Annotated in this window: 38 protein-coding genes and 1 pseudogene; 27 read left to right on the top strand and 12 right to left on the bottom strand. The window is 60.6% G+C overall.

From position 1 onward, the window contains the following. Window positions 1–389: 389 nt before the first annotated feature. The 9 genes from ACGRVM_RS16305 to ACGRVM_RS16265 all read left to right on the top strand — a co-directional run bounded on the left by ACGRVM_RS16305 (window position 390) and on the right by ACGRVM_RS16265 (window position 10,637). Complete coding sequence (locus ACGRVM_RS16305) at window positions 390–1,307, top strand: LysR family transcriptional regulator (RefSeq protein ID WP_377173232.1); 918 nt, start codon at window positions 390–392, stop codon at window positions 1,305–1,307. Window positions 1,308–1,422: 115 nt separating this feature from the next. After that, a complete protein-coding gene (locus ACGRVM_RS16300; protein ID WP_377173234.1) occupies window positions 1,423–3,003 on the top strand; it encodes an ABC transporter substrate-binding protein in 1,581 nt (526 codons plus the stop codon). Between the two features lie 42 nt (window positions 3,004–3,045). Then, entirely contained in the window at window positions 3,046–4,044 is a 999-nt protein-coding gene (locus ACGRVM_RS16295) for an ABC transporter permease (RefSeq protein WP_377173236.1), read from the top strand. A 1-nt stretch (window position 4,045) separates the two neighbouring features. Beyond that, window positions 4,046–4,948: an ABC transporter permease gene (locus ACGRVM_RS16290; RefSeq protein ID WP_377173238.1), complete on the top strand. Its 903-nt coding sequence runs from the start codon at window positions 4,046–4,048 to the stop codon at window positions 4,946–4,948. Next, window positions 4,945–6,636, top strand: a complete 1,692-nt coding sequence (locus ACGRVM_RS16285) for a dipeptide ABC transporter ATP-binding protein (RefSeq protein ID WP_377173239.1) — start codon at window positions 4,945–4,947, stop codon at window positions 6,634–6,636. Before ACGRVM_RS16290 ends, ACGRVM_RS16285 begins: the two co-directional genes overlap by 4 nt. A 17-nt stretch (window positions 6,637–6,653) precedes the next feature. Next, window positions 6,654–7,508 carry an NAD(P)-dependent oxidoreductase gene (locus tag ACGRVM_RS16280; RefSeq protein WP_377173241.1) on the top strand — a complete coding sequence of 285 codons (855 nt, stop codon included), beginning with the start codon at window positions 6,654–6,656 and terminating at the stop codon, window positions 7,506–7,508. Beyond that, on the top strand, window positions 7,501–9,006 hold the full coding sequence (locus ACGRVM_RS16275) for an aldehyde dehydrogenase family protein (RefSeq protein WP_377173242.1): 1,506 nt from the start codon (window positions 7,501–7,503) through the stop codon (window positions 9,004–9,006). Before ACGRVM_RS16280 ends, ACGRVM_RS16275 begins: the two co-directional genes overlap by 8 nt. Before the next feature lie 12 nt (window positions 9,007–9,018). Further along, a complete protein-coding gene (locus ACGRVM_RS16270) occupies window positions 9,019–9,750 on the top strand; it encodes a serine O-acetyltransferase (RefSeq protein ID WP_377173243.1) in 732 nt (243 codons plus the stop codon). Beyond that, window positions 9,747–10,637, top strand: a complete 891-nt coding sequence (locus ACGRVM_RS16265) for a VOC family protein (protein ID WP_377173245.1) — start codon at window positions 9,747–9,749, stop codon at window positions 10,635–10,637. Before ACGRVM_RS16270 ends, ACGRVM_RS16265 begins: the two co-directional genes overlap by 4 nt. A gap of 120 nt (window positions 10,638–10,757) precedes the next feature. Here the strand turns inward: ACGRVM_RS16265 and ACGRVM_RS16260 are convergent. The 3 genes and pseudogenes from ACGRVM_RS16260 to ACGRVM_RS16250 all read right to left on the bottom strand — a co-directional run. Then, a pseudogene (locus ACGRVM_RS16260) lies at window positions 10,758–10,886 on the bottom strand (ATP-binding protein); the annotation flags it as partial. A 222-nt stretch (window positions 10,887–11,108) separates the two neighbouring features. Further along, window positions 11,109–11,978, bottom strand: coding sequence for a hypothetical protein (locus ACGRVM_RS16255; RefSeq protein ID WP_377173247.1), 870 nt, complete (start codon window positions 11,976–11,978; stop codon window positions 11,109–11,111). Window positions 11,979–12,440: 462 nt separating this feature from the next. Next, window positions 12,441–12,659, bottom strand: coding sequence for a transcriptional regulator (locus ACGRVM_RS16250; RefSeq protein WP_394624073.1), 219 nt, complete (start codon window positions 12,657–12,659; stop codon window positions 12,441–12,443). 212 nt (window positions 12,660–12,871) lie between these two features. On the opposite strand from ACGRVM_RS16250, the gene ACGRVM_RS16245 reads away from it, so the two are divergent. The 6 genes from ACGRVM_RS16245 (at window position 12,872) to ACGRVM_RS16220 (ending at window position 21,830) form a co-directional block, all read left to right on the top strand. Then, window positions 12,872–13,315: a hypothetical protein gene (locus tag ACGRVM_RS16245; protein ID WP_377173248.1), complete on the top strand. Its 444-nt coding sequence runs from the start codon at window positions 12,872–12,874 to the stop codon at window positions 13,313–13,315. A 127-nt stretch (window positions 13,316–13,442) separates the two neighbouring features. Next, window positions 13,443–14,429: a GIY-YIG nuclease family protein gene (locus ACGRVM_RS16240; protein WP_377173250.1), complete on the top strand. Its 987-nt coding sequence runs from the start codon at window positions 13,443–13,445 to the stop codon at window positions 14,427–14,429. A gap of 85 nt (window positions 14,430–14,514) precedes the next feature. Beyond that, entirely contained in the window at window positions 14,515–16,773 is a 2,259-nt protein-coding gene (locus tag ACGRVM_RS16235) for an AAA family ATPase (protein ID WP_377173251.1), read from the top strand. Between the two features lie 1,159 nt (window positions 16,774–17,932). After that, on the top strand, window positions 17,933–18,337 hold the full coding sequence (locus tag ACGRVM_RS16230; protein WP_377173252.1) for a hypothetical protein: 405 nt from the start codon (window positions 17,933–17,935) through the stop codon (window positions 18,335–18,337). A gap of 398 nt (window positions 18,338–18,735) precedes the next feature. Continuing rightward, entirely contained in the window at window positions 18,736–19,107 is a 372-nt protein-coding gene (locus ACGRVM_RS16225) for a hypothetical protein (RefSeq protein WP_394624072.1), read from the top strand. Next, on the top strand, window positions 19,104–21,830 hold the full coding sequence (locus tag ACGRVM_RS16220; protein WP_377173255.1) for a relaxase/mobilization nuclease domain-containing protein: 2,727 nt from the start codon (window positions 19,104–19,106) through the stop codon (window positions 21,828–21,830). Before ACGRVM_RS16225 ends, ACGRVM_RS16220 begins: the two co-directional genes overlap by 4 nt. A 478-nt stretch (window positions 21,831–22,308) precedes the next feature. Here ACGRVM_RS16220 and ACGRVM_RS16215 read toward each other — a convergent pair whose 3' ends face one another. The 8 genes from ACGRVM_RS16215 to ACGRVM_RS16180 form a co-directional block, all read right to left on the bottom strand. Next, complete coding sequence (locus tag ACGRVM_RS16215) at window positions 22,309–22,977, bottom strand: NnrU family protein (RefSeq protein WP_377173257.1); 669 nt, start codon at window positions 22,975–22,977, stop codon at window positions 22,309–22,311. Window positions 22,978–22,985: 8 nt separating this feature from the next. Next, complete coding sequence (locus ACGRVM_RS16210) at window positions 22,986–24,143, bottom strand: NnrS family protein (RefSeq protein WP_377173259.1); 1,158 nt, start codon at window positions 24,141–24,143, stop codon at window positions 22,986–22,988. Between the two features lie 23 nt (window positions 24,144–24,166). Beyond that, window positions 24,167–24,421 carry a DUF6522 family protein gene (locus tag ACGRVM_RS16205; RefSeq protein ID WP_377173262.1) on the bottom strand — a complete coding sequence of 85 codons (255 nt, stop codon included), beginning with the start codon at window positions 24,419–24,421 and terminating at the stop codon, window positions 24,167–24,169. Window positions 24,422–24,668: 247 nt separating this feature from the next. After that, window positions 24,669–24,848: a protein NnrT gene (locus tag ACGRVM_RS16200; protein ID WP_377173264.1), complete on the bottom strand. Its 180-nt coding sequence runs from the start codon at window positions 24,846–24,848 to the stop codon at window positions 24,669–24,671. A gap of 1 nt (window position 24,849) precedes the next feature. Next, window positions 24,850–26,733, bottom strand: a complete 1,884-nt coding sequence (locus ACGRVM_RS16195; protein WP_377173265.1) for a nitric oxide reductase activation protein NorD — start codon at window positions 26,731–26,733, stop codon at window positions 24,850–24,852. 5 nt (window positions 26,734–26,738) lie between these two features. Next, window positions 26,739–27,533 (bottom strand): CbbQ/NirQ/NorQ/GpvN family protein, encoded by a 795-nt coding sequence (locus ACGRVM_RS16190; RefSeq protein ID WP_377173267.1) that lies wholly within the window; start codon window positions 27,531–27,533, stop codon window positions 26,739–26,741. Between the two features lie 3 nt (window positions 27,534–27,536). Further along, window positions 27,537–28,886: a cbb3-type cytochrome c oxidase subunit I gene (locus ACGRVM_RS16185; RefSeq protein ID WP_377173269.1), complete on the bottom strand. Its 1,350-nt coding sequence runs from the start codon at window positions 28,884–28,886 to the stop codon at window positions 27,537–27,539. 20 nt (window positions 28,887–28,906) lie between these two features. Then, window positions 28,907–29,359 (bottom strand): c-type cytochrome, encoded by a 453-nt coding sequence (locus ACGRVM_RS16180; protein ID WP_377173271.1) that lies wholly within the window; start codon window positions 29,357–29,359, stop codon window positions 28,907–28,909. 107 nt (window positions 29,360–29,466) lie between these two features. On the opposite strand from ACGRVM_RS16180, the gene ACGRVM_RS16175 reads away from it, so the two are divergent. Continuing rightward, window positions 29,467–29,691, top strand: coding sequence for a DUF1858 domain-containing protein (locus ACGRVM_RS16175; protein ID WP_377173273.1), 225 nt, complete (start codon window positions 29,467–29,469; stop codon window positions 29,689–29,691). Between the two features lie 10 nt (window positions 29,692–29,701). On the opposite strand, the gene ACGRVM_RS16170 is transcribed toward ACGRVM_RS16175, so the two are convergent. Continuing rightward, window positions 29,702–30,409 carry a Crp/Fnr family transcriptional regulator gene (locus ACGRVM_RS16170; RefSeq protein ID WP_394624071.1) on the bottom strand — a complete coding sequence of 236 codons (708 nt, stop codon included), beginning with the start codon at window positions 30,407–30,409 and terminating at the stop codon, window positions 29,702–29,704. A 46-nt stretch (window positions 30,410–30,455) separates the two neighbouring features. Between ACGRVM_RS16170 and ACGRVM_RS16165 the strand changes: the two genes are divergently transcribed. From ACGRVM_RS16165 to ACGRVM_RS16115, 11 genes are all read left to right on the top strand, one after another. Further along, window positions 30,456–31,007 carry a pseudoazurin gene (locus tag ACGRVM_RS16165; protein WP_377173276.1) on the top strand — a complete coding sequence of 184 codons (552 nt, stop codon included), beginning with the start codon at window positions 30,456–30,458 and terminating at the stop codon, window positions 31,005–31,007. A 61-nt stretch (window positions 31,008–31,068) separates the two neighbouring features. Then, window positions 31,069–32,286 carry a copper-containing nitrite reductase gene (nirK, locus tag ACGRVM_RS16160; protein ID WP_377173278.1) on the top strand — a complete coding sequence of 406 codons (1,218 nt, stop codon included), beginning with the start codon at window positions 31,069–31,071 and terminating at the stop codon, window positions 32,284–32,286. Between the two features lie 24 nt (window positions 32,287–32,310). Beyond that, a complete protein-coding gene (locus tag ACGRVM_RS16155) occupies window positions 32,311–33,054 on the top strand; it encodes a formylglycine-generating enzyme family protein (RefSeq protein ID WP_377173279.1) in 744 nt (247 codons plus the stop codon). A 1,044-nt stretch (window positions 33,055–34,098) separates the two neighbouring features. Continuing rightward, window positions 34,099–35,775 (top strand): recombinase family protein, encoded by a 1,677-nt coding sequence (locus ACGRVM_RS16150; protein WP_377173281.1) that lies wholly within the window; start codon window positions 34,099–34,101, stop codon window positions 35,773–35,775. A gap of 179 nt (window positions 35,776–35,954) precedes the next feature. Beyond that, entirely contained in the window at window positions 35,955–37,142 is a 1,188-nt protein-coding gene (locus ACGRVM_RS16145) for a tyrosine-type recombinase/integrase (protein WP_377173283.1), read from the top strand. A gap of 105 nt (window positions 37,143–37,247) precedes the next feature. Then, window positions 37,248–37,967, top strand: a complete 720-nt coding sequence (locus ACGRVM_RS16140) for a hypothetical protein (RefSeq protein WP_377173285.1) — start codon at window positions 37,248–37,250, stop codon at window positions 37,965–37,967. A 93-nt stretch (window positions 37,968–38,060) separates the two neighbouring features. Then, window positions 38,061–38,300 carry a helix-turn-helix domain-containing protein gene (locus ACGRVM_RS16135; protein ID WP_377173287.1) on the top strand — a complete coding sequence of 80 codons (240 nt, stop codon included), beginning with the start codon at window positions 38,061–38,063 and terminating at the stop codon, window positions 38,298–38,300. Between the two features lie 133 nt (window positions 38,301–38,433). Then, the gene (locus tag ACGRVM_RS16130; protein ID WP_377173289.1) at window positions 38,434–38,658 is read left to right on the top strand and encodes a hypothetical protein; all 225 of its coding nucleotides are present in this window, start codon (window positions 38,434–38,436) and stop codon (window positions 38,656–38,658) included. A 205-nt stretch (window positions 38,659–38,863) separates the two neighbouring features. Further along, entirely contained in the window at window positions 38,864–39,979 is a 1,116-nt protein-coding gene (locus ACGRVM_RS16125; protein WP_394624070.1) for a hypothetical protein, read from the top strand. A gap of 189 nt (window positions 39,980–40,168) precedes the next feature. Beyond that, window positions 40,169–40,474: a hypothetical protein gene (locus ACGRVM_RS16120; RefSeq protein ID WP_377173291.1), complete on the top strand. Its 306-nt coding sequence runs from the start codon at window positions 40,169–40,171 to the stop codon at window positions 40,472–40,474. A 952-nt stretch (window positions 40,475–41,426) separates the two neighbouring features. After that, window positions 41,427–43,421 (top strand): acyltransferase family protein, encoded by a 1,995-nt coding sequence (locus ACGRVM_RS16115; protein WP_377173292.1) that lies wholly within the window; start codon window positions 41,427–41,429, stop codon window positions 43,419–43,421. Window positions 43,422–44,371: the final 950 nt, after the last annotated feature.

Below are 44,371 nucleotides of genomic sequence, written 5' to 3'. Positions count from 1 at the left end.
ATCCTCCGATCCACCACGCCCTTCCACATCGACAACCCGACGTTGACAAGGCATCATATCATATGATGCTGCGTTGCGTCCGAGGTCGGCTTTGAGCCGATTTTGTTGAAAAAGTCGGCATTCTGGCGAGAAGGGGCACGTCGGCAGAATATTCCCCCGCGAAGGCGCCGTTTCGCAAACATGGTGTCAAGATAGTCGATCTGAAGGAACATTGCTCCAGTTTTTCGAGGCAATTTTTGGTTTGCGGAGTTTTTCAACACAAACAGCCCAAAGTTCCAAAACTCCGCACTGCAGCGAATATCGCCACGAAAGCTCTTAAGTCACTCGCCCTACCGCCCGGCGGGCACTAGGCTGCCGCAACCGTTTCGGCAGGATCGAAAGCCCCCCTGATGTTCAAGATCGCCACAGCCCATTCCGCCTCTTTCCTCGTCGCATGCGAGGAAGGCTCGATCCGCTCGGCTTCCGAGCGGCTGGGGGTCGAGCCGTCGACCATAACCCGGCATATCCAATCGCTTGAGACATCGCTGGGCGCAGCCCTGATCGAGCGCGGGCATACGGGCATCTGCCCAACCGAGGCCGGGCAGATCCTGCAAACCTACCTGAAGCGACAGCAATGCGACGAGGAGGCGCTTTTGTCCGAGTTCGACGCGCTCAAGGGGATGCGGCGCGGCCAGCTGGTGATCGCGGTAGGTGATGGGTTCATCAGTGATTTCATCGGCAATGCGCTGCGCCTTTATCGCGGTTCCTATCCCGGCTTCACTTACGATCTGCTCAGCGGCTCGACCGAGCAGGTGCTGCATGCGGTGCGCACGGATCAGGCCCATCTGGGCATGGCCTATAACGCCCGCAAGGAGCGCAGCATCAAAACCGCCGCGCAGTCGAAGCAGCCGCTTGAATTGCTGGTCAGCCCGCACTCGGACTGGGCCAACCTGCCCGAGCCGATGACGATGAAGGCGCTGGAGCATCTGCCCGCAGCGCTGCTGAAATCCGGCTCGGGCGTCGGCGACATGATACAGGCTGCCGAAGGCGCACATGGCGTGCGCCTCAATGCCGTCGTGCAATCCAACTCGCTGGCCGTTCTGCGTAATTTCGTGCGCGACGGGCTGGGCGTGACGATCCTGCCCGCCTTCGTCGTCACCCGCGAGATAGCGGACGGCACCATCGTGACCAAGCGGCTCGATATCCCCGAGCTCAGCCGGGGTGAGGCGTCGCTCTTTACCCGCGCGGGCAGGCGCCTGCCCGAGGGGGCCAGCCGCCTTGCGCATCACATCGCCCGAGCGATGGTGGCCTTTCGAGCGGCTGGGTGAAGACACCCCAAGCGTTGCGAAAAATGCAACACAAAACCTCAATGCCCGCAATTCCCGCAATGCATACCTGCGGATACCCTGCGAGGAATCATAAAATCTGCAACAGGGTGAAATTATGTCCAAGACCTATCTTGCCTCCCTCGCGGCGGTTACGGCGCTCAGCACGGCATTGGCCGCGCCGCTATCGGCCGAAACGCTGCGCATGGCCTCGCAGGGCGACGCCACGAGCCTCGATCCGCACAGCCATAACGAGAGCTTCACCAACTACTTCTTGGCCAATGTCTACGAGGGCCTCGTCGCGCGCGACAAAGATTTCGAGATCGCCGGGCAGCTTGCCGAGAGCTGGGAGCAGGTGGACGACACCACGTGGCGCTTCAAGCTGCGGGACGGCGTGACCTTCCACGATGGCGCGGCGTTCACCGCCGATGACGTGATCTTCAGCATGGACCGCGCGCGCAGCGAGGCATCGAACTTCAAGCACGTCCTCGCCTCGGTCGACAGCTATTCGGCCATCGACGACATGACCGTCGAGATTGTCACGACCGCGCCCAACCCGATCCTGCTGAACGATCTGCTAGACCTCATGATCCTCGACCGCGAATGGGCCGAGGCGAATGGCGCAGAGGAGCCTATCAACCTTCAGCAGGAGGAAAAATCCTTCAGCGCGACCAATGCCAACGGCACCGGCCCCTACAAGGTCACATCCCGTGCGCAGGGCGAGAAGACAACGCTCGAGGCCTATGACGGCTACTGGGGCAAGATTGGCAATGTCAGCGAGGTGGTGTTTACCCCTATCGACAACGCCGCCACGCTGGTCTCCGCGCTCTTGTCGGGTGAGGTGGATCTGGTGATGCCCCTGCCCTTGCAGGACATCCCCCGCGTCGAAGAGGCGGATGGCGTCAAGGTCGTCTCGTCGCCCGAGGCGCGCACGATGTATATCGGCATGGACCAGGTCCGCGACCAGATCCTCGAAAGCCCGGTTGAGGGCAACCCGTTCAAGGATATCCGCGTGCGGCAGGCCTTTGCCCATGCGGTGGACGCGCAGGCGATCATAGACCGCGTCATGCAGGGCCAGGCGACGCTCTCGACGCAGTACATCATGGACAAGGTGAACGGCTATAACCCGGACCTTACGCGCCTCGAATACGATGTCGAAAAGGCCAAGGCGCTGCTGGCCGAGGCGGGCTATCCCGATGGGTTCGAGCTGACCATGGATTGCTCGACCGACCGCTACGTCAATGACGGCCAGATCTGTCAGGCAGTCGTCAGCCTGTTGGCGCGCGCCGACATCAAGGTGAACCTGATCGCCCAGCCCAAGGCGCAATTCTTCCCCAAGGTGGTCGCACCGGAATTCGGCACCTCCTTCTTCCTGCTCAGCTGGACACCCTCCACGATGGACGCGCTCAACGTGTTCCAGAACGTGCTCGGCACTCGCGATCTTGATAACGGCCGCGGCGCGTGGAACATTTCCGGCTGCTCCGTCCCCGAGGCAGACGCGCTGGCCTCCGAGGCCGCCGTGACGATGGATGCCGCCGCGCGCACAAAGATGCTGCAGGATGCGATGGCGATGATGGTAAACGAGGTTTGCCTGATCCCGCTCCACGTGCAGCAGCTGGTCTGGGGCGCGGCCGAGAATGTGGACGTGGTGCAGCACCCGACATTCGAATTCCCGCTGGAATATTTCAACGTGAACTGAGCCGCACTCTCGGGCAGTCCGGCACGAACCGGGCTGCCCCGCATGGCCCACCCCTCCAATTGGAATTCCGGTATGTATTTCCTGCTGGCCCGCATCCTTCAGGCCACCATTGTCATGCTTTGCGTCGCGCTCGTCGGATTTCTGGTCTTCCAGTATGTCGGCGATCCGGTGCTGGCGATGGTCGGGCAGGAAACCACGATCGAGGACCGCGAGGCGCTGCGCGAAAGCCTTGGCCTCAACGATCCGATCCTGATCCAATATGCCCGCTATGTAGCGGGCGCGGTGCAGGGCGATCTGGGCATCTCCTACAGCTTCAACCGCGACGTGAGCGAGATGATCGCCGACCGCCTGCCCGCCACGGTCGAACTGGTGCTGCTCTCGGGTGTGCTGTCGCTGATCCTCGCCATCCCGGCGGGCATCTATACCGGCATCCGCCGCAAGGGCGGGCTAGCGCAGACCATCATGGCGCTGTCGGTGATCGGCGTGTCGATCCCCTCGTTCCTGCTGGGTATCCTGATGATCCTCGTCTTTTCCGTCTGGCTAAACTGGCTGCCCTCCTTCGGTCGCGGTGACACGGTGACATGGCTGGGCATCCGTTCGAGCCTCTTCACCTGGGACGGGCTGACCCATGCGCTGATGCCCGCAGCTGTCCTCTGCCTCTTTCAACTAGGCGTGATCTTGCGCCTCATCCGCGCCGAGATGCTAGAAGTGCTGCGCACAGACTACATCCGCTTTGCCTTTGCACGCGGCATCCCCGGCCAGCGCATCTATTTCCACCACGCGCTGAAGAACACGATGGTGCCGGTGGTCACGGCCATCGGCCTGCAGCTTAGCTCGCTCTTCGCGTTTTCAATCATCACCGAGCGGGTGTTTCAGTGGCCCGGCATGGGCTCGCTGCTGCTGCATGCCATCGGGCAAAGCGACATTCCCCTACTGGCCGCTTACCTCATCTTTGTCGGACTGGTCTTTACCCTCTCGAACCTCGTGATCGACGCGGTCTATGTGCTGATTGATCCGCGCATCCGGCATGGGGCGGTCTGAGATGTTCGAGCGTATTCGGTCCGATTTCTGGTACGAGTTGCTGAATGCGCCGGTGACGGTAGTTTCCGCCATCATCATCGCGTCGATGGTGATCGGCTGCTCCTTCGCGCCCATCTTCGCGCCGCATACGCCCTTCGATCCCGGCACGATCTCGATCCTCGATAACAATCTGCCGCCCGCGTGGCTGCCCGCCTCGGACCCGCGCTTTCTTCTAGGCACGGACCTGCAGGGGCGCGACGTGCTGTCGGCGATGCTCTATGGCGGGCGCATATCGCTGCTGGTGGGCGTGGGCGCGGTGGCACTTTCGGTGGTGATCGGCATGACCGTCGGCCTTCTGGCGGGCTATTTCGGCGGTCTGACCGACGCGATCCTTATGCGCGTGGCTGAAATCCAGTTCGCCTTCCCGCCTATCCTGATCGCGCTGCTCTTCAACGGCATCCTCAAGGCATCGCTGCCGGCGGATGTATTCGCTCGCGCCGCCGTGCCCATCATGATCCTCGCCATCGGGCTGGCCGGCTGGGTGCAATTCGCGCGGATCGTGCGCGCCTCCGTCATGGTGCAGCGCGGGCAGGATTACGTCACCGCCTGCCACGCCATCGGCCTGCCGACGCCGCGCATCATCCTGCGCCACATCACGCCCAATATCCTCGGCCCGGTCCTCGTTCTGGCCATGCTGCAGATCGCGGTCGCTATTGTGACCGAGGCAACGCTGTCGTTCCTCGGCCTTGGCACGCCCCTGACCGAGCCGAGCCTTGGCGGCCTGATCCAGGTGGGCAGCCTCTATCTTTTCTCGGGCGTCTGGTGGGTGGTGATCTTTCCGGGCGTCATGCTCCTGGTGATGGTCGTCGCCTTCAACCTCGTGGCCGACTGGGTGCGCGACTATCTGAACCCGAGGCTTCGATGACCGAGTTTCTGTGCCAGACTAGGGGATTGCAGATCACCTTCCCGCACCGTTTTGGCGATTTCACCGCTGTGCATGGCTTTGACATGGAGGTGAAGCGCGGCGAGATTGTCGGCCTCATTGGCGAAAGCGGCGCGGGCAAATCCACCATCGGCAACGCGATCATGGGCCTGCTGTCGCATCCGGGCCGCATCTCCGGCGGTAGTGTGACGCTGGACGGGGAAGAGTTGACGAGCCTGCCCGCCCCCGCCATGGCGCACCTGCGCGGGCGGCGCATCGGGATGATCTTCCAAGACCCGATGACATCGCTCAACCCGCTGATGACCATCGGCGCGCAACTCTCCGAGTCTATTTCGCTGCTCCAAGGCATCCCGCTCGCCCAGGCCCGCGGCATGGCTGCCGAGCGGCTGGATGCGGTCGGCATTCCCGAGGCCGCCGCGCGCATGGCGCAGTATCCGCATGAGTTTTCCGGCGGGATGCGCCAGCGCGTGGTGATCGCGCTGGCCATGGCCGGAGACCCGGACCTTCTGATCGCAGACGAGCCGACGACCGCGCTGGATGTGTCGGTGCAAAAGCAGGTGCTGGATCTGATCCGAAGCCTCTGCCGCGAGCGCGATCTGGGTGTGATCCTCGTCACGCATGACATGGGCGTCATCGCCGAGACAACGGACCGTGTCTATGTCATGCGCTACGGCAAACTGGTCGAAACCGGGCCAACCGGGCAGGTGATCAATGCCCCCGAGGCCGATTACACGCGCGATCTGATTGCCGCGATCCCCTCGATCGAGCATCGCGAAGAGCGGTTCCGCAATCCCGCCAAGAAGACCGGCGAAATCGACGATTGGCTCCTCGAAGGGCATCGCGGCGGCGGCGCAAGCGCCTATGTGACCGCAGAGAACCTCACCAAGGATTTCGCGACCAAGAAGACGACATTCTGGGGCAAGTCCGGCAGCTTTCGTGCTGTCGACGTGCCGCAGATCGATGTGCAGCGCGGCGAGGTTCTGGGCCTCGTGGGCGAGAGTGGATCGGGCAAATCCACGCTGGGCCGCATCCTAACAGGCCTGATCCCGCCCAGCGCGGGCAGCGTGCGCTTTGGCGATCACGGCCCCTTGGCCAAGATCCGCAGCAATGCCGCGAAAAAGGCGCTGCGCCGCGATGTGCAGGTGGTCTTTCAGGATCCCTATTCGTCACTCAACGGACGCATGCGCGTCGATCAGATCCTGGCCGAGCCAATCCTCTTTCACGGTCTTGCCAGCCGCGCCGACACGCCGCGCCTCGTGGCCGCGCTTCTGGAGCGCGTCGGCCTGCCGAATGATGCGGGCCGCAAATTCCCGCACCAGTTCTCGGGCGGGCAGCGCCAGCGCATCTGCATCGCACGCGCCCTGTCGCTGCGACCACGGTTCCTGCTCTGCGACGAGCCGACCTCGGCGCTGGATGTCTCGATTCAGGCCGACATGCTGGCCCTTCTGATGGAGCTGCGCCGCTCTCTGGGCCTGACCATGCTGTTCGTCAGCCACGATCTGGCGGTGGTCCGACAGGTCTCGGACCGCGTCGCGGTGATGCAGCGCGGGCGCATCGTGGAATGCCGGGACGCCGAGGCGCTCTTTGACACGCCGGAAAACGACTACACCCGAATGCTGCTCGAGACAGCGCCCAGCGCGACGCGCGGCAAGAGTTTGCAGAGCACATGAGCACAAAGGAACGACAGATGATCGGCATAATTGGATGCGGCGCGATGGGCGGCGCGATGATCGCCCGGCTGGTCGAGCGCGGGCACACCGCCAGATGCCATGACACCATGCCGGAGGCGCGCGCGCGCGGCGCGGCGAGCGGCGCTGAGCCTTGCGATACACTTGCCCAGCTGGGCAGTGCCTGCGACCGAATCATCCTGTCGCTGCCCCGTGCCGATATCGTGCGGGCAGTGATGGACGAGCTGACGCCACATCTGCGCCCCGGCGCAATCGTTCTCGACACGTCGACCTCCGAGCCCGAAACGACCAAGGCGCTGGGCGCCGCCGCAAAGGATTACACCTTTCTCGACGGCCCCGTCAGTGGCGGGCCGTCTGGCGCCCGTGCGGGCACCATGACAATGGTTCTGGGCGGGCCCGAAGATGCCATCGCCGAGTTGCGCCCCATCCTGGACGATCTGACGGCCAAGACGGTTCATGTCGGCCCCGTAGGCGCAGGCCATGCGGCCAAGATCGCCAACAACCTGCTATGCGCCGCCAATCTGGTGCTTGTCAGCGAAATGGCGCGCCTGGCCGAGGCAGGGGGCATCCCGCTCGACAGCCTCCTGGAAGGCGTCAATGCCGGCTCGGGCCGCAGCGGCGTGAGCGAGGTGAACTTTCCCAAATGGGTGATGAGCGGCGCGTTCGACTCGGGCTTTACCATGGGCCTCATGCGCAAGGATGTGGGCCTCGCCGTCAAGCTGGCGGGTGAGGCCGGGCTAAACCTGCCCGCCACGCACGCCATCGCCGAAATCTGGGAGGCCAGCCGCGAGACCCTGGAGGACAGTGCCGACTTTAACGAGATCTACAAATACCGGAGCCAAGACCATGTCTGACCGCCGCGAAATCCTGAACAGCCTGATGCAAGAGCTGGACCTTGGCGGTGGTGTTTGCAGCCTTGTGAACGGCGCGTTGCGACACGGCGCTGGCGCCGCCATCACCCTCGAAGATCCCTATGCGCGAAGCGAACTCACCAGCTACCCTGATTGCGGCGCAGACCTGGCCGGTGAGGCCTGCGAGGCCGCCGACGCCGCGCAAAAAACATGGGCACAGCTCTCCGCCGCAGCGCGCGGCGACGTCATGCAAGAGATTGCCCGCGCGGTCACGTCCCAAGCCGCGCCCCTCGCCCAGCTCGAGGCTCTGGTGGCGGGCAAGCCGATCCGCGACGCCCGGGTCGAGGTGGCCAAGGTCGCCGAGATGTTCCGCTATTATGCCGGCTGGGCGGACAAGATCCACGGCGAGGTGATCCCCGTGCCCAGCGGCCACCTGAACTACACCCTGCGCGAGCCATTGGGCGTGGTGTTCCAGATCACGCCGTGGAATGCGCCCATCTTTACCGCCGGCTGGCAGATCGCGCCCGCAATCTGCGCCGGGAACGGCGTGGTCATAAAACCCAGCGAGCTGACACCGATGACCACCGTTGCGCTGGTACGCATCGCCGAGGGCGCGGGGCTGCCACCAGGTCTGGTCAATGTGCTCTGCGGGCTTGGCCCCACCACCGGACAGGCCGCGATCCAGCATCCCGCCGTGCGCAAGGTGATCTTTGTTGGCTCGCCCGAAACCGGACGGCGCGTCGCCATGACCGCCGCCGAGGCGCTGAAACCCGCGGTGCTGGAACTGGGCGGCAAGTCGGCCAATATCGTCTTTGCCGACGCCAATCTGCAGCATGCCTGCCTTGGCGCACAGGCGGCCATCTTCTCGGGGGCGGGCCAAAGCTGTGTTGCGGGGTCGCGGCTGCTTGTTCAGCGGTCGGTGCATGCGGAGCTCACCCAGATGATCGCAGAGGGGATGAACCGCATTACCCTCGGCGATCCATTGGACGACGTCACTGAGATTGGCCCGATTAGCAATCGCCGCCAATATGCCCATATCCAGAGCATGATCGCCAATGCCGCGACGGGCGGCGCCGCCGTTCAGACGCGCACCGATCTGCCGAAGGAGGGCTATTTCGTGCCACCTACCCTGCTGACAGGTCTGGGAAACAGCGCCGAGGCGGCGCAGACCGAAATCTTTGGCCCGGTCGTGACCGCCATATCCTTCGACGATGAGGAAGACGCAATCGCAATCGCAAATGATACCGAGTTCGGTCTTGCCGGTGCGGTCTGGACACGCGATCTGGGCCGGGCGCATCGCGTCTCGGCAGCGGTGCGCGCGGGCACGTTCTGGATCAACAGCTACAAGGCGATCCATGTCTCCTCACCATTTGGCGGTTCGCTGAATTCCGGCTGGGGCCGGTCCAGCGGGACGGATGCGCTGATGGAATACACCAGCCCCAAGGCGATCTGGCTTGACAGTGGCGAAGTGCCCAAGATCGCCTTTGGCTATGTCTCCTGAGGCGCCGCGCTTATGAGCCTCATGCAGGAAACCGAGGCGCTCTTGGCCGCCTCGCCCGAAGCGGCGGCGCTGATTGGCATCTCCCCGCGCCGCTTTGACGGGTTTGCCGATCTGGCGGGCGCCGTGCTGCAGGCGGCGGCGGATCTCCCTGCGGATCTTGTCCGGCGCCTCTACGCGACGCACCCCGAACCCGCCGCGCTGAGCCAGCACGACATTGACGAGACCGCCCGCCGCGATTTCGCACCGGGCGGGCGCGCCGCCGCGCTGCTCTTCGGTCGCGGCGTGCAGGCCATCATGGCGCACCGCATCGCGCATCAGCTATGGCAGAGCGACGACCGGACCCTGGCGATGGCGATCAAAGCGCGCGCGGGCCGGGCCTTTTCGACCGATATCCACCCGGCGGCGCGCGTGGGGCCGGGACTGTGGCTGGATCACGGGCTGGGCTTCGTCGTGGGCGAGACGGCGGTGATCGGCGCCGATGTGTCGATCTGGCACGGCGTTACGCTGGGCAGCACGCTGGCCGATAGCGGCGCGCGGCGCCATCCCACGCTCGGCGACGGCGCCGTGATCGGCGCAGGCGCGATCCTGCTGGGCGGGATCACCATCGGAGCGCGGGCCAACGTGGCGGCGGGCGCCATTGTTACGCAGGATGTCGCGCCCGGCACGCTGATCGCAGGCGCCAAGGCGCGCGAGATAGGCCCTGCGCAGATCAGCTTTGCGGCGCCGGAAAGGAATGGCGCATGAACGTGCCCTTCGGTCTCGATCATCCGCTGATCGCAGTGCATGACATTGATGCCCTGCGCCAGCGGCTGATCTCGCTCGGCTTTGCCATGACGCCGGTGGGCCGGCATCCGTGGGGCACCAGCACCAGCCTCGCGATGTTTCATGGCTGCCTGCTGGAGATCATGGGGGTCTACGACGCGAGCCTTACAAGCGCACATCCCGCTGGCGATTTTCGCTTTGGCCGCCATGTCCACGCCCATTTGCAAAAGCGCGAGGGCATCGCCCTCACTGCCTTGCACAGCCTCGATGCAGGCCGCGACGCCGAGCGCGCCGAGCGCGCCGGATGGAAGGTCGCAGGCCGTCTGGAATTCGGGCGCGACGTCACCCTTCCGGATGGAAGGGCGGGCCGCACCAAGACGAGCCTTGCGCTGATCCCCAACCCGAATTGGCCGCGCCTGTCGTTTTTCCTGTGCCAGCAGCATCGCCCTGATTTGATCTACGTCCCCGAATGGATGCAGCATCCAAACTCGGTTTCGGGCTATGCGGGCAGTTCTGTAATGGCTGGGCCAGAGGATACTGCCGCCATTTCCCGACACCTGTCCACGATCTACGGGGCGCCGGAGGCCATCGAGGGCGGTGTAGCATTCGACACCGGCAACGGCGCGCTACGCGTGCTGACCCCCGCAGCGATCGAGACGCGTTACGGCGCCCTGTCCCCGGCGCTCGGCACGCAAGCCGCACCCGCAATCGTCGCGCTGGATCTGGTCTATGAAGACGAGGCACGGCTTGCGGCCTGCCTTGATGCCAGCGGGTTGGCCTATCGGCAGGACGGGGTCAGGTATTGGTTGAGCGATGCGGCGCTGACGGGCAACACGGTCTTGGCTTTTGGTCCGCGCCACGGCGCCTGAGCAAGTTGCCTCAAATGAACCGCGCCAAAACCACGCCCGCGATCCCTATATGCGCAAGAGAGATCGCCACCTGTAGCTCTCACCATTCATCTCGAGAATGCTCACATGGCGTGTCAATCAGTCGAGGAGCGCGCCGGTCAGGCGTTCGGTGCCGAAGGTTTCGGTCCATTCGTCGAACGGCAGGTTGCTGGTGATCATCGTGGAGCCGCGCTTGTAGCGCTGCGAGATCAACTCGAACAGGAGCCCTGCGGCGTGCGATGCACAAAAATCGTTCCAAACTCGTCCTCAGTTCGTAGGTGAGACGCGCGATCGCCTCATCCCGCTCTGCCGACCTTTACCCTCTGAAGATGCTGCGCGATGCACAAATGGCCGCTATGGTGAAACTGCGCCGGAGCGCTCGACCTCGAAGCGAAAGGCAGGTTTGGGCCGCAGGCAACCAACTCCACATCATTTTCGGATGACTTAGCCCCATCACTCCTCATAAGAAGAGATGTGCCGCTCTTGCTCAAGAAGGGGGCCAGCCCCTCGGATATGCGGGTTCCTCCAACTGATGCCACCGGCGCGGTTGCGCATAAAATGGCCCTGAACCCAGTGAGCTCTGCGATTAGAGGCGACTTCTTCGTTTACCTTGCTCTCGTGGCTAGTTGCTTCAAGCTGACGCTTACCTAGCTCGCCCAGTCTGACGTTGATTATGGATTTATTGGGCAGTGTGCGCCCAGACTTCTGAGCTCTTCGTCTCTCAGCTCTGGGATAGGCAAACACTTCTTCTTTTTCGAGCATGGCCTTGTGTTCGAACAAAATCGACATGCCAACCGCTATTGCCAAGAAGTCAAAACAAAGAGACATTTCCTGCTTAACGGCGGCATCTTCGGTGACATCATCTCCGATTTCCTGAGACAAATTGAACGTAGGTGAATGCAAAATATCTACCGATGCTCCTTGCGACCTGAAGATCAGTAGGTTCGGGAATAATCCACGCTTGTTCGCAAGATAAATCTGAGTGTAGAGCGTATTATCATCCTGGGTGATCAGCGCGGCAGGCCATTCGCCAACCTTTGGTTCCGGGACCGTCAGCAACATTGCCGGGAACGGCAAGCGAACGTTACTGAACATGCTATCTAATCCATCCCTTTGCATTTGAGCTGAGAGGTTGCGCAGCATCAGCTCGGCGCGCTCGTCAATCTGATATACCTGCGCAATATCAAAAATCTCTCGTTGACGCTGCCCGTGAAAATCAAGAGACTCAATAACATTAGGGGATAGTGAAGCCCGATCAATACCCTTCAAATAAAGTAAAATATCTGGGTATCTCTTATAGAAATCGAGCAGGTCGGCAAGCATTAATTTACCTCAAAATTTCAATTGAGCCACATTATGCCTCGTTTGCTCACACCATCAAGTGCCTTCGGAATGTGCGGCGGTTTCGCTGAAACCTGAGCCTAAAATTTGCTTTGATCCAATTTTCGGTGGTGGCGGTCCTCCTATCCTGGCACCTCTCCAAAATTCAACTATTTCGTATGCGGCGAATGACCTCAAAGCGGGCTGCGAACGCAGCATCAAGACGATGGGCTGGATGTCCGCAATGGGCCGGAAGCCGACATCCAAAGATAGTCGGCTAACTTAAAGAACCAACCACCCTCACTCAGTCCTTAGCGAAATAAGGGGCACTGGCCTGTCGGCATTGAAGCAATCTTCCTTACCTCGATAGCGGGCGCATCAATAAATCAAAATGACGCAAGACATTTACCGAGAGGCTTGGATCGTTTGCAGCTCAGAGTGTCACATCCCGACGCTCTACATGCTTCAATCACCTCGCTCGCTAAGAGACACTCCCGCCCCTCTTGCGATATCGCCTTCGTCGAGGAACTGGACCCCATGCGCTTCTAACGCAGCACGCAGAGCACTCACGGAGCGCATTTGCATTCCCCCTTTACCACTCTCGAACCGGCTTATCGTTGCGGGAGCCACGTCTGCGGAAGCTGCGAGTTCACGGACACCCAATCGGACTGCTGCGCGCGCCATTCTCAATTGCTCAGGGGTCAAAGTCATATCCTTGTTATAAAAAGTTAGCACGCAGTATTGACATAGCGCTGGTTTGGTTCTAGATTATTATCACAAGGTACCAACTATGCAATACATGGAGATCACTTATGACGCCTCGTGCATCTAACCACCGTGAAGCCGACATGCGCATTCACCATACTGAGACCTCCTCTTGCTTCGTACTGTCGAACATGGCCAAGCAGTTTACGCTTCTCAATGCCCAGCTTGAATACGCGATCGAAGCTGAGCGCTCGCTTGACTGTCAGGACGGAACCGACCCTGCAGTAGACATTTGGCTTCGCGATGCGGAGGCGGCATGGAGCAGGGTTAACATCACCCTTGCTAAGGTCTCAACAATGCCGGCTGAGGCAGCCATCGACCAAGTCCTGGTTGGGGTGGTCAAGAAGGCGATGGCGCTCATGGCAACGGAAACCGTATTCGACTTCTTCGGTGCTTACGATGCTCTGCGTCTCGGCGCGTTCGTGCGGCGCATCGCATGCAAAGCCCACATCACCGCTCCGGTCGAGGCGGCGCTGGAGACGTTCGAGCAACATCTCGAATCGATCGCGGGGCTCGATCTGTATCAGCCTATCTGTAATCCCGAAGACCTCAGCCTCCTTTTGGCGGAAGCCTGATCTTCAGCGCTTCCGGCGTCACCCGCCGCTCAAGGTGATGACCGCCGCCGGCTTTCGAAAAAACCTTTCATTCTGCCGCACTTTAAGGGCGCGGCCCCTCCAGACGTCTTCAAAAGGAAATCTGTCCATGTCTCACAACAAGCCTCTCCACATCCCCCGCCGGTCGCGTCACGTTCCCGCCCATGAGTGGCGGCCCATCAATCGCGGCATCCCCGAGGCCTGGCACGCGATCGCCGAGGCCAAGGGCTACCGCATCCATCGCCGTATCCGCGATCGGCTGCATCTCGCACTCGAGTGCCGGCTCTGCGGCGCGCTGACCGCGCATAAGGTCCATACGCTGCGCAGTGCCCGGCCGGCCTGCGGCGGGTGCCGCGAGAGGGCGATGCTGGCGCAGGCCGCCAAGGCGGGCGTCGTGCTCGGGGCCCGCGATCCGGCGCATCGCCACTATGCCAGCTACACCCTGCCGTGCGGTCACACCGCCCGGCTCCAGCGCGGGCGCATCGCCAAGCTCGCCGAGGAAGGCCCCGCCGCGGGGCGCAGCGGCTATCACTGCGCCCCCTGCCATCTGGCGCGCCTCGGCGCGCTCGCGCAGAGCTGGGGCTGGCGCCTCGTCGGGGCCGATCCCGAGGGCAACGCCAATTACCGCGCGCTCGGCCACGAGGCCTGCGGGCATGTCCAGAGGGTGGCGACGGCCAATATCGTGACCGGCCGCTACGACTGCGGCGGATGCGGCGAGAGCTGGGCCGCCGCGCCGAGCTTCCTCTATCTCATCCGCCTCGGGGTTTCCGGCGGGGGCACCTATGTCAAGCTCGGCTACAGCCGCAATCCGCGCAGCCGCATGCTCCATCAGCTGGGGCTGGGCGACGAGGTCGAGGCCGAGCTCATCGACGAGGTGCCGATGCCGAGCGGCCAGGTGGCGCTCGCCGTCGAGCGGGGCCTGCATGCACGCCTGCGCGCGGATCACCCCGATCTGGTCATCCCGCGCGCCGATCTCGCCGCCTGGATCAACGTCACCAGCGAGGTCTACGCGGCACGGGCCGAGCCGATCATCCGGCGCATGCTGGACGAGGTCGAAAGCCCCCGCTGGCCGCGCTCCGGGTGTCCCGCCGCCTGAGCCCCGGCACAGCCCATCCACGCAACTCCCCCGCGCCGGCACCGGTGCGGGGCACCCCCCTTGCCGCCTGCATCAGGAGACCGCCATGAGCCACACTAGCCACACTCCGCTCCAGAGCCCGCCCGTCTGGGCCCCTCTCGCAACCACCGCGCTGCGCCGCCTGCGCGCGCACCACGCCATGCGCCGCGCCGAGCGCGAGGAGCGCGCAGAGCCCGCGCCTCGCAAGATGTCGGATCACGGCCCCGGCCTGCTCGCGGCGCTCGCCGCCACGCCGAGCGCGCTGCAGATCCCGCCGGACGCGCAAGAGGGCGAACGCTCCTTGGAGGGCGACCCGCAGGGTCTCCGCATCCCCCTCTCGGAGCTCGCGCTCACCCTCCGCCTCTGCGCCTCCTTCGGCACGGCGGAGGCGGTGGAGGCGCTGCTCGCGCCGGGCGCGGTCACGGTGCTCGCGCTCGGCGAGGACGGCCCCGGCCAGAAGGAGGCGCAAGAGATGCTTGTGCGGGCGATCTTGCCCGCCGGCATCGATGTCGCCTCCTGCGCGCGGGGCGGCGGCCTCGGCACGCCGCCCGATCTCGCCGTGGTCGACGGCGCGCAGGAGATCGCGGGCGCGCGGGGCGCACCGCTCAGGCTCTCCCCCGAGATGCAGGGCGCGCTCGAGGCGCCGTGCCCGGTGCTGATCCTTCTCGGCGGCGTCTCGCAGATGCCTCCGGCGCTGGCGGCGGATCTGCCCGCGCCCCTCAAGCTGGCGCCACTCGATCGCGAGATCGCCGTGGCGCTCCTCGCCGCATGGTTCGACGCAGAGGGCGCGGTCGATCCGGCCTTGCGCCGGGAGCTCTACGGCGCTCTGCCCGAGGACGCCGCGCTGCGCGATCTGTCTCAAGCCGCGCTCGCGCTGGCGATGCGCTCGGCCACGCCGCGCGGCGCCGTGGAGCGGCTGTGCCGGACAGCCCTGCAGGCACGACAGGCGCCGAAGACGGGCCCGACGCTCGACGAGATCGAAGGCTATGGCGCGGCGGAGATCATCGCGCGGCGCATGGCGGCCGATCTCAGGGCTTGGGCGGAGGGGCGCGCGGACTGGGCGGAGATGGAGCGCTCGCTCCTCCTCTACGGGCCGCCCGGCACCGGCAAGTCCCATCTCGCGCGCGCCATCGCCGGCAGCGCCGGCGCGCGCATCGTGCAGGGCAGCTTCGGTGCCTGGCAGGCCGCGGGACATCTCGGCGACATGCTCCGCGCCATGCGCAAGACCTTCGAGGAGGCGAAGGAAGACCGGCCCGCGATCCTCATCATCGACGAGATCGACGGCGTGGGCGATCGTGCCGATCCCTCGCCGATGTCGCGCAGCTATCGCCAGCAGGTCATCAACGGCTTCCTGCTCGAGCTCGATCACCTGGCCGCGACGGAGGGCGTCATGCTCGTCGCCACCACCAACTATATGGACCGCATCGATGCCGCGGTCCTGCGCCCGGGCCGGATCGACCTGCGCGCCGAGGTGCCGCTGCCGGGCCCGCAGGCGCTCGGCCGCATGATCCGCGCCGGGCTCGGCGCAGGGATCGGTGCCGGGACCCCGCAGGAGGAGATGAGCCGCCTCACGCGCGCGGCGGCCGGCGGCACCGCCGCCGATCTCGAGGCGGCCCTGCGCGCGGCCCGCGGCCGGGCGCGGGAGGCGCGCCGCCCCGTCACGCCCGCCGATCTCCTGGCGGCGCTCGCGCCCGAGGCGGATGCCACAAGCGGCGCGTGGGAGCGGCGTGCCGCCCTCCACGAGTGCGGACACGCGATCGTCGGGGCCTGCCTCGGCCTCGGGCGGATCACGCGCCTCGCGCTCACGCGTCAGGGCGGGCAGGCATGGCTGGCCTATGCGGCGGGCAAGCACATGGCGGCCGACTTCGAGGACGAGATGACCTACACGATGGCCGGCCGCGCCGCCGAGCGCCTGATGCTCGGCGCCGTCTCGGGCGGCGCGGGCGGGGGCGGCACCTGCGATCTCGCGCAGGCGACGCGCACCGCGACCGGGCTCGACATCTGCTACGGCCTCGGCGCCGAGGGCCCGCTCTGGCGGGGTGCGGAGGCCGCGAGCTATCTCGAGCAGCCCGCCAACGCCGCCCGCATCCGCGCGCGCCTCGAGGAAGCCGAGGCCCGCGCCGCACAGATCCTCACCCCCCGCCGCAGCCTGCTCGCCCGCATGGCCGAGGACCTTGAGCGGGTCGGCATCCTGGAAGGCACCCGCCTCGATGCCTGGCTGACGGCGGCGGCCAAGAAGCGGGTGGAGACGGTGGGGGGTAAGGCTGGGGCCTTGAAAAGTTCAATGACGAACGAGTCTGATATCGCTGCGGGTTCCACAGATTGATCTTCCGTATGGAGCGCGGCCACCCGTCGCGCTCCACGCAAGGCAGAAATTCCCGGAAGGTTGTTTCGTTCGCCTCCGAATTCCGACGCGGAGAAGCGTCCGACGATTGAAGCCGCGAGTGTTCCGTAAAGATCGTTTCCGGAATCCAGTCGCCGTGCTTAAGCTCACAGGGCTCAACACTTCGGGGCTCCGCCGAATCCGGATGACCGGCGAAATGCTTGCGATCCGAGATCCAAGCCTGCTCGCATCTTTTTCGTGTAATGTCTAGCATGGCGCCTAATCGCGCGACTGAAATACCGTCACCCGAGCCTTCGATTTCTTGCCATCCGATTGTGACCTGGCTCGCTTGACCGATATGTCCAAGATGATCGCTTTTCGCCCCGGCACCCGAACGCATTCGCTGCTCGGTTGGCGTCAACGCGGGCGCCATGGATGGCGATTTGCGCGAGGCGCGAAGTGCGGCAAGGTCTGCTCTCGCTCGACCGTCCCGGCAGAGGTCATATGCGCCTTCCTGAGCATTTTTTCCGGATCTGTTCGCATCGCCAGCGTGCCGAGAATCCCGGGATGACGGCTCTAGATCAACTCAGGGATCTATTGATCCTAATGGCTACGGATCTTGAAAAAGTCGGCTTTCCGGAAGGCCCGGAACTTCAAATTCGGTGTGACCAAATCCCGGAGATTTCCCTGTCTCAGGTCCGTTGATCAGTCCAAGGAAAGGCGCCCCGCAGCCAAAACCAAACCCCTGAAAGGGCTAGGATGGAGGGCTAGGCCGGCCAAGAAGACGTTGATTTAGTTTTGTAAATTCGATCACGCTGGCATTGCGCAAACCACACGTCCGGACTTGGATGACCCGCTTGCTAATAGCAACGAAAGCTAGTTGCTCCGTCTTGCCCTACTGCCCCTCCTGACGTCAAGAAGCGTCCTCGGTCGCTCCGAGAAGTAACTCAACCCAAATCCAAGAAGCCACCCGTCAGGGGTGGTGCCGCAGGGGTGGGCATGCCGGGGCGCTTGCGCCCTCGGGGGGACGGCTTGCCGTCCCCATACCCTGCTAGGAGCAAGGTTCCGCATTTTGGAAACAGAGACACGAAATTGTTGCAGAAACGAAAATTCGACACCAAATGAACGTTTAGAGAACAACTACAATCTAAGGAAGCGCAGAGTGGGAATTACCAAAAAGGAACTCGAAGAGATCCGCAAGGAGCTCAAGATCTACAAGCCAGAGCATCAGGAATACAATTCGAAAGAGATCGTTTATGAACTGGCACCCATCATTCACGAGCGGTTGAAAGCGGGCGCCAAGCTCTCGGCTCTCCATGAAATCGTTAAGGCCAAGCTGCCCGAAAACGCAAAACTGTCGGAAGCGACGTTCAAGAAATATTGGCATGATGCGCAGAAGGACCTGAAGCTCGGCTCCTCCAAGGCCAGGCTTCCGATTGAGGATAGGAAGTCGCTCGCCACCATTACTAAGGAAGCTCTCGCAAACGCAGCGAGTCGGCGGAAGGAAACCAAGCCTTCGGTAATGGCATTTGAGCCGAATGAGCTTTGGCCTGATGACCCGGAGTGAACCTTCTGCATCCGCTCCGGAGAATCAGAAGACAAAGAGTTAAAGCTAGCTTCCGCATCGTCTCTGGCATCGACAGTCGAACAACGGGGAACATTCCTGTGGAGAAAGATCAATGCGGGAGTACAGGCGTCAGCAACCAACGCTTCAACGCCTCGTAACTTTTAGACCGACACTTACGGCAATCAGTGAGCGCAAAGGTCGGGTGATGAAATGGGGAAACCGGCTGGAAGCAAGGCTTCCTGAAGCAAGTCCAGAAAGGCTTCTCACTGACCCCTTCTCCGCCCAATGGCGTCGGCGCGGTCAGCTTCAGGGCAGTAGGGGAGAAAATCGACGATTAAGCACTGAACCCCACTGAGAACATATCCACTAAGTACGAATTGATCATACGAGAAGATGGAATGGTAAAAGCTCGTGATGGCAAGCCGAGATCAGATAAACGGCGCGCGAAACATCAGATATACAAGCGTGTCACCGAAGAGGTGATGGCAGACTTCATCGAGAGAGCGCAGAAGGCTGGATATCTCGATCATCGTGATTACTTGGCCGCCTTTGTATCGGGCGAGATCTCGCCTGATCTGGCGACAAGAAAGGTGGCCGTGCAGAGCCTTGGACATCTTGGAAAGATCAACGCCAGCCTCACTCAGATCGCGCGGGCAACAATTTCGGGAAGGATGGCGCACCTCAGTCCGGAAGAGGTGAACATCATAAAGGCGGCTCGGGCCGCAATCTTGCAGACCGGGAACGAGATCCGCGAGGCTCTGCGGAGGTGATCTGCAAGATAATCGGGAAGGAAGGCGAGAAGGGAACAGGAGGCGATCGCGATGCCTTCGCTCCGGGTATTCTATACATCTGCGGCAAAGCCAAAAAAGTAGTCTGCCGGAACCTTTCGACGTCCCGCTGGCAGGATGCGGCCGATGAGATGGTTTTAACAACCGAGTTGTCGGAGCGTGTCCAGAAGCCATACTATCATCTTGTTTTAAGCTGGCATGACCAAGAGCGCGTCGGCGATGACGCGATGCTTTTCGCCATGACAAGACTGCTTCGCGCGCTGGGTCTCGCGGAGCATCAGGCTGTGATCGGAACACACCACGATGCGGGCCGCTTGCACGTGCATGCGATTACCAACGTGGTCCATCCGCTGACCGGTCGTGTATGGTCGAAATCGAACGACATGCAGAAAGCCGAACTGGCATGCCGGCAGATGGAGCTCGACAATGGATGGCCCCATGACCGCGGCCGGTTCGATTTCGATGTGATCGAGAAAAACGGTCGAAGGATCGCGAGGCTCAAAACGAGTCCTGAGATATGGGAAAAGAAGAAGATCCAGCGCGCTGCAGGAAAAAGAGCGAAATCCTCGGGCGACATGAAATTCGAAAAGTCGACGGGTTTCGAGACGTTCGAGCATGGCATTCCCGATCCTCTGAGAAAGAAGTTTGCGGTCTTGGTCAGGAATGCATCGAGCTGGGATGAGCTTCATATCGCGCTAGGAGGCTATGGACTGACATACTGCAAATCAGGCTCCGGCGCGCGGGTCCGGATCATCGGGTCCAGCGAGCACGCCAAGGCATCGGCTTTCGGATCGAGGTTCAGCATCTCGAACATGGAGGCCGCTTTCGGGCCATTCCGCGAGCCGGAGACGAGCCATCTGCTCGCCCCTCGACGGGACCATGTCGAGGTCGCGGCCTTGATCGGGACGATGTCCGAAGCGAGCGCAAAGGCCTCCAAAGCATCGGCCTTCAAACTGACGCTCCTGCGCCGGGTCTACACCGACATCCACATTGACGCGAGGGTTGCCGAAGCCATTCGCTTCGTGGCGCTTGCCGACAAGCCACCACGGATCACCTTCGCCGACGGCTCCTCGATCGTGGATTACGGCTCGCGCCTGTCGACCTCGCGGAGCACGCAAGAGACTCGGCCCACATTGATCGCGATGGCGAAGGCCAAGGGCTGGACCTCGGTGCGTCCTCTGGGATCACCTGAATTCGTCCGGCGGATGGCGCTCGAATGCGCTCGAGCTGGTCTCCGGGTGGCCGGGGTGCCGTCCGAGGTGCAAGTCATCGCTGATGAAATGTGGGAAGAGGCGCGAAGAGCGCAAACCCCTCTCGCACGTGCAACCGCGACCATGCAGCAGCACCATCTGGTCGGTCTCGTGGGTCGGGGTGAGAAAATAGCCGAAAACAAACGCGTACGAGCTTGGAAAGCGCAGCTTGCATCAAGTATCCGCATGCACGCCAAGGCCATTCAAGATGATGTCGGCGGAGGCGACGGCCCAACCAAGTCCCGCCGAATGAAACTCGAGGAGCGGGATACGAGGCTCCGGTCTTTGCCGGACATGAGGACCGTCTCCAACCCCCAGCCCGCACCGGACACTGCGAGCATGGACAAGAGAGGTCATCGCCGGATCGCTCGGCAGCTTCGCGCCAATGACCATGCCGAGATCGAGGAGATGAAACGTGTCGATATCGGGTTCATTGCGGGCATGGGGGGCTGGTCTGATGTGTCTCGCACGCATCCGGACAGCTCGGACCGGCATGGAGCCAAATTCCGGATATTCCAACGCGGCGGCGACACGCTGAAAGCAAGCCTTGTCGAGGACAAGTGGCTTTGGACATCGAACAAATCAGGCCAGAGCGGGTCGGTGATCGATCTTTGGCTCTGCGATAATCCTGGCCGCAACTTGGGACATGCACGTGCGGCCTTCCGCGAGATCATGGGCGGCACATTCGGTCCGGTAGCGAGCGCCCCTGACACGCTTTCTGACATCCGAGGAGATCATACCGACGCGCGGCGTCGCTGGGAGGAGGCGCGGTATATCGAGGATCGGCGTTCCTATGCAGAAGCGCGCGGCATCGACCGCAAGACGCTTCTTCGGTTCCGCAACGACGTCAGGGCCGGCGCCTTCGGCGGGATCTACTTCGCTCACCGAAACCCGGTGAGCGGTGACATCCAAGGCTTCGAGCAGCGTTGGGAGCGGAACGGCGAGAAGAATGCGGCTCGTTTCGCGAAGGGCGGCCATAAATCTGCCAACGTGCTTGGCGATCTGGCCTCCGCTACCCGGATGGTGGTCCTTGAAAGCGGCCTGGATGCACTCGCCCTTGCTGAAATGGAGGAGCGTCACGACACGATCTACGTCAGCACGGGGGGCGGATTTGGTCCACGCTCGGTAGCAGCGCTGCGCGCTTACGGAACGGGCAAGACGGTGCTGTCCGGCTTCGACAACGATGCGGCCGGAGACCTGCTCGCCGATAAGCTCCGCGCGCTCTTTCCTGCGTCCGAGCGCCTTGCTCCTCCGTCGCGTATCGAAGGTGCGCGTCAGACCTGCAAGGATTGGCTCGACGTTTTGGGTGCCTCGAAATCCGTCGGCACCGGTCCCGAGAAGATGAAAACCGAATATACAGGGTCATCGGCGATGGAGAATGACGGAAGTTTCGTGAGTGAGGAACCTCCCTCACAGCCGTTGCCATCGACCGACAGCGGGCCCAGCTTCTGGTAACGCAAAGACCGCGGGGAGCCACAGGAGGTCACATCATGTGCGGGGTCGTCCCGCCCTATCACGCATCTCCTCGACCTATGAAGCCTTCACGGCGTTGAAATGAACGCTCACTTACAGGCTTTCCGGTGGACAAAATATAGTGTATTAATCGACTTTATATCACGCAGAACGCTCACCCCTACACGAAAAAGCTGGGTAAGAATTTTTTCAATTTCAACAAATTAAAAATCATCTCTGAATCTAGATATTGTTTGCACTTCAATTTCAAAGTTCTGTCAAATAAATAAACCTAGTATATATGCTTCTATTTTTGGACTAGTTGAAGCTATGCTTAACATTCAACTCAAAGAATTAGCGAAAACCTTTTGTAGAAAAATCAGAGCGAGCCACTCAGATTGAGGGTTTAGCAACCCGAAATTACCGGCAATCATATTAGATAAGAGGGCAATTAAGTCTGCTAATATGGCACGACACACGCTCACACAACCGGGACGCCGATCACGAAGGGATGTAAAAAGAGGAGCGCCGCGAATGCCACAATGCCAGCCATTATGCGCAGCGCAAGACTCATCCATGACCTCGGCTTCGAAATAAAAGGCGCTTTGGAAATCACCGATTTCAGTTCGATCCAACGAGCATCACCCATTTCGCGCCTTTTGCGGCGATCAATCAGGGCACGGCCAGCGATGGCGAACCCCGCAAGAATGCTGAATAGCAAAACATGTGCCAAGTCGCCGTTCGGCAGCAGGTGTAACCCGGCCCAGAGCGCAAGGCCGGCGAGGACGGGGTGGCGAAAGATGCGTACGATGCCCGGATGCGCCGGATCGAACACAGCGTTACGGGCGCCTCCGAAAGAAAGCGGGTTTGGTCTGCCGACGCTCAGCGCGAGAATGAGGCAGGTACCCAGCATACCCAGATGCACGGCATGGCGATGCCAAGGCATTGGCGGCCAGAGCTCAACGTGTGGCGCACGTCCCGCCGACCAGATCAGCAAGGTCAGCATCCCGAGAGACAGGACCGAATAGGCCAATGAAAATCCGCGCGCTCCGATTAGTGCAGCCAAGCCCGATTTGATGTTGGGGCGAAGCGGGACCGAATGCGTGGCGAAAAACGCTGTGAATACAAAAACGAAGCCCGTCCAACTCATCCCGGCACCTACGGCTTCGGGCGCAGCAAAGCCGGCCCGTATGCAAGGACGAACCCAAGGAAAGCCGCAAGCCACAGAAGGCCGGCGACAGAGATCATCCCGGCCCAGACCGGGGTCAAAAGGCGGGTGAACACCGCGCCGAAGAGACATAGATAGATCGCGTTGGTGGCCCGGTTCGCCGTTAAGTCGCGGCCCGTGTGACCAAGCGTTGCGCGCGTCATCACCGCGAGCGTCATGGCCCCGATCGCGCCGGCCATCCACAGATGCTGCGCATCGGCCACGCCGGACCTGCCGGTGACGATATCAAGGCCGAGTGCCAGCGCACCGAGCGGAATAAACGCATAAGACGCGTGCAGAACCGACACCAGCGGCTCGGCCAGCGTCCGGTGGCCCTGCCAGCGCAGCTGCCGCGCAAGGTGCAGCGCCCCCATGCAGATTAGCGCCGCTCCAGTCAGACGCTCGAATGGCTGCACGACCCAGAGCGCCAGTATCGCAAGGGTGGCAACAAGGACGAGCTTGTCGAACCGTTGCATCGGCGGGGCGGGCCGCGCAGCGGTTTCCGAGCGGGCAAGCCAGTTGCGGGTGAAGGAGGGAACGATCCGTCCGCCGATCACGGCGATCATCATGACGGCCGTGGCAAGGCCAAGGCGCAGCCCCATCCCTTGCGCCGCGTAATCGCCGCGCAACGCTTCGACATGAAACAGCGCATTGGCGCAGCTGAAGACGGCCAGCAACCCGAGCACCATCAGGTTGCGCCAATTCCTGCCCGCCACGATCTCGCGTAGGATCAGCGCGCCAAGGACGAGCGGAAAGGCGAGATCGATGGCCGGCGCGGCAGCGGCGGGAAGGTCGGCCGAGAAAACTACCGCAGCCCGGCCAGCGACCCAGAGGGCGAAGAGCACGGCCAGTCGCCAGCCGACCATTGGCAAGCGCCCGGTCCAGTTCGGCACCGCCGTCAAGAGGAAGCCTGCGAGAACCGCACCGAGATACCCGAAGAGAAATTCATGCGCGTGCCATGAAACCGGATCAAACCGCGACGGCAGATCGACGAGGCCGGTGAACGCCGCGAGCCAGACGATCATGGCCAGAAACGCCCAGATGGCTCCGAAAAGGAAGAAAGGCCGAAACCCGAAACTGAAAAGCGCGGGGCCAGTCCACGCACGCATTTGCTCTGCCGATGATCGTGCCACTAGCGATCTCCAATCGTGATGCGCGCCGTCTTGAGAACTGTTCCATCCTCAAGGCAGGTCAAACGCAGTTTCTTGGTTTGATATAGAAATGTCAGACGGATACGGCCCGCGTCCTCACCGACCCCCGTCTCAAAGCGGGTCGTGATTTCCTTGGTGCGCATCTTGGCCTGCACCTCGGCGGCCGTCAGTCCCAGCAGCGGCGCGAGATCCTCGGCATCGATCACCGGTTGGCCATCTTTTATCTGAACTTTCATGTTGCGCTCCTTGCGTCCGCCCTGTCCATCAGGTGGCGGATGTGGCTGGCGAAATACCATGTGGCCGGCGCGCCGATCAAACCGCCCAAAGCCAGCGACCATGCTGTTGAGGCGATGGGGCCGCCTGCCCAGCTGAAGATAAGCGAGGCGAAAAAGACATTCACCGCCGCTGCCCCTGCGCCGAACGGATAGAGCGCGAGGGCGATTTTCCGCGTGGACCATCCCCGGCGCTGCGCCCCCTCGTGGGTCATCGCCGCGCCACCAGCCGCTGGACCAAGATAAGTGCGATGATCAGGCCGATGCTGCCCATGGCGAACCAGAATTCGGCGGTGGCCGATTGCGCCTGCGGGATGGGCCGATCAAAACCTTCGGAAAGGGCCGGGGATGCCATCAGATAGGCAGCGGCAACAATGAGTAATCCGCGCATGTCATGTCTCCTGTGTGAGTGAGCGGTAGATGTCGGGTAAAGCGCGCGTCAGGCGCGCGGGATTCGGCAGCAGGGTAAAACCCCCGCGCCCGAAGATGCGGGCAAACCAGTCCTGCCCGTCCTCGTCGATGACGATGCCGTGCAGGCTTTGGCCGGCATTGCGCGCTTCGCGCACGGCCATATGGCTGTCCTCGATCCCGTGCTGGCCCTCGTAATGGTCCAGATCATTGGGCTTGCCATCCGTGAGCACGATCAGCAGCTTGCGCGCGCTCGGCTCCTCGGCCAACTGCGCGCCGACATGGCGGATCGCGGCACCAAGGCGGGTATAATGGCCGGGTTTGAGCGCGCCGATATTAGCGGTGATCTCGTCGCTTAAGGGCACGTCGAATGCCTTGCAGCGGGTCAGGAACACGCGGTCCCGGCGCAGCGACGAAAACCCCCAGATGCCCAGCCGGTCCCCGGCCGCGTCGATGCCGCCCGCCAGCGCGGCCATCGCCTCGCGCGCGACCTCGATCACCGATGTGTCGCCGATACTGGCCTCGGTCGAGCGGGAGGTGTCGATCAGGAATGCGACAGACAGGTCGCGCTCCATCTGACGCGCGGATTGCCAGATTCGGTCCGAGCCGCGCCCGGTGGCGGCCAGATCTGCCCGCGCCGTCAGCAGGGCATCCAGGTCCAGCTCGGGGCCGTCCACCTGACGCGGCTGCAGGATGCGGCGCGGGCGCAGCGCATCGAACTGGCGGCGCACCTCGCGCATCCGGCGCGCGTCCGGCACGAAACGGGTGCCGCCCGGTTGCGCGGGCGCTTCCAGAACGCGGCAATGCGCCTCCATGTAGCTGCGGCTACGGTAATTCCACTCGGGGAAGGTGTGAATGCCCGCCAGCGCCTCGTGATCGGCATCGCTGGGCGACAGGTCCAGATGCAGGCGCAGGCGCGTCGCGGCCTTGCGGTCCTGTTTGGACAGGGTGATCTCGTCCTGATCATCCGCCGCCTTCTGCGCGTTCTCGTCATCGTCGTCATCGACGCTGCGGTTGATGTTCATCGACTCGACCCAGGACAGGATCGACTCGAACCGGTGGATGATGAAGCTGTCCTTGCGGTTCTGCTGCTCCTGATCCTTGCGCGCGCCCAGCTTGCGGCTGGTATGGGCCGCATTGGGCGGGGGTGCTGCCGGATCGGCCGGCGCATCGTTGGCCGCATTACCGGCGCCGGGAACCTTCAGCCGCAGCCATATGGGAACGGGGGCGATCGGCATGTAGCCGCGCGGCGCGGGCGCGCTGGTCAGAACCGGCGCGCCGCCGCAAAGCTGATCGCGAATGGCCGCCTCAAGCGCGGCCTCCTGCGCGGGGCGCATGACGTCTGGCCGCGCCCTGACGCAGTATTGCGCCATCTGCGCATAGGCGTGACGCAATCCGGGGCAAGCGGCATAGGCCACATCAGACGCGGCGGCATTGGCACGGATCTGGGCGCAATCCTGCGCCGGACCTTTGCCCGCCAGATCGAGCCTCGCCACATCGGTCACACCCGCCAATGCGGTCAGCCAGAAATAGGCCGCGCGGTTTAGCACCGCATCGGGAAACGCGGCAATGACGGGCGGCAGCGACAGCCGCTCGCCATCGAAGCTCGCCACCCATTCGCGGTCCCGATCCGCGCCGAGCTTGCGGCGCAAGGGCTGGCGATGCTGCACCACCGTCGCCGCTGCCTCATTGAGCTCGACCCCGGGCGCGCCGCCCAGCGAGCGAAAGAGCACCGCGAGGCTGGACCGGACCGAGGCGAGCGTGACGCCCGCCTCGGGATAGCTGACGTCCGCGCCGATCCCGCTGGCCATGTCATGCCAAACCTTGCCAACGGTCTCTTCCGGCTCCATCAGATCGAGAAGGTGCATAGGGTCTATCCGTATATGGTCGAGACAAGATCGCGCAGCGCCTGCTGCGTGTCGGGCTCATCGCTCAGCGGCTCGATCACCGCCGCCTCCAACGCCTGATCCACGCCCATGCCGGAGGCCATCAAGGTCGCGGCGTAAATCAGGAGGCGGGTCGATACGCCCTCTTCGAGGTCCATGCCCGACAGGCGGCGGATATGCCCGGCGAGCCGCACCAGAGGCGCAACGCGGCCCGGCTCCAGCCCGCTTTCGGACGCGACGACGGCGATCTCGGTCTCGGGTAGCGGGAAGTCGAAGCTGATCGACAGGAACCGCTGGCGCGTCGACGGTTTCAGCCGTTTCAGCACGTTCTGGTAGCCGGGGTTATAGCTGGCCACCAGCATGAAGCCCTTGGGCGCGACCAGCTCTTCGCCGGTGCGGTCGATCATCAGAGTGCGGCGCGTGTCGGTCAGAGGGTGCAGCACCACGGTCACGTCCTTGCGCGCCTCGACCACCTCGTCGAGATAGCAGATGCCGCCAGTCCGCACCGCGCGGGTCAGCGGCCCATCGACCCAGACCGTCTCGCCACCCTTGAGAAGATAGCGCCCGATCAGGTCCGCCGCCGACAGATCGTCATGGCAGGCGACGGTATAGAGGGGCTTGCCCATGCGGGCGGCCATATGCTCGACAAAGCGGGTTTTGCCGCAGCCGGTCGGCCCCTTCAAAAGAAGGGGCAAACCGTTATCATCGGCCGTCTCGAAGAGCTCGCACTCGCGGCCGGTTGCCTTGTAGAAAGGCAGTTTGGGTGTTGTTGCGATATTCATGGCTTACTCTCCGGGAACAGGGTTGGCGGGACCGGGCTCGATCACCTCGCGATTGCGTACGACCAGCATCGAATAGATGTAGAGCAGCGCACCGATCACCACTGCGGCCCCCGCGCCGAAGCGCATCAGGTAGAAGATCGCCAGATCGTCCTGCACCGTCATGTAGTAATCACCGATGACGCGCTGCATATGCGTCTGGATGGTGCCCGCGAAGGTCAGGACGAAGGTCATGAACGCCATACCGCCCGTCATCAGCCAGAAGGAGGCCATGTTGAGCACTTGATTATAGGGGGCGCGGTTCTTCAGCATCGGCATCGCGTAGGTGAACATCGCAAGGTTGAGGGCCACATAGGCGCCGTAGAACGACAGGTGCCCATGGGCTGCGGTGATCTGCGTGCCGTGGCTGTAGAAATTCACGCCGTGCAGCGTGTGCAGGAAGCCCCAGACACCCGCGCCGAAGAAGGCGACGGTGGACGAGCCGAGCGACCACAGAAGCGCGGCCTTGTTCGGATGGTTCTTGCGGCCCTTCCAAACCATGACGAAGGCAAAGGACATCATCAGGAAGAAGGGGATGACCTCGAAGGTCGAGAAGATGGAGCCGACCCACTGCCAGTATCCTGGCAGACCGATCCAGTAGAAGTGGTGGCCGGTGCCAAGGATGCCGCTGAAAAGCGCGGTGGCAACGATCACATAAAGCCATTTCTCCACCACCTCGCGGTCGACGCCCGTCAGCTTGAGGAGGAGGAACGCGAGGATCGACGCCATGACCAGCTCCCAGGTGGCTTCGACCCAGAGATGGACGACGAACCACCAGTACATCTTATCAAGGCTGAGGTTGTCGGGGTTAATAAAGGCGAAAACCCAGAGCAGCGACAAAAGCCACAGACCCATCAGGAGCACGTTGGTGATTGCCGTTTTCTTGCCCGCCAGCACCGTCATCGAGATGTTGAAGAGAAAAATCAGTGCCGCCACGAGAATGCCGAACTTGACCCAAAGCGGTTGCTCCAGAAATTCGCGCCCGCCATGGATGCCGACAAGGTAGCTGCCAACCGCACCAAGCGTGCCGACGACGAGAATGATCAGCTGAATGTAGGCCAGCTTGACTGAATAGATCTCGCGCTCGCTTTCCTCGGGAATGAGGAAATATGCCGCGCCGAAAAAGCCCAGCAGCAACCAGACGATCAGCGCGTTCGTGTGGATCATGCGGATCACGTTGAACGGCAGAATTTCCGACAGAAAGTTGGGCGAGACGTAGATCCAACCCGCCAGCAGCCCGCCGATGACCTGAATGCCGAAGAGCGCGAGGGCCGCTAGGAAGTACCAGAGGGCCACTTTTTGAGTTTGATATTTCATGACTTGTCCTTTCCTGCGCCTCAGCCGGCGTCATTGGGCGGCCAACCCTGCGTGTCTGTCTGATCGGCCCAGCGCAAAAACTCGCTCAGAGCGCGCATTTCTTCGTCGGTGAAGTTGTATTCGGGCATTTGGCGACGCCCCTCGATGCCACTGGGCTGGCCTTCGATCCAACCCTTTAGCGTCTCGAACGCTGCGTTTGGATTATCTTGGACGCCCCAGCGCGTCATCACGTTGCCAAGCTCGGGAGCGAAATAAGCACCCTCGCCATGTAACGAGTGGCAGTTGATGCAGGATTCGCGTTCCCAAACGTGTTTGCCGTGGATCACTTCTTCGGACAAATCCATGCCCGCGGTTGAGACATCTACCACGTATTTATGTGAGTGGACGGTCATCCCTATGAAGACCACGACGAAGAAGATCGAGCCTCCATAGAAAATGTTGCGCGCCCGCGACTTCGTCAGAAATTCAGCCATTTTGCCGGCTCCTTGGATTCGGGATGGCTCCATCCCTAGGAGGTGCGCACCCGTCCAAGTTTGCGCCAGCACAAAGTTCTGCGCAGTCCCTCGTTTAAGCAGAGACGATGGAGGACAGCTTTATGTCTGCACCGCAACTCGATGACCCTGACCTGCCGCTCGCGGATCTGATGAAATACTGGCCGCAAACATTGCCTGTATTTATTCGCCACGGAATGCTTTGCGTAGGCTGTCTGATCGCCCCGTTCCATACCGTGCTGGATGCGTGTGTCGAATACGGTCTCGATGAGGCGCGTTTTCGGGCCGAGTTGTTCGATGCGGTGTCGCGCTGAGGCGGCGGGCCTAGCCTTGGCTTAGCACGACAAGGGCGTGGGGGTTTGTCACCTTGATGCGCTTGCGCTTGCTTTCGACCAGCCCGCGCTTTTCCCAACCGCTGAGCAGACGGCTAACAGTGTGCAAGGTGGTGGCCGTCAATTCCGAAAGGTCCTGCCGCGTGATTGGGAAATCGATCTCGATCCCACCCTCGACCTTGCGACCCGTCTGGTTGATGAGACGCAAAAGCGCATTTGCCACCCGCTGCTCGACCTGCTGAGTCGCCAACTCAACGATGCGCGTGTTCATTTCGCCCACGCGGTGGCCCAGCGTCTTGTAGGTTTCGGTGGCGAAGCCATCATATTCCCGAACGAACGTCTCCCACAGGCGTGTCGGCCAGCTAAGCACGATCGACTCGGTCGCTGTCAGGGCCGTCGCGGGATAGCTGTCGCGCCCAATGGCCTTGGCAATGCCCAACAGCTGCCCCGCGGGAATATGCAGGGACGTCACCTGCTCGCCCGTGGGCGTTATACGCACCACGCGCACATACCCGTCCAGTAACATGTAGAACCTGTCGGCCTGCGCGCCTTCGTCGAAAATCGCGACACCCTGATCGTAACGCCGCGATGTGGCCTGATCTAAGATCGTGCGGATTTGCCGCCGCTCCAGCCGCGAGAAAGGCGGCAGGTGCGTAAGTAGGCTCTCATCGAGGCGAGGGAGCACTTTCTTTTGCAGCATTCGGTCCATTCCCCCTCATGCCACAGATGCCGCCGGGCGCACCACCATGAAAGATCTTCGCATAACGCAGCGCCATGTCGCCAAACTTTGCGCTGGCACAAAAAGCACGCCGGCAAACCCCATTAGATCCGGGGTCAGAAGACATCGCGATCAGAAAGGAAAAGACATGATCCGCACATTTTTGACCTCCGCCGCACTCGTCGCCCTGATCGGCGGCCCTGCGCTGGCCGAGACTTTCGAAGTCCAGATGCTCAACAAGGGCTCGGACGGTGAACGCATGGTGTTCGAACCCGCCTTCGTGCAAGCCGCGCCGGGTGACACTATTCGGTTCGTCGCCGCTGACAAAGGCCACAATGCCGAGGTCAATAAGGACATGTTGCCCGAAGGCGCTGAGCCTTTCGCAGGTAGGATTAACGAGGAGATCGAAGTCACACTCGATGTCGAAGGCGTCTACGGCGTGATCTGCAAGCCGCATTACGCGATGGGCATGGTGATGACGATCGCTGTCGGCGATGTCGATGCCCCCGCGGACTTCCTCGAAGGCCGCGTGCCCGGAAAGGCCAAGGAGCGCTTCGAAGCGCAGCTCGGCAATCTTTGATTTCGTACCGGCGTCGGGGCCATCCGGCCCCGTGCCACAAGCCACTCCGAAGGAGAAAGCTATGACCAAATTCATCAATCCAGGCCTCATGAAGACCAGCCGCCGCAACGTTCTGCGCGGCAGCCTTCTTGCCGGGGCCGCCGCAATGACAGGCGCCCATGTGACTGCGCAGACCCGGACCCATAAAATGGGCGCGATCAACACGTCCTCAGCCAAAATTTACAAGGCCGCAGCTCAGCAGGAGGCGGCAACCAACGCAAAGCCGGCGGATTTGTCAGGCTACACACGCGTCAAGCAGGAGATGGTCGCACCGCCCTTTGCACCTGCGCATGAGCAGGTGGCCACCGGCGGGCCGAAAATCATCGAGGTCACGCTCGAGACCACCGAAGTCATGATGGTCGTCGACGAAGATACCGGCGCATCTGTCTGGGCGCTCACCTATAATGGCTCGGTTCCCGGCCCGCTGATCATATGCCACGAGGGCGACATGATCGAGCTGACGCTGCGCAACCCGGCCTCCAGCATGATGGAGCATAACATCGACTTCCATGCCTCGACCGGCGCACTGGGCGGCGGTGGCCTGACACATGTCTATCCGGGCGAGGAATGCGTGCTGCGCTGGAAGGCGACCAAGCCGGGCTGCTTTACCTATCACTGCGCCCCGGGCGGTGCGATGATCCCCTATCACGTGTGCCATGGAATGAACGGTGCCGTCATGGTGCTGCCGCGCGACGGACTGAAAGACAAGGCCGGCAACCCGCTGAAATACGACAAGATCGCCTATATCGGCGAACAGGATTACTACCTGCCGATGGACGAGAATGGCGACTACAAATTCTATGAGAACGCCGGCGACGACTATGCCGACAGCCTCGATGCCATGCGCACACTCATTCCGACCCATTCGGTCTTCAACGGCTCGGTCGGTGCTCTGACCGGCGAGAATGCCCTGACGGCCAGTGTCGGCGAGACGGTGCTGATGATCCATAATCAGGCCAACCGCGACAGCCGCCCGCACCTCATCGGCGGTCATGGCAATTATGTCTGGGAGGCGTCCTTTACCGAACCGCCCGTGCAGGACATGGAAACGTGGTTCGTGCGCGGCGGCAGCGCCGTGGCGGCGATGTATACCTTCGAGCAGCCCGGCGTCTACGCCTATGTCAACCACAACCTGATCGAGGGCGTGATGCTGGGCGCGACCGCACATTTCGTGGTTCAGGGTCAGTGGGACAATGCCCTGATGGAGCAGGTAGTCGCGCCGCGCGCCTTCGAGGCGTGAGGCATCTGAAGAAAGGATTAACTCATGTTCGCCGCCAAGACCACCGCAGCCATAAGTACGCCCTTTCGTCTGGTGGTGCTGTGTCTCTTGGCGGCGGCCATCGCCGGGGGCGTGCTGAGCCAGCGCGCCCCCGCGCACGTTCCTCTGCCGATAATGGCGGATCGCCCCGTCATCATGCCGAGCGGCGACGCCCTCTACGTGCAGCGGCACGAAGTCACGGTTGCCGAATGGAATACTTGCAACGCGGACGGCACCTGCACGTTGAAACTGCGCGTGCGTCCAGATCAAGATCCATACCTCACGCCCGCGACCGGCCTCAGCTATATAGATGTCCAAGAATATCTCGGCTGGATGAAGGCCAGATCCGGCCATAACTATCGGCTGCCTACCGCTGCAGAGTGGCAGTACATGGCGGCCGATGTTCTGGATCACGCCCCGAACCCGCTCTTCACCGATCCCTCTTTGACTTGGGCGTCCTCCTACCTCGTCGAAGGCATCACCCCGCGTGCGCTGAGGCCGCAAGGCAGCTTCTCGACCTCACCCGAAGGTATCGCAGATCTTGACGGGAGCGTTTGGGAATGGACGATGGAGTGCTACGACGGAACGTCCGGTGCCAGCGCCGATGACTATTGCCCTGCGTTTTTCGTCGGCGGCGAACATCTTGCCGCGATGTCTTTTCTTGTGCGCGACGCGGCCCGCGGCGGGTGCGCGGTCGGCACACCTCCGGCTCATTTGGGAATGCGCCTAGTCAGTGATGAAGCGAGGTAAGCTACTCCCGGGTTCCTGGATGGTGTCTGTGGTGATCAAGCAATTGCCTACCTTTGCACACAAATTTCGCTTTTGATGAAATAGGCCACGGCGGGCGGCTTTCTGACATAAATGCCGAGTGGCTGCGGCTGATCGTAAAGGTCAGTCCATCGAACATGACCGGCCTTGGCCTGGATGCCGGTCTCACACGCATGCAGGTAGACGCACCCACGCACCCATTTTTAAGCGATCGTGAAAGATGCTCTGGGACGATGTCGTCGAGGCATCGGCTTGGATGCCCGTCGTGATCTCAGCTCCAATCCGTTCATACCGGTCGGTCCGTCCGGGCGAAGAGTGTGAAGTGCGGTCCCTGATCCTCACTTGTGATCTCAGCCCGCCTGAAGCGACGCACCGCTTCATTTAATTCCTCTGCGTAGAAGTTCGTCTCCGGGGTACTCAAGATGCACTAGGCCAGAACTTTATGGGTATGCCCATCCATGATCGCCAGCAGATGAAGAAATTCCCGTCACATAGTTAGAAAGATCACGTCGGCGCATCAGGCTTTGCTCATGCGCTCAATCAGCACGACACCCGAGAAATAGCGGTAGGTTCTAAGATCACTTCAGCAGCATCTCTTGCGTCGCCGATACCGACACTCTTCCCAGCGAGAGTTTTCCGGATTTCTCCATAGTTTTCCACATGTTTCGGACTTCGCGCCCCGTTCAGGGGGCGACCCTACAAGGGCATCTAGGGTATCCTGCCTGCAACTTGGTCGAGAAGACCTGATGCAACGGAAATTCAGAAACGCCCCTGCTTTCGGCAGCTCGCGGCGAACGGAGACGGCACGCCATGGCGCGCGATCGGAAGACATCTGCGCAAGAGGACCACGGTCGCAGGGCCGGACCTCGTCGTCGTCGGAATATTTCCGAACCTTGCGGACTTGTCAGCCCGCCTAAGAGCCCCCATCCTGAAGAGGCTCTTCACCTTTTCTTGAGGGCCCTCGCGCGCGAGCTGGCCCACGCCGATCACAGCCAGAATGGCTGATCGCCTATTCGGGATGTCGCCATGACAAAAGTTCTCCGCGCTGTCATTTACGCACGATTTTCGACCGACATGCAGAGGGATGCATCGATCGCGGATCAGATCCGCTCCTGCCGCGAGCATGCCGCCCGTCAAGGGATCGACGTGGTGGAAGTCTATTCAGACAAGGCGGCCTCCGGCGCGAGCCTGATGCGCAGCGGCATTCAAAAGCTCCTGCACGATGCTCAGGAGAAGACCTTCGACATCGTCCTCTCGGAAGCGCTGGATCGTCTGTCCCGCAACCAAGCCGACATCGCGTCCATCTACCAGAAGCTCCAGTTCCGAAACGTCATGATCGAAACGATCAGCGAAGGAACAATCAGCGAGATGCATATCGGCCTCAAGGGCACGATGAATTCGATGTTCTTGAAAGACCTCGCTCTCAAGACCCATCGGGGGCTGAAGGGCAGAGCCTTGCAAGGCAAATCGGCGGGCGGCAAAGCCTACGGCTATCATAACGTGCTGCGCTACGACGCCGCGGGAGAACCGATCCGTGGCGAGCGCAAGGTCGATCCTGCCGAGTCAGACGTCGTAAGGCGCATCTTTGCGGATTATGCGACAGGCCTGTCGCCGAAGAAGATCGCCGAGGCCTTGAATTCCGAGGGTGTTCCGGGCCCTTCGGGCCGAGGATGGGGCGCGTCCACGCTTCATGGAAATCGCGAGCGCGGAACCGGAATCCTCAACAACGAGCTCTATATCGGGCGCCAGATCTGGAACCGTCTCAGCTATGTGAAGGACCCTGAAACCGGCAAGAGGGTCTCGCGCCTTAACCCACAAGAGGAATGGGTCGTCACCGACGTACCTGAATTGAGGATCATCGATCAGGAACTATGGGACGCCGCCCGGAGCCGGCAGGGAGCGATGAGGGTCAAGGACACCAGTATCCCGATTTGGGATCGTCGGCGGCCAATGACGTTGTTCTCGGGGTTGATGACCTGCGGAACCTGCGGAGGCGGTTTTTCGAAAATCTCTCAGACCTCTTTCGGTTGCTCCACCGCACGTAACAAGGGCAAAGCCGTGTGCGGCAATATGGCGACGATTGCTCAGGCGGAGCTCGAGCGGCTCGTTCTCGACGCCTTGCAAACGCAGCTTATGGATCAGAAGGCGCTGGCCGTATTCTGCGAAGAATACGCGAGAGAACGCAATCGGCTGCAGTCTCAAGCATGTGCCGCTCGAGCATCGCTCGAGAAGGAACTGGCAACGGCGAAGAGAGATCATGCAAAACTAATCGACGCGATCATCGCCGGCGTGCCGGCGGAGCAAGTCAAGGACCGGATGCTGACCCTCGATGCCCGCCGGATCGAGCTGGAAGGCCTGCTGGCGAGGACCGCCACGCCCTCCCCGGTCCGTATCCATCCCAGGATGGCCGAGACCTACAGGGCGAAGGTCGTCACGATGATCGACAAGTTGAAGCACCCCGATGGGATGCTCGAAGCGAAAGAGGCATTGCGCGGATTGATCGACCGCATCGTGCTTCAGCCGACTGCACCGGATGGAAGGCTTGCGATCCATCTTGAAGGCGCACTTGCTGCGCTGCTCATGCTCGGCCTGGGCGGCGCGCGGCAGAGAGGCCTGAGCGGCGAATCTCAAGCCGTTGAGGATATTGAAGAATTAGTGTTGGTTGCGGGAGTAGGATTTGAACCTACGACCTTCAGGTTATGAGTCACGTTTTGCGGTTTCCCACGTAGTTCGCCAGATTGCGCCCTCCTACCCTATCTTATTGGAATCGCTCATTCTTCATTGACGCGCGTTACGCTTGGGTCCTACGCCTTACCCCATGATTTGCTTCCAAATGCTTCCACTGTGCTTCCACAGCCGGAACGGGATGAAGGGGAAAAGACATGCCAAAGCTGACCAAGCGTAGCGTTGACGGGTTCGCCATCCGCGACAAAGGCTATTTCGAATGGGATAGCGAGATTAAGGGCTTTGGCGTCCGTGTCATGCCGTCCGGCTCCAAGACGTATCAGGTCCAGTATCGCAAAGGCGGGCGCACACGGCGCGCATCTATCGGGCGGCATGGAAATATCACCGCCGATCAAGCCCGCAACCGCGCCAAGGAAATCATGGGCGAGCTGTCCAAAGGCGAGAACCCGGTTGAAGAGATTGCCCAGCATCGTCGGGCGCCCACCGTCGCTGCCCTATGCGAGCGGTTTTTCAAGGACCATGTGCAGCACCGTTGCAAAGCCAGCACGCAGAGCGAGTATCGCCGCGCGATTGATCTGTTCATCAATCCGGCGATTGGCAATTTCAAAGTGGTTGATGTGGAACGTCGTGACGTGTCCGAGTTGCACCATAAAATGCGCAGCAAGCCGTATCAGGCCAACCGGGTGCTTGGCGTCCTCTCCAAGATGTTCAACCTGGCCGAGGTTTGGGGCCTGCGCCCTGACGGGTCGAACCCCTGCCGACACGTGCCCAAATACCGCGAGGAAAAGCGCGAACGGTATCTGAGCCAGTACGAGCTGCAAAACCTTGGACAAGCGCTGACAGAGGCGGAACGCGACGGATCGGAAACGCCTTACATCGTCGCCGCCTTTCGATTGCTTGTCCTGACCGGGTGCCGTTTGGGCGAGATACAGACCCTGCAATGGAGCTTTGTCACCGATCAGGGAATGGAGCTGCCAGACACAAAGACCGGCGCGCGGCGCATTCCCCTACCTAAAGCCGCAAGAGCGGTTCTAGCGGCCCTGCCCCGGCTTGCTGACAACCCCTACGTTATCGCGGGCAAGGTGAAGGGCCGGTATGCCACAGACTTGCAGCACCCGTGGCGGCGCATCCGTGAACGGGCGGGCCTTAACGATGTGCGCATTCACGACCTGCGCCATACCTACGCATCGAACGCGGTTTCGTCGGGCATGCCGATTCAGATGGTTGGGCGCTTGCTGGGCCACACCCAGATACAGACCACGATGCGGTACGCGCATCTCGCTGACGATCCCGTACGGCGCGCGGCTGAGGAAAACGCCGACCGTTTGAGCAATCTCGTAGGATCAGGATACGTTACGGAGCCGGGCCTTCGGGTTGTGAAATGACCGCGCCGATACCCTACGTATCGTAACGTAGGAAATTGGCCCCTCCAAATGGCCGGAAGTACTCCCTAGGCTACGGTAGGATAACAGTCAGGCAGGAAAGACCACATGATACCGGCGGAGCATTATGCCGAAACTTACACTAAAGAAGCCGTTGCAGAGCTTTGCCAGATGGCAGGCGTCGAGCCAGAGGACACAGAATATGTCCGGCAAGAGCTGGAGCATTTCGCTGCGATCTACCGCCAACAACACAAGGCGATTGTAAGCAAGACACCTGGCAAGGCGACAACGCGGGAATTGGATACAGTTGCCAAACAGGCCGCCCGCTTATTGGCAACGCTCGAAAGGTTATCTCCGAAGGCTGCATCTGCGATAGAGGCGCGGGGTGACGCTGACACCCGGCGCGGGCTGTCGCATGCACCGTCCGACACGCGCGCCCGCCCTTCCCTCTTTCTCCCAATACAAGACGTCGCTGAGGACTTATCTGGCGTCACGGTCGATATCGTTACGTTACGTAGTGTTATCGGCGGATTACATCATGCGGCTGAGAATGCTGCCAAAGAAATCCCCAACAGCCGCTCCAGCAAGCCAAAAGACCTCGGACTTCTACTTTGGCTATCGAACATGGAACACCTGTGGGGCCAACTGACAAGCCAGCCGTATTCTCGGGACGTCGGCCCAAATGGTGAGCCGCTTACGAATGCAGGCCGCTTCTGCTTTGCAGCCTTTAGAATGATCGAGCCTAATTGTGCGCCATCGCGCGTGATGAATGGCATGAAAACCAGAAGTAATCGTCGCCGCAATTCTACTGGCAACCTTCGGGCATAAACGCGTCCCGAAGGTTGCCAGCGGTTTGGCTCGAAAATCGTAGAAGGCAGCGCTTATTGTCACCTCATAGCAGTTAGCAACGAGGGACAGAAAATGATGCAACCGACGACGAGCCAAGACCACGGCAAGCCCGCCTCAACCTTCTGGGACGGGTTTATCAACGAAACTGAGGCAGCGGATTACCTCTGCCAAAGCATCCGCACCTTGCAGAAATGGCGCGTCACAGGCTTCGGCCCGCATTTCTACAAACCGGGCCGATCCGTGCGCTATCGCCGCCGCGATCTTCGCGATTGGGCAGAAGGCCGCAGGCGGCAACACACTTCGCAACATTGAGTTTTGCCCCTGAGGGGTTGGTAGCACCTCAGGGGATTTTGGGGCCGGATGGCTCAAAAAGGGGCGCGGGGTAAACGCATCTCGCGCCCTTCCTTTGTCTGCCGCAATGCCAAGCATCCAAGGAAAGGAAATCATGGCAAATTCACCAGCATACAAGGTCCGGCTAGGACTGATCACCGCAACCGTGTGGGACAATGACGGATTCTATTCCGTCGATATGTCCCGCTCATACCGCAACAGCGAAGGGCAATGGCAGAACACTGCCACCTATTCGCATTCCGACCTTCTCAACATCGCCAAATGCGCGGAACGCGCCGAAATCTGGATCAGCAGGAAAATCAATCATGCACAGCAATAACATCAATGCCGGGGCCGCGCCCCGGCCCCAAAACAGTAGCTACCCCGCCGGAGGCACAGCTGATGCACGCGCCCAACGTCGCGGGCAAAGGGGGGTCCTAGTAGCACCCCCCTCTGGAAATACAGACCATCCTGACAGCTATCAGGTTTTGCATCGTGGGTTTGACACTCTGACTATTGCGATTAAGGCCAATATCCCGCCGGAGGTGTTCGAGTATCTGGAAGTGCAGAAGGAATTGGCGGAGAAAAACGCCAACGACGTTCTGATAGAATGGAACGGCGTGCAGCTTCACCTCAAGGGCCATGGCGGGGCCGGGTATCGCTTCATCGCCAATGGTGGGCCTATGGGCGCGCAATGGGCCTTCAAGAAGCCCAATGCCAAGGACCCTTGGGGCATCCGTGTATCGCTCGGGTCAACCTTCATGGCAACGCTGGGCCTTGGCGCGGCAAAGGCGCATCTGGAGGACGTGCTGGAGCGGTTCGGCATCCGGGCCCGGCCCGAGGACTTCACCATGTCGCGCGTCGATTACTGCGTCGATATCTTGGCCCCGGCTGACTTCAAGCTCAATCCGGAACGGTTCGTGATGCATTCCAGCACGAACCGGCGCGATCATATCGCCAATGCGGATATGCGGGTGCAGGGCAAATCGGGGCGCGTCACATCCGTCACCATTGGCAGCCCGCGCGCTCGGCAAGTTATCGTCTATGACAAGCGGGCCGAGGTGATCCAGCAGCACAAGCCGCACTGGTGGTTTATCTGGAACCAGACGCGCAAGGCGCAGGGACTGCCCCTGATCGGGCCGGAGACGCCTGATCTGCGCATCTGGCGGGTTGAAATCCGCGCGGGCAAGGACCTGCTCAAGGATCGCTGGGATATCCGCACATGGGCGGATCTGTTTGCGCGGTTTGGCGATATGTCCTCTGAGACGGGCCAGGTCGTGCGCTATACTGATCCGGCCCCGAGCGACAGTAACCGGGCGCGCTGGCCCAATCATCTGATCTGGGAAATCGCCCTGAGCGAGATCAACACCGATCTGATTGAAATGTTCGAGGGGTCGGACCCGAACCCAATCAAAGAGGTGCAGCGCGAGCATCACATCAGCACGCTTCTGAAAAACATCAAGGGCAGCACGATCACGCTGGCGGCGCTGAAAGGGGTCGAGATGAACGACTTACAACGGTTCTTTAGTGATACAGCCGACCTACTTAAGCGGGACGTGCAGGCCAACCCCGAGCATACTGCCAAGCAGCTGCGTGAGGCGCGGGACCGTTATGTGTTCATCACCACAGCAAACACGAACGCGCCACCCCACAAAGCATAAGACAGATTACAAGATAAGGCCGAGCCGTAGGCAATACGGCTCGGTTTATTTTCTTAAAAATATTATCATACAGACACGATTACTTGCATAAATTGATTTTGGTATCGCAGGGAAAGGTAACGACCCGTGTTAAGTGAAGCTCTTATCAGGTGCTGTGTCGGATTTCTGAGTGGCGGTTGGAACACGTAGGTGCTGCCCAGTATCGACGGGTTTATGGCATCAAGTGCTCAAAGCGTGTTTGCTAATGCGCGTTTTGAGGCGAGCCGAAAACGGGTTTCACAAGCTACAGCTGCGCGGTGGTTTAACCATGTCGCCAGCCACATCAAACCAACCGCAGAGAAATTCTGCAAGGCAGAGACAAAGGGCCGTGCCAGTTTTGACAGCAACGTCCGGCTCGAAATTGATCATCATGCCAACCAGCGCAACACGTGCTTCATCTACATCAAAGGCAAGCCCATCATTCTGATGACCATGCCAATTCTACGAGCCATGTAAAACGATGACGAAGTTGCCTTTGTGATGAGGCATGAGTAAATCCACTTGCTCAGACGCCATATCGAGAAGCGGAAACAGCAGGTTATGGCAGGGGGATGATTTTGGGCGCGCTCACGACCTATTCCGCTGTCCAGGCGGCATCTGCCGGTGTGCAGTATGATGCTAATGCAGTTGGCCGCAATTTGTAACTCCCCGCAGCCATCGGCGGCAGGGCGATTTCGCAATTGTACGAGTTGGAAAGCGACACGTTGGGAACACGTGTCGCGAAGGCGGCTGGGTATGAACTCGTCAAAGACGCGCATTAGTTTGCACGGTTAGCAAAAGCGCGCGCCGAGGCCGGAAATCTCAGCGTGTGGGGAACGCACCTACCGGATCAGAAACATCTTGCAACCGAAATTGCTGCGAATGATCAGATCAAAGCCAAGCAAGGCCTTCCGAAAATGAGCGGACAGATTGGAATGTGCTTTTTAGTCGGGCGTTAGGCATGCTCGTCCGATCTGACATCAACGCCAAAGTCCGTCATGCTATAAAGCAGCGGAAGGAATGATCCGGCGCGCCCGCGCTTGGCAATGCAGACGCATCGTACAATGGCCACGCACTCGCTATGGGTCGGCCATGTGGCTTTTGCATCAGTTCCTCGTCCTCTCCAGCGTTTGATTCAGAGTGCGGAAGCCGTACTTTTGCGGCATGGTCAGCATGGTCCCCTCAACGGAACGCAGCCTCACTTAGTACGGCCAATCTGAGCCGCACTCCGGCATGAGATTTGCGACTCTAACGAAGGCGATCTCGTTTCCAAGTCCTACGAAGATAGGCCTTAGCGTCAATTCGTCAGCGTTGAATCATGTGGCTTTGTTGACATTGAACTGGGTACGGCGCAATACGACACTCGATCACCACGGTATGACTGCCGCATAGCATTTTCGAGACTTCGTTCTGCAACTGAGTTGATACGTTGAATTATAGACCAGAAATTGATGGATTGCGCGCCGTAGCGGTGATTCCGGTGGTGCTATTTCATGCCGGTTCCGGTCTGTTCTCGGGCGGGTTTGTCGGCGTAGACGTGTTTTTCGTCATATCAGGCTACCTGATCACCAGCATTATCCTTGAGCAGCGCGCTGAAGGTAGATTTTCCATCATTCAGTTCTATGAACACCGCGCGAGGCGCATTTTACCCGCCTTATTCTTCGTACTTGCTGTAACTTACCCGTTAGCCTGGGCTTTTTTGATGCCCACTCCGTATCAGGACTACATGCGCAGCCTCGCCGCCTCGGCGCTTTTTGTTTCGAATGTGCATTTCTGGGAAACGTCTGGGTATTTCTCAGAAGCGTCAGAGTTAAGGCCTCTACTGCACACGTGGAGTCTTGCCGTTGAAGAACAATACTATTTGGTATTCCCGCTCTTAATGGCAGCCCTGGGATCAATAACCTTCCGAAAGCACCTCATCTGGTTCGCGACAATTGCGGTCCTCTCGCTTATGCTTAGTGAGTGGGGGTGGCGCAATCACCCAGATGCAAATTTTTTCTTTACTTTTTCCCGTTTCTGGGAGTTGTTTGTCGGTTCGATCTGCGCGATCCTCGTGTTCAGACGCGAGATCGATGGACACGAGGGACTCTCTATTCTGGGTTTGGCCATGATCCTTGTGGCAGTGTTTTTCTTTGATGGAACGACGCCCTCTCCGTCCGTCTACACACTTATCCCAGTTGTGGGCGCGGCGCTTGTCGTGCTCTTTGCTAAGAACGGAACAGTTGTTGCTCGTATCCTGTCTCTGCGCAGTTTGGTTGGTATAGGCTTGATTAGCTATTCCGTGTACCTCTGGCATCAGCCACTGTTTGCGTTCGCACGTGTCATCAGCTCGCATGAACCGGCGCGCAATATGATGTTTTTTTTGGCACTAGCCTCGTTCGGTTTAGCATATTTTACTTGGCGCTACGTCGAACAACCCTTTCGTAACAGAGCTGGTGGACTGGTTCCCAAAAGGTCCTCAGTGTTTGCTTTCAGCTTAATTGGAATCGCTTCATTTTCAGCCCTTGGTGTTGCAGGGCAACAGGGTGGACCAGTTACATCGCGCGCGACTCAAATTATACCGGCACATCTTCTGAACGCTGCGTATGATTACGGTGATCGCACATCATGCTTACCCTTGGGATCAGACTTCGATCTCGGGCTTGCAGTCCAGAAGTGCTCTGTCCGTACCGGCGCGGCACGCACTGTCTTACTTGTGGGCGACAGCCACGCAGATCATTACGCAGCTGCGTTGCGCCTTGGTTCAGACCAATTGGGCTACGATTTCTACCAACTTACGGCGAATTCATGCACGCCTTTTCCGAACTTCGCCCTTTATGAAATCAATTGTGAAAGATATGCGACAGACGTCGCTAAATTTCTTCTTCAGACACAGCCGGATGTTATCGTCTGGTCGCAACGCTGGACAGCTGGATTTACGACCGCGTACTTCACAAACAACGAAGGCGGCGTCGAGCATGGTAGTGTAAATGCTATTTCTATAGATGGATTTACGCGAGGTTCAGAAGTCTACCAAGACATCCTTTTCGAAAGGCTCGAAAGAAGTCTTGAGAGCTTGCTCCAACAAGCGTCAGTTGTGCTTATTGGCCCCTCACCGGAAGCAGGCTGGGACGTTCCTCGGAAACTGCAGGAAATGTCGTTATTCAGTCCCGGTGGATACGAACAATTGGAGCTAAGCACGTCATACAGTCGCTTCAACGAACGGAATGGCCCTGTCATGGAGCGTCTCACCACTCTTGAATATCCTGACCTATTTCACTTTTGGCCGCATACGTCGCTCTGTGATCGACAAGTCTTAGGTCGTTGCATCAATTTTTGGTTAGGAAATGTGCTATACTATGACGATGACCATTTCTCAAACGTTGGATCCTTATTCATAGCGCCAGAGCTTCTAAAAGTAGTGCAACAAGCGCTGGATGACTAGTCAACCCAGACTGTACGTAGCCAAGTTAGAGATCAGCAACTTCATATCGACGTTTTTTTGTAGCGTTTAGGACTGAACCCAAACCAGATGAACGGTTGGTCTGGGCTCAATGCTGGCGCTCCTGCGGAATGCCCGAATGATCGTTACAGGCCGCACATGAGTTATGAATAGTATCCACACAAGCAGCATCTCCAAAAGAAACAAAATCCGCTATTGCCCCATGATGCAGACAATGCGAGGCACCCTCAGAACGACTTGATGAGACCCAAATGACGGATAGAAAAGACACAATTGAAGCGCGTTTTGCAAACTTGCAGTTATCTGGCGTCGGCCACTTAGTACTGGTATGACGCGAAGCTGCAAAGCCAACCGCGACTGGGAAACGAAATCTGAAGAATACCTGCTGCGCTCTGCGTGGAAACAGATGGGTAACTCACGCCAAGGCCACATTGCGATTACAGGTCCCATGCCGTTGAGCGTGCGACCCAATTAGGTACCGGACGGTGAGAAGATTGACGTCAGGTGGGTGCCATGTTTGTACCGCGGTCATGCGCTTGGGCGCGCCTGGTAACAGTGCCGAGGATGCAGCGACGCGGCGCATGAGGGCACATGTCTCAGGACAGCGGGTGAGCTGCAGCCTCACAGGCGAACGCAGCTATGACCAATGGCTTGGAAGCTGTCGCTTGTCGGATGGCCGTGACGTTGCCGGTGTCTTGATTGGGGAACGCCTCTACCGCCGGTGGCGCTAGCGTTGCCTGTCTGCCACACGAGGTTTCACGCTTCATCTGCTTCCACAGTGCTTCCACGCGGATGTGGAACGCCAGGAACCACCCTCAAGGATGACTTGTAACACGTTGTTATTGTTTGGCTGATTTGGTTGCGGGAGTAGGATTTGAACCTACGACCTTCAGGTTATGAGCCTGACGAGCTACCGGGCTGCTCCATCCCGC

This window comes from Roseovarius aquimarinus (genome assembly GCF_043661195.1).
Classification (GTDB): domain Bacteria; phylum Pseudomonadota; class Alphaproteobacteria; order Rhodobacterales; family Rhodobacteraceae; genus Roseovarius; species Roseovarius aquimarinus.
The sequence above is the reverse complement of the archived record's forward strand: the minus strand, read 5'-3'. Positions and strand labels throughout refer to the sequence as shown.

Bases quoted from the DNA above. Each gene is read 5' to 3' on its own strand.
- ACGRVM_RS16305 (WP_377173232.1), top strand. From the start codon at position 390: ATGTTCAAGATCGCCACAGCCCATTCCGCCTCTTTCCTCGTCGCATGC.
- ACGRVM_RS16300 (WP_377173234.1), top strand. From the start codon at position 1,423: ATGTCCAAGACCTATCTTGCCTCCCTCGCGGCGGTTACGGCGCTCAGC.
- ACGRVM_RS16295 (WP_377173236.1), top strand. From the start codon at position 3,046: ATGGCCCACCCCTCCAATTGGAATTCCGGTATGTATTTCCTGCTGGCC.
- ACGRVM_RS16290 (WP_377173238.1), top strand. From the start codon at position 4,046: ATGTTCGAGCGTATTCGGTCCGATTTCTGGTACGAGTTGCTGAATGCG.
- ACGRVM_RS16285 (WP_377173239.1), top strand. From the start codon at position 4,945: ATGACCGAGTTTCTGTGCCAGACTAGGGGATTGCAGATCACCTTCCCG.
- ACGRVM_RS16280 (WP_377173241.1), top strand. From the start codon at position 6,654: ATGATCGGCATAATTGGATGCGGCGCGATGGGCGGCGCGATGATCGCC.
- ACGRVM_RS16275 (WP_377173242.1), top strand. From the start codon at position 7,501: ATGTCTGACCGCCGCGAAATCCTGAACAGCCTGATGCAAGAGCTGGAC.
- ACGRVM_RS16270 (WP_377173243.1), top strand. From the start codon at position 9,019: ATGAGCCTCATGCAGGAAACCGAGGCGCTCTTGGCCGCCTCGCCCGAA.
- ACGRVM_RS16265 (WP_377173245.1), top strand. From the start codon at position 9,747: ATGAACGTGCCCTTCGGTCTCGATCATCCGCTGATCGCAGTGCATGAC.
- ACGRVM_RS16255 (WP_377173247.1), bottom strand. From the start codon at position 11,978: ATGCTTGCCGACCTGCTCGATTTCTATAAGAGATACCCAGATATTTTA.
- ACGRVM_RS16250 (WP_394624073.1), bottom strand. From the start codon at position 12,659: ATGGCGCGCGCAGCAGTCCGATTGGGTGTCCGTGAACTCGCAGCTTCC.
- ACGRVM_RS16245 (WP_377173248.1), top strand. From the start codon at position 12,872: ATGGCCAAGCAGTTTACGCTTCTCAATGCCCAGCTTGAATACGCGATC.
- ACGRVM_RS16240 (WP_377173250.1), top strand. From the start codon at position 13,443: ATGTCTCACAACAAGCCTCTCCACATCCCCCGCCGGTCGCGTCACGTT.
- ACGRVM_RS16235 (WP_377173251.1), top strand. From the start codon at position 14,515: ATGAGCCACACTAGCCACACTCCGCTCCAGAGCCCGCCCGTCTGGGCC.
- ACGRVM_RS16225 (WP_394624072.1), top strand. From the start codon at position 18,736: ATGGTAAAAGCTCGTGATGGCAAGCCGAGATCAGATAAACGGCGCGCG.
- ACGRVM_RS16215 (WP_377173257.1), bottom strand. From the start codon at position 22,977: ATGAGTTGGACGGGCTTCGTTTTTGTATTCACAGCGTTTTTCGCCACG.
- ACGRVM_RS16210 (WP_377173259.1), bottom strand. From the start codon at position 24,143: ATGCGTGCGTGGACTGGCCCCGCGCTTTTCAGTTTCGGGTTTCGGCCT.
- ACGRVM_RS16205 (WP_377173262.1), bottom strand. From the start codon at position 24,421: ATGAAAGTTCAGATAAAAGATGGCCAACCGGTGATCGATGCCGAGGAT.
- ACGRVM_RS16200 (WP_377173264.1), bottom strand. From the start codon at position 24,848: ATGCGCGGATTACTCATTGTTGCCGCTGCCTATCTGATGGCATCCCCG.
- ACGRVM_RS16195 (WP_377173265.1), bottom strand. From the start codon at position 26,733: ATGCACCTTCTCGATCTGATGGAGCCGGAAGAGACCGTTGGCAAGGTT.
- ACGRVM_RS16190 (WP_377173267.1), bottom strand. From the start codon at position 27,533: ATGAATATCGCAACAACACCCAAACTGCCTTTCTACAAGGCAACCGGC.
- ACGRVM_RS16185 (WP_377173269.1), bottom strand. From the start codon at position 28,886: ATGAAATATCAAACTCAAAAAGTGGCCCTCTGGTACTTCCTAGCGGCC.
- ACGRVM_RS16180 (WP_377173271.1), bottom strand. From the start codon at position 29,359: ATGGCTGAATTTCTGACGAAGTCGCGGGCGCGCAACATTTTCTATGGA.
- ACGRVM_RS16175 (WP_377173273.1), top strand. From the start codon at position 29,467: ATGGAGGACAGCTTTATGTCTGCACCGCAACTCGATGACCCTGACCTG.
- ACGRVM_RS16170 (WP_394624071.1), bottom strand. From the start codon at position 30,409: ATGCTGCAAAAGAAAGTGCTCCCTCGCCTCGATGAGAGCCTACTTACG.
- ACGRVM_RS16165 (WP_377173276.1), top strand. From the start codon at position 30,456: ATGAAAGATCTTCGCATAACGCAGCGCCATGTCGCCAAACTTTGCGCT.
- nirK (WP_377173278.1), top strand. From the start codon at position 31,069: ATGACCAAATTCATCAATCCAGGCCTCATGAAGACCAGCCGCCGCAAC.
- ACGRVM_RS16155 (WP_377173279.1), top strand. From the start codon at position 32,311: ATGTTCGCCGCCAAGACCACCGCAGCCATAAGTACGCCCTTTCGTCTG.
- ACGRVM_RS16150 (WP_377173281.1), top strand. From the start codon at position 34,099: ATGACAAAAGTTCTCCGCGCTGTCATTTACGCACGATTTTCGACCGAC.
- ACGRVM_RS16145 (WP_377173283.1), top strand. From the start codon at position 35,955: ATGCCAAAGCTGACCAAGCGTAGCGTTGACGGGTTCGCCATCCGCGAC.
- ACGRVM_RS16140 (WP_377173285.1), top strand. From the start codon at position 37,248: ATGATACCGGCGGAGCATTATGCCGAAACTTACACTAAAGAAGCCGTT.
- ACGRVM_RS16135 (WP_377173287.1), top strand. From the start codon at position 38,061: ATGATGCAACCGACGACGAGCCAAGACCACGGCAAGCCCGCCTCAACC.
- ACGRVM_RS16130 (WP_377173289.1), top strand. From the start codon at position 38,434: ATGGCAAATTCACCAGCATACAAGGTCCGGCTAGGACTGATCACCGCA.